The organism is Micromonospora sp. NPDC023644, from assembly GCF_040640115.1.
GTDB lineage: Bacteria > Actinomycetota > Actinomycetes > Mycobacteriales > Micromonosporaceae > Micromonospora.
The window spans coordinates 1-57,671 of sequence record NZ_JBFABA010000026.1 but is presented as its reverse complement, the minus strand read 5'-3'; the positions used below and the strand labels follow the sequence as shown (position 1 = coordinate 57,671).

The 57,671-nt window shown below is 74.8% G+C and carries 48 protein-coding genes (1 of these 48 running past the window's edge); 31 read left to right on the top strand and 17 right to left on the bottom strand.

The genetic code is table 11. The features are described from left to right. The 3 genes from AB0G08_RS19215 to eccCa form a co-directional block, all read right to left on the bottom strand. Positions 1 to 143, bottom strand: partial view of a phosphatase PAP2 family protein gene (locus tag AB0G08_RS19215; protein ID WP_358089498.1) — the beginning only. It extends 628 nt beyond the left edge of the window; the window shows 143 of its 771 coding nt (coding positions 1–143); it begins with the start codon at positions 141 to 143; its stop codon lies off the left edge, out of view. 132 nt (positions 144 to 275) lie between these two features. Next, positions 276 to 1,682, bottom strand: a complete 1,407-nt coding sequence (mycP, locus tag AB0G08_RS19210) for a type VII secretion-associated serine protease mycosin (protein WP_358089495.1) — start codon at positions 1,680 to 1,682, stop codon at positions 276 to 278. 74 nt (positions 1,683 to 1,756) lie between these two features. After that, positions 1,757 to 5,731, bottom strand: coding sequence for a type VII secretion protein EccCa (gene eccCa, locus AB0G08_RS19205; protein ID WP_358089491.1), 3,975 nt, complete (start codon positions 5,729 to 5,731; stop codon positions 1,757 to 1,759). Positions 5,732 to 5,832: 101 nt separating this feature from the next. Between eccCa and eccD the strand changes: the two genes are divergently transcribed. Continuing rightward, positions 5,833 to 7,233: a type VII secretion integral membrane protein EccD gene (gene eccD, locus AB0G08_RS19200; RefSeq protein WP_358089488.1), complete on the top strand. Its 1,401-nt coding sequence runs from the start codon at positions 5,833 to 5,835 to the stop codon at positions 7,231 to 7,233. A 34-nt stretch (positions 7,234 to 7,267) separates the two neighbouring features. On the opposite strand, the gene AB0G08_RS19195 is transcribed toward eccD, so the two are convergent. Further along, positions 7,268 to 7,774 carry an inorganic diphosphatase gene (locus tag AB0G08_RS19195; RefSeq protein ID WP_358089485.1) on the bottom strand — a complete coding sequence of 169 codons (507 nt, stop codon included), beginning with the start codon at positions 7,772 to 7,774 and terminating at the stop codon, positions 7,268 to 7,270. Between the two features lie 525 nt (positions 7,775 to 8,299). On the opposite strand from AB0G08_RS19195, the gene dacB reads away from it, so the two are divergent. From dacB to AB0G08_RS19175, 4 genes are all read left to right on the top strand, one after another. Then, a complete protein-coding gene (gene dacB / locus AB0G08_RS19190) occupies positions 8,300 to 9,721 on the top strand; it encodes a D-alanyl-D-alanine carboxypeptidase/D-alanyl-D-alanine-endopeptidase (protein ID WP_358089545.1) in 1,422 nt (473 codons plus the stop codon). A 228-nt stretch (positions 9,722 to 9,949) separates the two neighbouring features. Then, on the top strand, positions 9,950 to 11,020 hold the full coding sequence (locus AB0G08_RS19185; protein WP_358089482.1) for a zinc-dependent metalloprotease: 1,071 nt from the start codon (positions 9,950 to 9,952) through the stop codon (positions 11,018 to 11,020). 10 nt (positions 11,021 to 11,030) lie between these two features. Then, entirely contained in the window at positions 11,031 to 12,023 is a 993-nt protein-coding gene (gene tilS, locus AB0G08_RS19180; RefSeq protein WP_358089479.1) for a tRNA lysidine(34) synthetase TilS, read from the top strand. A gap of 71 nt (positions 12,024 to 12,094) precedes the next feature. Continuing rightward, positions 12,095 to 13,735, top strand: coding sequence for a gamma-glutamyltransferase family protein (locus AB0G08_RS19175; RefSeq protein ID WP_358089476.1), 1,641 nt, complete (start codon positions 12,095 to 12,097; stop codon positions 13,733 to 13,735). Positions 13,736 to 13,801: 66 nt separating this feature from the next. Here the strand turns inward: AB0G08_RS19175 and AB0G08_RS19170 are convergent, their stop codons facing one another. Further along, positions 13,802 to 14,761 (bottom strand): helix-turn-helix domain-containing protein, encoded by a 960-nt coding sequence (locus tag AB0G08_RS19170; protein WP_358089473.1) that lies wholly within the window; start codon positions 14,759 to 14,761, stop codon positions 13,802 to 13,804. Positions 14,762 to 14,911: 150 nt separating this feature from the next. Here AB0G08_RS19170 and AB0G08_RS19165 point away from each other — a divergent pair, with 150 nt between their 5' ends. From AB0G08_RS19165 to folE, 4 genes are all read left to right on the top strand, one after another. Beyond that, positions 14,912 to 15,049: a hypothetical protein gene (locus AB0G08_RS19165; RefSeq protein ID WP_358089470.1), complete on the top strand. Its 138-nt coding sequence runs from the start codon at positions 14,912 to 14,914 to the stop codon at positions 15,047 to 15,049. 101 nt (positions 15,050 to 15,150) lie between these two features. Then, complete coding sequence (gene hpt / locus AB0G08_RS19160) at positions 15,151 to 15,726, top strand: hypoxanthine phosphoribosyltransferase (RefSeq protein ID WP_151455493.1); 576 nt, start codon at positions 15,151 to 15,153, stop codon at positions 15,724 to 15,726. Between the two features lie 507 nt (positions 15,727 to 16,233). Continuing rightward, positions 16,234 to 18,264: an ATP-dependent zinc metalloprotease FtsH gene (gene ftsH / locus AB0G08_RS19155; protein ID WP_358089467.1), complete on the top strand. Its 2,031-nt coding sequence runs from the start codon at positions 16,234 to 16,236 to the stop codon at positions 18,262 to 18,264. 38 nt (positions 18,265 to 18,302) lie between these two features. Next, positions 18,303 to 18,968 carry a GTP cyclohydrolase I FolE gene (folE, locus tag AB0G08_RS19150; RefSeq protein ID WP_101413068.1) on the top strand — a complete coding sequence of 222 codons (666 nt, stop codon included), beginning with the start codon at positions 18,303 to 18,305 and terminating at the stop codon, positions 18,966 to 18,968. A 124-nt stretch (positions 18,969 to 19,092) separates the two neighbouring features. Here folE and AB0G08_RS19145 read toward each other — a convergent pair whose 3' ends face one another. Together AB0G08_RS19145 and AB0G08_RS19140 are read right to left on the bottom strand one after the other, a co-directional pair. Further along, positions 19,093 to 19,848: a hypothetical protein gene (locus AB0G08_RS19145; RefSeq protein ID WP_358089464.1), complete on the bottom strand. Its 756-nt coding sequence runs from the start codon at positions 19,846 to 19,848 to the stop codon at positions 19,093 to 19,095. Further along, positions 19,845 to 22,394: an FtsK/SpoIIIE domain-containing protein gene (locus AB0G08_RS19140; protein ID WP_358089462.1), complete on the bottom strand. Its 2,550-nt coding sequence runs from the start codon at positions 22,392 to 22,394 to the stop codon at positions 19,845 to 19,847. Before AB0G08_RS19140 ends, AB0G08_RS19145 begins: the two co-directional genes overlap by 4 nt. Positions 22,395 to 22,589: 195 nt before the next feature. On the opposite strand from AB0G08_RS19140, the gene AB0G08_RS19135 reads away from it, so the two are divergent. Continuing rightward, positions 22,590 to 23,153, top strand: coding sequence for a hypothetical protein (locus AB0G08_RS19135; RefSeq protein ID WP_358089541.1), 564 nt, complete (start codon positions 22,590 to 22,592; stop codon positions 23,151 to 23,153). A gap of 3 nt (positions 23,154 to 23,156) precedes the next feature. On the opposite strand, the gene AB0G08_RS19130 is transcribed toward AB0G08_RS19135, so the two are convergent. The 7 genes from AB0G08_RS19130 to AB0G08_RS19100 are packed head-to-tail and all read right to left on the bottom strand — an operon-like array spanning position 23,157 to position 31,609. Beyond that, entirely contained in the window at positions 23,157 to 23,759 is a 603-nt protein-coding gene (locus AB0G08_RS19130; RefSeq protein ID WP_358089459.1) for a hypothetical protein, read from the bottom strand. A 13-nt stretch (positions 23,760 to 23,772) separates the two neighbouring features. After that, on the bottom strand, positions 23,773 to 24,942 hold the full coding sequence (locus AB0G08_RS19125) for a M23 family metallopeptidase (RefSeq protein WP_358089456.1): 1,170 nt from the start codon (positions 24,940 to 24,942) through the stop codon (positions 23,773 to 23,775). Then, entirely contained in the window at positions 24,939 to 25,496 is a 558-nt protein-coding gene (locus AB0G08_RS19120) for a hypothetical protein (protein ID WP_358089453.1), read from the bottom strand. The genes AB0G08_RS19125 and AB0G08_RS19120 overlap by 4 nt, the downstream gene beginning before the upstream one ends. Then, positions 25,493 to 27,466, bottom strand: coding sequence for an MFS transporter (locus AB0G08_RS19115; protein ID WP_358089451.1), 1,974 nt, complete (start codon positions 27,464 to 27,466; stop codon positions 25,493 to 25,495). Before AB0G08_RS19115 ends, AB0G08_RS19120 begins: the two co-directional genes overlap by 4 nt. 1 nt (position 27,467) lies before the next feature. Then, positions 27,468 to 30,869, bottom strand: coding sequence for an ATP-binding protein (locus AB0G08_RS19110; protein ID WP_358089449.1), 3,402 nt, complete (start codon positions 30,867 to 30,869; stop codon positions 27,468 to 27,470). A gap of 49 nt (positions 30,870 to 30,918) precedes the next feature. After that, positions 30,919 to 31,281 carry a hypothetical protein gene (locus AB0G08_RS19105; RefSeq protein ID WP_089003089.1) on the bottom strand — a complete coding sequence of 121 codons (363 nt, stop codon included), beginning with the start codon at positions 31,279 to 31,281 and terminating at the stop codon, positions 30,919 to 30,921. A 13-nt stretch (positions 31,282 to 31,294) separates the two neighbouring features. Next, positions 31,295 to 31,609 (bottom strand): hypothetical protein, encoded by a 315-nt coding sequence (locus AB0G08_RS19100; RefSeq protein ID WP_358089446.1) that lies wholly within the window; start codon positions 31,607 to 31,609, stop codon positions 31,295 to 31,297. 343 nt (positions 31,610 to 31,952) lie between these two features. Between AB0G08_RS19100 and folP the strand changes: the two genes are divergently transcribed. The 7 genes from folP (at position 31,953) to AB0G08_RS19065 (ending at position 36,582) form a co-directional block, all read left to right on the top strand. Beyond that, the gene (folP, locus tag AB0G08_RS19095; protein WP_358089444.1) at positions 31,953 to 32,864 is read left to right on the top strand and encodes a dihydropteroate synthase; all 912 of its coding nucleotides are present in this window, start codon (positions 31,953 to 31,955) and stop codon (positions 32,862 to 32,864) included. After that, complete coding sequence (gene folB, locus AB0G08_RS19090; RefSeq protein ID WP_357879174.1) at positions 32,861 to 33,226, top strand: dihydroneopterin aldolase; 366 nt, start codon at positions 32,861 to 32,863, stop codon at positions 33,224 to 33,226. Before folP ends, folB begins: the two co-directional genes overlap by 4 nt. Continuing rightward, positions 33,223 to 33,750: a 2-amino-4-hydroxy-6-hydroxymethyldihydropteridine diphosphokinase gene (gene folK, locus AB0G08_RS19085; protein WP_357879177.1), complete on the top strand. Its 528-nt coding sequence runs from the start codon at positions 33,223 to 33,225 to the stop codon at positions 33,748 to 33,750. Before folB ends, folK begins: the two co-directional genes overlap by 4 nt. A gap of 19 nt (positions 33,751 to 33,769) precedes the next feature. Continuing rightward, entirely contained in the window at positions 33,770 to 34,312 is a 543-nt protein-coding gene (locus AB0G08_RS19080) for a DUF3180 domain-containing protein (RefSeq protein WP_358089442.1), read from the top strand. A gap of 107 nt (positions 34,313 to 34,419) precedes the next feature. Beyond that, the gene (locus tag AB0G08_RS19075; protein WP_358089439.1) at positions 34,420 to 35,655 is read left to right on the top strand and encodes an ABC transporter permease; all 1,236 of its coding nucleotides are present in this window, start codon (positions 34,420 to 34,422) and stop codon (positions 35,653 to 35,655) included. Between the two features lie 54 nt (positions 35,656 to 35,709). Further along, positions 35,710 to 36,024, top strand: a complete 315-nt coding sequence (locus AB0G08_RS19070) for a hypothetical protein (protein ID WP_358089437.1) — start codon at positions 35,710 to 35,712, stop codon at positions 36,022 to 36,024. A gap of 60 nt (positions 36,025 to 36,084) precedes the next feature. Beyond that, the gene (locus AB0G08_RS19065; protein WP_358089434.1) at positions 36,085 to 36,582 is read left to right on the top strand and encodes a hypothetical protein; all 498 of its coding nucleotides are present in this window, start codon (positions 36,085 to 36,087) and stop codon (positions 36,580 to 36,582) included. Between the two features lie 11 nt (positions 36,583 to 36,593). Here the strand turns inward: AB0G08_RS19065 and AB0G08_RS19060 are convergent, their stop codons facing one another. Next, the gene (locus tag AB0G08_RS19060; protein ID WP_358089431.1) at positions 36,594 to 37,595 is read right to left on the bottom strand and encodes an ATP-binding cassette domain-containing protein; all 1,002 of its coding nucleotides are present in this window, start codon (positions 37,593 to 37,595) and stop codon (positions 36,594 to 36,596) included. Between the two features lie 2 nt (positions 37,596 to 37,597). On the opposite strand from AB0G08_RS19060, the gene AB0G08_RS19055 reads away from it, so the two are divergent. The 4 genes from AB0G08_RS19055 (at position 37,598) to AB0G08_RS19040 (ending at position 42,227) form a co-directional block, all read left to right on the top strand. Continuing rightward, a complete protein-coding gene (locus AB0G08_RS19055; protein ID WP_357879194.1) occupies positions 37,598 to 38,281 on the top strand; it encodes an ABC transporter permease in 684 nt (227 codons plus the stop codon). A gap of 55 nt (positions 38,282 to 38,336) precedes the next feature. Next, entirely contained in the window at positions 38,337 to 39,059 is a 723-nt protein-coding gene (locus tag AB0G08_RS19050) for an ABC transporter permease subunit (protein WP_358089429.1), read from the top strand. Positions 39,060 to 39,362: 303 nt separating this feature from the next. Next, positions 39,363 to 40,367: a glycine betaine ABC transporter substrate-binding protein gene (locus AB0G08_RS19045; RefSeq protein ID WP_358089427.1), complete on the top strand. Its 1,005-nt coding sequence runs from the start codon at positions 39,363 to 39,365 to the stop codon at positions 40,365 to 40,367. Positions 40,368 to 40,535: 168 nt separating this feature from the next. After that, positions 40,536 to 42,227 (top strand): hypothetical protein, encoded by a 1,692-nt coding sequence (locus tag AB0G08_RS19040; protein ID WP_358089425.1) that lies wholly within the window; start codon positions 40,536 to 40,538, stop codon positions 42,225 to 42,227. Between the two features lie 144 nt (positions 42,228 to 42,371). Here AB0G08_RS19040 and AB0G08_RS19035 read toward each other — a convergent pair whose 3' ends face one another. Then, a complete protein-coding gene (locus AB0G08_RS19035; protein ID WP_358089422.1) occupies positions 42,372 to 43,541 on the bottom strand; it encodes an NADH-quinone oxidoreductase subunit D in 1,170 nt (389 codons plus the stop codon). Beyond that, a complete protein-coding gene (locus AB0G08_RS19030) occupies positions 43,538 to 44,635 on the bottom strand; it encodes an SAM-dependent methyltransferase (protein ID WP_358089420.1) in 1,098 nt (365 codons plus the stop codon). Before AB0G08_RS19030 ends, AB0G08_RS19035 begins: the two co-directional genes overlap by 4 nt. 193 nt (positions 44,636 to 44,828) lie before the next feature. Here AB0G08_RS19030 and AB0G08_RS19025 point away from each other — a divergent pair, with 193 nt between their 5' ends. The 10 genes from AB0G08_RS19025 to AB0G08_RS18980 all read left to right on the top strand — a co-directional run bounded on the left by AB0G08_RS19025 (position 44,829) and on the right by AB0G08_RS18980 (position 56,855). After that, on the top strand, positions 44,829 to 45,782 hold the full coding sequence (locus AB0G08_RS19025; RefSeq protein ID WP_358089417.1) for a Rossmann-like and DUF2520 domain-containing protein: 954 nt from the start codon (positions 44,829 to 44,831) through the stop codon (positions 45,780 to 45,782). A 29-nt stretch (positions 45,783 to 45,811) separates the two neighbouring features. Beyond that, complete coding sequence (gene panC / locus AB0G08_RS19020) at positions 45,812 to 46,660, top strand: pantoate--beta-alanine ligase (protein WP_358089414.1); 849 nt, start codon at positions 45,812 to 45,814, stop codon at positions 46,658 to 46,660. Positions 46,661 to 46,695: 35 nt separating this feature from the next. Next, a complete protein-coding gene (panD, locus tag AB0G08_RS19015; RefSeq protein WP_357879220.1) occupies positions 46,696 to 47,121 on the top strand; it encodes an aspartate 1-decarboxylase in 426 nt (141 codons plus the stop codon). Positions 47,122 to 47,310: 189 nt separating this feature from the next. Continuing rightward, positions 47,311 to 48,204 carry a septum formation family protein gene (locus AB0G08_RS19010; protein WP_358089411.1) on the top strand — a complete coding sequence of 298 codons (894 nt, stop codon included), beginning with the start codon at positions 47,311 to 47,313 and terminating at the stop codon, positions 48,202 to 48,204. Between the two features lie 169 nt (positions 48,205 to 48,373). Next, positions 48,374 to 50,068 carry an L-aspartate oxidase gene (locus tag AB0G08_RS19005; protein ID WP_358089409.1) on the top strand — a complete coding sequence of 565 codons (1,695 nt, stop codon included), beginning with the start codon at positions 48,374 to 48,376 and terminating at the stop codon, positions 50,066 to 50,068. Continuing rightward, a complete protein-coding gene (gene nadC, locus AB0G08_RS19000) occupies positions 50,065 to 50,961 on the top strand; it encodes a carboxylating nicotinate-nucleotide diphosphorylase (protein ID WP_357879230.1) in 897 nt (298 codons plus the stop codon). The genes AB0G08_RS19005 and nadC overlap by 4 nt, the downstream gene beginning before the upstream one ends. A gap of 32 nt (positions 50,962 to 50,993) precedes the next feature. Further along, positions 50,994 to 51,752, top strand: coding sequence for a type III pantothenate kinase (locus AB0G08_RS18995; protein ID WP_358089405.1), 759 nt, complete (start codon positions 50,994 to 50,996; stop codon positions 51,750 to 51,752). A 141-nt stretch (positions 51,753 to 51,893) separates the two neighbouring features. Continuing rightward, positions 51,894 to 53,402: a lysine--tRNA ligase gene (lysS, locus tag AB0G08_RS18990; RefSeq protein WP_358089403.1), complete on the top strand. Its 1,509-nt coding sequence runs from the start codon at positions 51,894 to 51,896 to the stop codon at positions 53,400 to 53,402. A 109-nt stretch (positions 53,403 to 53,511) separates the two neighbouring features. Then, positions 53,512 to 53,862, top strand: coding sequence for an Lsr2 family protein (locus tag AB0G08_RS18985; protein ID WP_357094775.1), 351 nt, complete (start codon positions 53,512 to 53,514; stop codon positions 53,860 to 53,862). Between the two features lie 461 nt (positions 53,863 to 54,323). Next, on the top strand, positions 54,324 to 56,855 hold the full coding sequence (locus AB0G08_RS18980; protein ID WP_357879243.1) for an ATP-dependent Clp protease ATP-binding subunit: 2,532 nt from the start codon (positions 54,324 to 54,326) through the stop codon (positions 56,853 to 56,855). Positions 56,856 to 57,671 lie beyond the last annotated feature (816 nt).

Here is a 57,671-nt window from a genome sequence, read left to right as displayed (position 1 = left end):
AGCGTGAACGGCACCGCCACCAGGAACGCGGCGGCCGCGGCGAGGGTCAGCCGCAGGCCCCGGGCGTGGTCCGGGTGCAGGCGGCGGCCACGCCACGAGGGGCGCGGCGGGGCGGCGAGGGTACGCGGGCCGGACGAACTCATGACACCCGTTCTACCCGCCACGCGGCCCGGTCAGACCCGGTCCGGGGTCTTCCGCCCGGGCCGGGGCCGGCCGTCCGGGCCGGTCTCCCGTCGCCGGGCGGCGACGGTTCCCTCCGGGAGGGCGCCGGCGGCTCAGTGTGCCGGCGGGTGGCGCCACGTCCCGGCGGCGCGCCGGGGCGAGGCCAGCGGGGTCCACCGGCGGAACCGGCGCACCATCAGCGCCGCCCCGGTCAGCAGGGCGACGAGGAACGCGGCCCCGGTCCACAGCTGCTCCGGCGTGGTGTCCTCGTGCGCGCCCGCCGGCTGCGCGGACCACCGGGACTGCTGGCGCGGCGCGGTGAAGCCGCGCGGGTCGCCGCCGACCCCCGCGACGTCGGGCTGCGTCGACCCGGGCGCCGGGCCGAACCCGACCACGCCCGGCGAGGACTGGTCGTCCAGGGGGTTGCGGCCCACCGGGCCGACCTCGGCGTCCAGCGCGGCGACCGGGTCGACCATGCCGTAGCCGAAGCGGTCGTCCCGGCCGGTCGGACCGATGTCGCGGGCGGTGGTGAGCAGCCGGTTGACCACGTCGCCGGCGGACATCTCCGGGTAGCGGGCCCGCACCAGCGCGGCGGTGGCGGCGACCAGCGGCGCCGCGAAGCTGGTGCCCTGCACCCGCCAGTAGCCGCCCGGCCGGGCCCCGACCAGGCCGGTGGCGGGGGCGGTGAGCACGGTGGCCCGCCCGGTGATCGAACCGGACCAGAGGTTGTCGCTGTCGCGCTCCGACCCGGCGACCGCGATGACGCCCGGCTCCCGGGCCGGGTACCAGACCTTCGCGTTGGACGAGTTGCCCACGTTGCCGGTGCAGGCGACCACGACGACGTCCCGGACGAAGGCGTAGTCGAGCGCCGCCGCCAGGGCGGGGCTGTCGCCGCTGCCGCCGAGGGACAGGTTGATCACGCGGGCGCCGTTGTCGACGGCCCAACGCACACCCTTGGCGACGATCAGCGCGTCGTCGTAGCGGTTCTCGGCGTCGAGGACGCGGACCGGGAGGATCCGCGCGTCCGGCGCCAGGCCGACGGCCCCCCGCGCGTCGTCGTTGCGGCCGGCGATCAGCCCGGCGACGGTGGTGCCGTGGCCGACCGGATCGGGGTCGCCGGCCGCGCCCCGGGCAGCGACCAGGTCGAGGCCGGGCAGCACCTGACCGGCCAGGTCGGGATGGGCGGCGTCCACACCGGAGTCGATCACCGCGACGGTGACCCCCCGCCCGGTCGAGCTGCGCCACGCGGTCTTCGCCCGCAACACGTCGAGCTGCCACTGCTCGTCGCGGACCTGGTCGGGGCGGTTCCTGCTGTCGGGCGCCGCGAGCGCCACCGGGACGACGGCGGCCGGCTGGTGGAGGACCGGGCGGGCGGCGGGCTGCCGGGGGGCGGCGTCGGCCGCCGTGACCGGACCCGCGACCGACACGACGACGGCCGTCACACCGAGCAACGTACGTCCGGCGATCCGCCGAGCCGCTGGCGGACAGCTGTGCCGCACGGTCGTCACTCCCTCAGACATTCATCGCGACGCAAACATGACGATCGGAGATTACCGGTTCCCCGCCGCCTTGCGGGGCGTTCCGGGGACACCGGTCACGGCGGGGGCAGATGGGCCAGCTGGACCAGGCGTACGCCCTCGCGGCGGGTGACCAGCCGGCCGCGTCCCGGGGGCAGCGGGCCGGGCCTGACCGGGCCGACCAGCGCCCCCTCCTCCGGGCTGCCCGCCATCACCAGCCCCGCGGTGGAGAGCTCGCGGAGGCGCTGCACGAGCGGCTCGTACTGGGCCCGTCCGGCACCGCCCGAGCGGCGGGCGAGCACCAGATGCAGCCCGACGTCCCGGGCGTGCGGCAGGTGCTCCTCCAGGGCGCGCAGCGGGTTGGACGGCCCGCTGGCCACCAGGTCGTAGTCGTCGACGAGCACGAACAGCTCCGGCCCGGACCACCACGTCCGCTGCCGCAGCTGCGCGGGCGTCACGTCGGGGCCGGGCACCCGCCCCGCCATGTAGCCGGCGGCGGACTCGATCAGGTCGGTGGTGAACGCCGCGGCGGAGCCGTACCCGATCAGGTGCGGCGACGCCGACTCGGTCAGGTCCGCCAGGCTGCGGCGGTAGTCGACCAGGATCACCCGGGCCTGCTCGGGGGTGAACCGGGTCATGATCGAGGTGGCCAGCGCGCGCAGGAACGACGACTTGCCGCACTCGGCGTCGCCGAAGACCACGAAGTGCGGCTCGGTGGCGAAGTCCAGCACCACCGGACGCAGGTCGGCCTCGGCGATCCCTACCGGGATCCGCAGGCCGGTGCTCGCGGTCAGGTCCAGCTCGGCGTACGGGAGCACCGGCGGGAGCAGCCGCACCGGCGGCGCGACCGGGCCGGCCCAGCCCTCGGCGGCCTGCTTGACCAGGTCCGTCGTGTCCCCGCCGGAGGCGGCCAGCTGCGGCAGCGCGGTGAGGAAGTGCAGGCTCTCCGCCGTGACACCCCGGCCGGGGGTCTTCTCCGGCACGTTCGCCGCCGCCCGGCGGGCCACCAACGAGTCGGCCGGGTCGCCGAGGCGCAGCTCCAGCCGGGAACCGAAGAGGTCCCGGATCGCCGGCCGGAAGTCCAGCCACCGCACCGCCGTCGCCACCACGTGCACCCCGTACGACAGGCCGCGGGTGGCCAGGTCGGTGATGAGCGGCTCCAGGTCGTCGTACTCGCCGCGCAGGGTGGCCCAGCCGTCCACCACCAGGAACACGTCGCCGAACGGGTCGGTCCCGGGCTGGCCGGTGCCCGCCAGCGCGGCCCGGCGCTGCCGCCAGGCGGCCATCGACTCCACGCCCAGCTCGGCGAAGCGCTGTTCACGGTCGACCAGCAGGGTGGCGATCTCGCCGACCGTACGCCGGACGGCCGTCGGGTCGGCGCGGCCGGTGACCCCGCCGACGTGCGGCAGGTCGCGCAGCGCGGCCAGCCCGCCGCCGCCGAAGTCGAGGCAGTAGACCTGCACCTCGGCCGGGGTGTGGGTGAGCGCCAGGGCGCAGACCAGCGTGCGCAGCGCGGTCGACTTGCCGCTCTGCGGGCCGCCGACCACCGCGACGTGGCCGGCGGCGCCGTCCAGCGCCAGCCAGAGCAGGTCGCGGCGCTGCTCGAAAGGCTTGTCGACCACCGCGACCGGCACCTGGAGCGCGCCGTGCAGCTCCGGGTTGCCGAAGGCGAGACCGCGCGCCGGGTCGACGCCGACCGGCCCGAGCAGCTCGTCCAGCGCCGGCGCCCGGCCGAGCGGGGGGAGCCAGACCTGGTGGGCGGGCGGCCCCTGCCCGGCCAGCCGGTCGACCATCAGCTCCAGCAGGCTCTCCGTGCCGCCCTCGTCGGCCGTGGCGGCCAGGGCGGGCGGCCCGACCGGCTCCGGCTTGGGCACGAGGTGGGTGGAGAAGGAGAGCAGGCGCGGGGCCCCGGCGCCGCCCGCGCCCGGCGCCGCGCCCCGCCGGCGCAGGGCTCCCGAGACGTACGCGGCCTTGAACCGCACCAGCGGCTCGGTGCCGAAGCGCAGGTAGCCGTGGCCGGGGGAGCGGGGCAGCTCGTGCGCGTCCGGCACCCCGAGCACCGTGCGGGACTCCAGCGCCGAGAAAGTCCGCAGCCCGATCCGGTACGACAGGTGGGTGTCCAGCCCGCGCAGCCGACCCTCCTCCAGCCGCTGCGAGGCCAGCAGCAGGTGCACGCCGAGCGACCGGCCCAGCCGGCCGATCTGTACGAACAGGTCGATGAAGTCGGGCTTGGCCGAGAGCAGCTCGGAGAACTCGTCGCAGATCAGCAGCAGCGACGGCAGCGGGGCGAGCGGGGTGCCGGCGGCGCGGGCCCGCTCGTAGTCGCGCAGGCTGGCGAAGTTGCCGGCCCGGCGCAGCAGCTCCTGGCGGCGGACCAGCTCGCCGTTGATGGCGTCGACCATCCGGTCGACCAGCGGCAGCGCGTCGGCCAGGTTGGTGATCACCGCGGCGGTGTGCGGCAGCCGGTCGAAGGAGGCGAAGGTCGCGCCGCCCTTGAAGTCGATCAGCACGAAGTTGAGCTGCTCCGAGCTGTGCGTGGCGGCCAGCCCGAGCACCAGCGTGCGCAGCAGCTCGGACTTGCCGGAGCCGGTCGCCCCGATCAGCAGGCCGTGCGGCCCCATCCCGTCCTGCGCCGACTCCTTCAGGTCCAGCTCGATGGCGCCGCCGTCGGTGCCCACCCCGATCGGCACCCGCAGCCGCTCCCGGGCGGACCGGGGCGCCCACCCCTGCTCGGCGGTGAAGCTCTCCGGGTCGCCGAGACCGAGCAGCTCGGGCAGGCCCAGCTCGGCGCCCGGCGGGGCGTCCGGGCCGCGCGCCGCCGTGGCCAGCCGCAGCGGGGCCAGCCGCCGGGCGACGGCCTCCGCGTCGACGAGGTCCAGCCGGTCCGCCGTACCCACCTCGGCGTGCCCCTGCGCCGAGTGGGAGTGCAGCCGGCCGCCGCGCAGCTCGAGCAGCAGCGCGAACCGGTCCAGCAGGCGCGGCGGCGGGGTGTCCAGGTCGATGATCGTGACGGCGTCGATGCCGCCGTCGCCGGTCAGGTCGGTGGCCCCGGTCAGGTCGCCCCCGTCGAGCACCACCACCACGTGCGGGCCGTCCGTGGCCGGGCCGGCGGGGCTGAACCGGGACCGGCTGGCGAGCACCTCGTCCAGCAGCCCCTCCAGCTCGGCCCCCGCGCTGGTGACCAGCCGGACCGGGCCGAGCGCGTCGGTGCGGGTGGGGTGGTGGGCGTGCGGCAGCCACTTGACCCACTCCCAGGCGGCCCGTCGTTCCGGCCCGGCGCAGACGGCGACGAGCAGCTCGTCCGGGGCGTGGAAGACCGCGAGCTGGGTGAGCATCGCCCGGGCCAACGCCTGGGCGCCGGGTCCGTCGCCGTGGTGGGCCGGGGCGGCGGTGGCGTCCCGCACGAAGACCCGGGCGAAGCTGCGCAGCGAGAGCGCCACCGGCAGGTCGGGCACCACGGAGTACGCGTCCAGGAAGCGGCGCAGCGCGCCGGCGGTCATCGGCTCCAGCTCCTCCAGCGGGCGGGTGACCGGGGGGACCAGCGGCGTGGCGAGGGTCTGCGGGCCGACGGCGACCCGGACCACCGCGAAGTCGGGGTCGGTGGGGCGGCGTTCCCAGACCCGGTGGCTGTCCACCGTCGACCAGAGCCGGCCGGGATCCGGGTGCCGGTAGTAGAGCCCGGCGCGCTGCTGCCCGGCGGTCTGCCGGACCCGGCGCCGCAGCACGGTCAGGTGCCGCAGGTAGTCCCGCCGCGCGGCCATCATCTCCGACTTCTTCGGGGTGCCGGAGGCGCTGCCCCACGAGGTCACCAGCATGGCCAGCGAGGAGAGCCCGAACATCCCGCCGACCACGTAGGAGTACGCGCCCCCGCCGCGGCCGAACATCATCGCCATCGCCACGGTGCCGCCGAGCATGGGCAGCACCATGAGCAGCTGCTGCCAGCGCCCGCCAGCGACGGCGGGGATCTCCGGTGGCGCGTCCACCGGCAGCTCACCCACCGGGATCTCCGGCGCCGGTCGGCGGGGCGGCCGCTTGATGACGACAGTGGACACTCGACCTCCTGACAGCGCTCGGTAACCCGAGCCTGGCTCATGGTAGGTAAAGTCCTGTCGTCCGCGCAGCCACCAACCCCGCCGGAGATGGAGATCAGTCGATGACGATCGGGCTGGCCCGGGTGACCATCAGCGCCCCCCAGCGGCGGGTGGACGTCGCACTGCCCGAGCAGGTGCCCCTGGCCGAGCTGCTGCCCGAGGTGCTGCGGCACGCCGGTGAAGGGCTCGCCGACGACGGCGAACGGCACGGCGGCTGGGTGCTGCGACGCACCGACGGGGCGGTGCTGGCCACCGCCCAGGCGCTGCTGCCGCAGGGGGTCCGCGACGGCGAGGTGCTGCACCTCGTGCCGGCCCGCGCGCAGTGGCCCGAGCTGGAGTACGACGACGTGGCCGAGGCGATCGCCGACGGCGCCCGGCGGCGCGGCGGGGCGTGGTCACCCGCCGCCACCCGGGCCGCCGCCCTGGCCGGGGCCGCCGTGCCGCTGGCCGTCGGGCTGCTCGCCGTGACGGCCGGCGGCCCGGCGCACGAGGCGGCCTGGCCGGCCGCCGCCGTGGTGGCGCTCCTGCTCACCCTCGCCGGGGTGGTGGCGTCCCGCGCCCACGGCGACGGCCCGGCCGGCGCGACCCTGGGCGGCTACGCCCTGCCGTACGCGGCGGCGGCGGGCGCGCTCGCGGTCAGCTCCGGCGACCCGGTCGGGCCGGTGCCGGGGCTGCGCTGGATCGGCGTGCCCGAGCTGCTGGCCGGGTCGGTGGCGCTGCTGCTGGTGTCGGTGCTCGGGCTGGTCGGCGTCGCCACCCGGCTCCGGGTCTTCGTGGCGGGCGCCACCGCCGGGTTCGCCGGCGCGCTGGCCGCCCTCGGCGGGCTGCTGCTCAGCCCGGCCGGCACGGCGGCGGTCCTGCTCTGCGTGCTGGTCTTCGCCGTGGGGGCGATCCCGCTGCTGGCCATCCGGCTCGGCAAGGTGCCGCTGCCCCCGATCACCCTGCCCACCGACGAGCCGGGCGGCGCCGACCGGGCCCGCGACCTGCCCGACCGGGACCGGGTCTACGCGGCGGTGGCGCGCACCGAGGAGATGCTCACCGGGATGCTGCTCGGGCACGCCGTGCTGGCGGTCGCCGCCGCGGTGGTGCTGGGCCTCTCCGGCGGGACGGCCGGCCGGCTGCTGGTGGCGGTCGCCGCGGCGGTGCTGCTGCTGCGCTCCCGGCTGTTCGTGTCAGTGCGCCACCGGGTGCCGACCGTCGCCGCCGGCCTCGCCGGGTACGCCGTGCTCGGCGCGGTGCTCGTCGACCGGTCCGGCCCGACCGGCCGCCTCGCGCTGGTCGTCGGCGGGCTGGCGCTGGCCCTCGTGGCGGTGGCCGCCGGCACCACGTACGCCCGCCGGCCGGTCTCCCCGTACGTCGGCCGGATCGCGGACCTGACCGACACCGCCCTGGTGGTGTCGCTGGTGCCCGTCGCCTGCGCGGTGCTCGACCTGTACGAACGGGCCCGGGGGCTGCTCGGCTGAGCGGCCCCCGGGCCCGTCGGTGGTCGGTGCCGGGTCAGTGCGCGGACTCGCCGCGCGCCTCGGCCTCCCTGGCGCGCTGGTACGACGCCACGATCTCCGCCTCGGCCTCGATGCGCCCCACCCAGGTGGCGCCCTCGACCGACTTGCCGGGCTCCAGGTCCTTGTAGACCTCGAAGAAGTGCTGGATCTCCAGCCGGTCGAACTCGCCGAGGTGGTGGATGTCGCGCAGGTGCTCCTGGCGCGGGTCCTCGTAGGGCACGCAGAGGACCTTGTCGTCGCCGCCCTTCTCGTCCGTCATCCGGAACATGCCGATGGTGCGGCACCGGATCAGGCAGCCCGGGAAGGTGGGCTCGGGGACCAGCACGAGCGCGTCCAGCGGGTCGCCGTCCTCGCCCAGCGTCCCCTCGATGAAGCCGTAGTCGGCCGGGTACTGCGTGGAGGTGAAGAGGGTGCGGTCCAGCCGGATCCGGCCGGTCGCGTGGTCGACCTCGTACTTGTTGCGGTGACCCTTGGGGATCTCAACCGTCACGTCGAAATCCATCTGCACGCTCCCTCGTTTGCCCACGCTGGCCAACGGAAACCAGCGGCACGCCGCTCCCGCACGGGTGAATGCCCACCCGCGGGCTCCGGCCGCCGCATAGTGTTCGGACCGAAGTAGTGTCACCCAAGCAGATTTTCGCGGGGCGAGGAGGGGGCCGTGGGGAGGGAAGATTCACACTACCGCCCGGATGCCGGTGCTGGACGGGGTACCGGGGGATCTGCTTCCGGCGGGGCGACCGGGCGGTTCCCGGTGCCCGACGCCCACCTTCCGCGCCCGCCCGCGTCCCCGGGCGACCGCGACCTGACACCCGGCCCGCCCCCGGTCAGCGGCGTCCCGGCCGGCAGCGGCATCCCGGCCGGTGCCGGCGTCCCGATTGGCCACGGCGGCCAGGCCGGTTCGACCGGCCAGGACCCCCGGCTGCCGGCGACCGACCTCTGGGCCACCGCCGCGACCCGGCCCGCCGGTGGGCCGACCCCCCGGGGCGCCGCCGGGTCGCCCGCGCCGGCCCCCCGCCGCCGCCGGACCCTGCCCGTCGTGCTGGCCGCGGCGCTCGTGCTGGTGCTGGCCGCCGTCGGGATCGCCGTGGTCCGCCCGGGACCGGTGGCGGACTGGCTGGGCGACGAGCCCGCCGGCCGGGGGACCGCCGCGACGGCGGCGGAACCGGCGCCCGCGGCGGTGCTGGCCGGCGCGGACGCGAACGCGCCGATGCCCACCCTTGAGGGCGTACGCGCCGCGCTCGCCCCGCTCGTCGGCGTGCCCGCCCTCGGCGACCGGGTGCACGTGTCGGTGGCCGACGTGGCCACCGGCCAGCCGCTCTTCGGCCGCGGCGAGGACGACGGCACGGTGCCCGCCTCGGTGACCAAGCTGGTCACCGGGGTCACGGTGCTCGCCGCGCGCGGTCCGGCGTACCGCATCCCGACCCGGGCGGTGGCCGGCGCGACCCCGGGCGAGGTGGTGATCGTCGGCGGCGGCGACCCCACGCTGGCGGTCGACAAAAAGGGTTTCTACCCGGGCGCGGCCCGCCTCGACGACCTGGCCGGCCAGGTACGCGACGCCCTCGGCGGCACGAAGCCGACGAAGGTGACGGTCGACTCGTCGCTCTACTCCGGCCCGGTCTTCGAGCCGGGTTGGGACGCCGACATCCCCACCGGCGGCTACGGCGGCGCGATCACGGCGCTGATGACCGACGGGGCCCGCAGCGACGTGAGCCGCGCCAAGAAGGACGAGGCGGCCGGCAACCACTGGGCCGAGCGGGTGTCCCAGCCCGACCTGACGGCTGGCCGGGCCTTCGCCCGGCTGCTCGGCGTGCCGGCCGGCGCGGTCGCGCGCGGCACCGCCCCCGCCGCCGCTGGTGCCGCCACCCCGGGGCCCGGCGCCGAGCTGGGCAGGGTCGAGTCGCTGCCGATGGTCCGGCTGGTCGACATCATGATCAGTGACAGCGACAACATCGTCGCCGAGGCACTGGCCCGGCAGGTCGCGCTGGCCCGCGACCAGCCCGCCTCGTTCGTCGGGGCCGGCGCGGCGATGGACGCGGTGGCCGGAGAGCTGGGCCTGCCGGCCGACGAACTCACCCTCGCCGACGGCAGCGGCCTGTCGCGCAGCAACCGGATCAGCCCCTCGCTGCTCACCGACCTGATCGCGCTCGCCGGCGACGGCAGCCGCCCCGAGCTGGCCGCGATTTTCGGCGGTCTGCCCGTCGCCGACTGGTCCGGCACCCTCGCCGACCGGTACGGGACGGCGGCGACGAAGGCCGGCGCCGGGGTGGTCCGGGCCAAGACCGGGACGTTGACCAAGGTGCACGCCGTCGCCGGCGTGGTCAGCACGGCCGACGGGCGGCTGCTCACCTTCGCGGTGCTCACCGACGCGGTCCCCCCGGACGGGCTGACGGCCGCCCGGGGCGCGCTGGACCGCATCGGCGCCGCCCTGGCCGGCTGCGGCTGCCGCTGACCGGCGTCATTCGGAACCGACGTTGCGCGGGACGGGCGTCGGGGGCGGACCAACGTCGGTGGTGGGACTTGGCGTGGGTGGCGGGACCAACGTCGCGCGGGACCGGCGTCGTGCGGGACGGGCTCCTGGCGGGACCGGCGCTCGCGGGACGGGCGTCGGGCGGGACGGGCGTCGATCGCCCGGCGCGAGCCCGGGCCGGGGTGTCGCGGCGCGGGTACGGTGGGGTGCATGGCGCAGTTCGTGGACTGGGATCTGGCCGCCGCGACCGCGGGGGCGCTGAGCAAGTCGGGCCCCCGGGTGTCGTACACCGAGGCCACCGACGTGGTCGGTGACCTGCGGCGGTTGACCGACGAGGCGGCGGGGCACGTCGCGGACTACACGGGCCTCCGCTCGCAGGTGTCCCACCCGCCCGTGCGGGTGGTAGACCGGCGGGACTGGGCGGCGACCAACATCGCCGGGCTGCGCGAGGTGATCACCCCGCTGGTCGGCCGGCTCACCAAGGACAAGCAGCCGAGCGCGCTGACCGAGGCGATCGGCTCCCGGGTCACCGGCGTGCAGGCCGGCACTGTGCTGGCCTACCTCTCCGGTCGGGTCCTCGGCCAGTACGAGGTCTTCTCCGCCGACCCGGGGCAGCTGCTGCTGGTCGCGCCGAACATCGTCGAGGTGGAGCGCAAGCTCGGGGCCGACCCGCGGGACTTCCGGCTCTGGGTCTGCCTGCACGAGGTGACCCACCGCACCCAGTTCACCGCCGTGCCGTGGATGCGGGCGTACTTCCTCAGCGAGGTGCAGGCCTTCGTGGACGCGTCGTCCAGCGGCGGCGAGCACCTGCTGGAGCGGCTGCGCCGGGGCGTCGCCACCCTCTCGGACGCGGTGAAGGACCCGGAGAGCCGCACCAGCGTGCTGGACATCGTCCAGACCCCGGCGCAGCGGGCCGTGCTGGACCGGCTCACCGCGCTGATGACCCTGCTCGAGGGGCACGCCGAGTTCGTCATGGACGGCGTCGGCCCGCAGGTGGTTCCGAGCGTCGACCGGATCCGGGCGGCGTTCAACCGGCGCCGGGAGGCCGGCAACCCGCTGGAGAAGGCGATCCGCCGGCTGCTCGGCATCGAGGTCAAGATGCGCCAGTACGCCGAGGGCCGCAAGTTCGTGCACGGCGTGGTCGACCGGGTCGGCATGGAGGGCTTCAACAAGATCTTCGGCTCGCCGCTCACCCTGCCCCGGCTGGAGGAGCTCGGCGACCCGGACGCCTGGGTGGCGCGGGTGCACGGGCCGGTCGGCCCGGCCCCGACCGCCGGCTGACCGCACGCCCGTGGCCGCGCTCGCCCCGCCGGTGGCCGCGATCCGGGTGGCGGTCCGCCGCGCGCTGGCCGGCCTGCCGCCCGGAGGGCCGGTGCTGGTCGCCTGCTCGGGCGGCGCGGACTCGCTCGCGCTGGCCGCCGCCACCGCGTTCGTGGCGCCCCGGCTGGGCCGCGCCGCCGGCCTGGTGACCGTCGACCACGGCCTCCAGGAGGGGTCGGCGCAGCGGGCGGCGGCGGTGGTGGCGTGGGCCCGCGGGATCGGCCTGGCGCCGGTCGAGTCGGTGCGGGTCGACGTGGCCGGGCGGCCGGGCGGGCCCGAGGCGGCCGCGCGCGAGGCCCGTTACCGGGCGCTCGCCGACGTGGCCGACCGGCTCGGGGCGGCGGCCCTGCTCACCGGCCACACCCGCGACGACCAGGCGGAGACCGTGCTGCTCGCGCTCGCCCGGGGCGCCGGCCCGCGCGGCCTGGCCGGGATGCCCGCCCGACGGGACCTCGACGGGGTGCCGCTGCTGCGCCCGCTGCTGGAGGTCGGCCGGGAGCAGACCCGCACGGCGTGCGCGGTGCTCGGGCTGAGCCCCTGGGAGGACCCGCACAACGCCGACCCGTCGTACGCCCGGGCCCGGGTCCGCGCCGACCTGCTGCCCGCCCTGGTCCGCGCGCTCGGGCCGGGGGTGCTGGACAACCTGGCGCGGACCGCCCGGTTGGTGGCGGCGGACAACGCCGTCCTCGACGAGCTGGCCGCCGCCGCGCTGGTCGACGTCCGCCACCCCGACGGCGGGCTCGCGGTGCGGGCGCTGGCCGATCTCCCGCCCGCGGTGCGCGGCCGGGTGCTGCACGCCTGGGCCCGGGAGCTGGGCGCCCCGCCCGCCGCCCTGTCGCACCGGCACGTGACAGCCCTGGACACGCTGGTCACCGGCTGGCGGGGGCAGGGGGCGGCGCACCTGCCGGGCGGGCTGCGGGTGCTCCGCCGCGACGGCCGGCTCGCCGCCATCGGCCCCCGCTGATCCGCTGCGCCGAGAAGCCGGGGCCCGGTCCCGGGGCCGCGGGATCCGCCGGGAGGCGGTAGACATGGCGCATGGCGTACCCCCGACAGCCGCTCTACGCGCCGCACGGCGCGGTGGCGACGAGCCAGCCGCTGGCCGCGGCCGCCGGCCTGGCCGTGCTGCGACGCGGCGGCAACGCCGTCGACGCCGCGCTGGCCACCGCGATCACCCTGACAGTGGTGCAGCCGCCGTCCAACGACATCGGCGGCGACCTCTTCGCGATCGTCTGGGACGGCGAGCGGCTGCACGGCCTCAACGCCTCCGGCCGGTCCCCGGCGGCCCTGACCCGCGAGCTGGTGCTCGCCGCGACCGGGGGGCGCGGCGCGGCCCCGGTCGACGCCTTGGGCGGCGCACAGCGGGCGGGCCCGGTGATGCCCGCCCGGGGCTGGCTGCCGGTGACCGTGCCCGGCGCGCCGGCCGGCTGGCGCGACCTGCACGACCGGTTCGGCTCGCTGCCCTTCGCCGATCTCTTCGCCGACGCGATCGGCTACGCCGAGCACGGTCACCCGGTCTCCCCGGGCGTGGCGGGGATCTGGTCCCGGGCGCTCGCCGCGCCCGGCCCGACCGGCGCGGAGTTCGCCGAGTTCGACCGGCTGTTCGCGCCCGGCGGCCGGGCGCCCCGGCCCGGGGAGCGGTGGCGCAACCCGGACGCGGCGAAGACCCTGCGGCTGATCGCCGACACCGGGGCGGAGGACTTCTACCGGGGCGGGATCGCGGCGGCGCTGGCCGCGCACGCGGCCCGCACCGGCGGCCTCCTCACCGGCGACGACCTGGCCCGGCACACCTCGACCTGGGTGACTCCGGTGGCCGCCCCCTACCGGGGCCACGAGGTCTGGGAACTGCCGCCCAACGGGCAGGGCCTGGCGGCGCTGCTGGCGCTGCACATCCTGGACGGGGCGGACCTCGCCGGGCTGCCGCTCGCCGAGCGGCTGCACCGGCAGATCGAGGCGATGAAGCTCGGTTTCGCCGACGCGCACGCCCACGTCGCCGACCCGGAGCGGGTGCCGGTGCCGACGGAGGCGCTGCTCTCGCCGGAGTACGCGGCGGCCCGCCGCGCGCTGATCACCGAGCGGGCCGGGGAGCCGACCGCCGGCGACCCGGAGCGCGGCGGCACGGTCTACCTCTGCACCGCCGACGCCGACGGCATGATGGTCAGCCTGATCCAGTCGACCTACCTGGCCTTCGGCTCCCGCGTGGTGCTGCCCGGGCACGGCTTCGCCCTGCAGAACCGGGGGCTCGGGTTCCGCCTCGACCCCGCCCACCCCAACGCGGTGGGGCCGGCGAAGCGGCCCTACCACACCATCATCCCCGGCTTCCTCACCCGCGACGGGCGGCCCGTGGGCCCGTTCGGGGTGATGGGCGGGCACATGCAGCCGCAGGGGCACGTGCAACTGGTCTCGGCGACCCTGGACGGCGGGCTCGACCCGCAGGCGGCACTGGACGCGCCGCGCTGGTACTGGCATGCCGGCCGGTCGGTGCTGGTCGAGCCGGAGCTGGTCGCCACCGCCGAGGGGCGGGCCGCGGTCGCCGAGCTCCGGGCCCGGGGCCACGAGATCGCCGTCGCGGAGGAGCCGGCGGTCTTCGGGCACGGGCAGGCGATCTGGCGGCTGCCGGACGGCGGTTACGTCGTCGGCTCGGAGCCCCGGGTGGGCGGCGGGATGGGCGGCTGGTGACCGGAGCCCCGGCCCGGCCGAGTGCCACGCCCCCGGCGATGCGGGCGGTCGTCGTGGGCCCGGGCCTCAGGTTTCCACCCGGTCGCGGAAGGTGCTCCGGTAGGTGTGCGGGGTGGCGCCGACCCGGCGGGCGAAGTGGTGCCTCAGGGCCGCCGAGTCGCCGAAGCCGGCCCGGTCGGCGACGGCCTCGACGCTGAGCCCGGTCTCCTCCAGCAGCCGCCGGGCCAGCAGCACCCGCTGGTTGGTCAGCCAGTCGTGCGGGGTGGTGCCGGTCTCGGCGCGGAACCGCCGGGCGAACGTGCGCGGGGACATCTCCGCCCGGGCGGCCAGCTCGTCGACGGTGACCGGGCGGTCCAGGTGCCCCATCAGCCACTCCAGCACCGGCTCCAGGGTCGGCGCCTCGGGGGTCTTGGGGATGGGCGCCTCCACGTACTGCGCCTGCCCGCCGTCGCGGTGCGGGGGGACGACCATCCGGCGGGCCAGCCGGGTGGCCGTCGCCGAGCCGTGCTCCTGGCGGATCAGGTGCAGGCAGGCGTCGATGCCGGCCGCCGTGCCGGCGCTGGTGAGCAGCCGGTCGTCCTGCACGTAGAGCGAGTTGCACCGGACCCTGGCGGTCGGGTGGCGGCGTTGCAGTTCGTCGACGTACCGCCAGTGGGTGGTGCAGTCCCGGCCGTCGAGCAGGCCGGCCTCGCCCAGCACGAACGCCCCGGAGCAGACGCTGAACACGTACGCCCCGCGGTCGGCGGCCCGGCGCAGCGCGGCGAGCACGGTGGCCGGCACGACGGTGCCGTGCTGGTGGGCCGGGACGGCGACCAGGTCGGCCTCCTCGATCGGGCCGAGGTCGGTGTGCGGGGTCAGGTGGAAGCCCGACGACGTGCGGACCGGAGCCCCGTCGGGGCTGCACACGTGGAAGCGGTGTCCGGGGAACCCGTCGGCGGTGCGGTCGGTCCCGAAGACCTCGGCGAGGACCCCGAGCTCGAACGTGGCGACCTGGTCCAGGACGAGGACGGCGACCGATCTCAGCATGTGACGAGGGTAACCGTCCGGGTGGCAGGAAATCGAGGGCGCATGGCATTCCTGCCACTGTCCGGGCGGTGGCGGTCGACGGAAACTGGTTCCAGTCCGGTGCGCACCGGCGGCGAAAACGACAGCAACCATGCGAAAGCGAGCGCCGCCATGGAGATCCTGCTCTTCCTGTTCTTCTTCGTCGTCCTCGCCCTGGCCTCGGCCGTCGGCCTCACCGCCGACACCCGGGACTCGGCCGACTGGAAGCCGTCCGACGACGGTCGCCGCTGGCGGTCGCGTGTCTGCTGAGGTGGATCGCGGCCTTCGTGCCATTCGTCCGGGGTGGGACCGCGCCCAAAAGGGGCGGCCCCGCCGACGGAGGCCAGCCGGCGTACGGCAGGCTAGGAGTCATGGCTGACGGCTCCTGGTACGACGCCGACATCGACCACGTGATCATCTCCGAGGCGCAGATCCGCGAGAAGACCGCGGAACTCGCCAAGCAGGTCTCGGCGGACTACGCCGACGTCGATGACGGGCTCCTGCTGGTCTGCGTCCTCAAGGGCGCGGTGATGTTCATGGCCGACTTCGCCCGGGCGCTGGGACGCAGCGGGCCGCCCGCCGAGCTGGACTTCATGGCCATCTCCTCCTACGGCCAGGGCACCACCTCCTCCGGGGTGGTCCGCATCCTCAAGGACCTGGACCGGGACATCGCCGGCCGGCACGTGGTCGTGGTCGAGGACATCGTCGACTCCGGCCTGACCCTCTCCTGGCTGCTGCGCTACCTGGAGTCCCGCTCGGCCGCGAGCGTCGAGGTGGTCGCGCTGTTCCGCAAGCCCGACGCGGTCAAGGTGCCGGTCCCGGTGAAGTACGTCGGCTTCGACATCCCAACCGAGTTCGTCGTCGGCTACGGCCTCGACTTCGGCGAGCGCTACCGCGAGCTGCCCTACGTCGGCGTGCTCAAGCCCGAGGTGTACGCCCGGACCTGAGCCGCCCTCGCCCCTGGCCTGAGCCCTTCTCGCATCGGCGCCCATCGAGCGGACGTTCAGCGGGTTCTCAGCGAATCGGACTACGGTGGAGGCCGGTGGCGTGGAGGCACCCTCCATGCCCGGCCCCCTCGAACCGCGGAGACCGGCGGTCGGGAGGGCGGGCGCGGAGCTCCCGTCACGTCGGTTGGACCCGGTTCGCCCTACGCGTAATTTGTTGGCTTGCAGGCGCGTTCCGCGCACGCGCGATGTTCGGATCGTGCGTGATCGCGGGGCTCGCAAGCTCGCTCGCTGCGCGCACAGCTGCTCTCCTTGTGCGCGACTGCGGGGCTCGCAAGCTCACTCCTCGCGTGCACGGTGTACCGTCGAATGACCGCGGCGCGGCAGTTTCGCGCCTCGGGGTCGAGCCGGCCCGCACGGCGGCTCGAGCCGCCGCCGCAGGCGGCGACACCATCAGACGGTCAGGACGTCGATCAGGAGGATGCGGGCGCCTCGGCGCTCGACAACAGCATGGAACGTACGCGTTTCTTCCGCCGACCGGTGGTCTGGATCATCCTGGTCATCCTCGGCGCCGTTGTGCTCAGTCAACTGTTCACCGCTGGTCCCAGCTACCACCGGGTGGACACTTCCGTTGCGCTCGACCAGCTCAACACCGGCCAGCCCAAGATCGACAAGGTCGTCTTCCAGGACAAGGAACAGACGATCCAGCTCGACCTGGCCGAGAAGGTCAAGTTCGGCGACACCACCACCGACCGGATCGAGGCGCAGTTCCCCTACGAGGTCGGCAACGAGGTCTGGAACGAGGTCCTCGAGGCCAAGGCCAACAACCGGGTCACCGGTCCGGCCGACGCCAAGGTGTCGTCCGACAGCATCTGGGTGAGCCTGCTGGTCAACCTGCTCCCGATCGCCCTGCTGGTGCTCCTGCTGCTCTTCTTCATGTCGCAGATGCAGGGCGGCGGCTCCCGGGTGCTCAACTTCGGCAAGTCCAAGGCGAAGATGATCACCAAGGATACGCCGAAGACCACGTTCGCGGACGTGGCCGGCGCCGAGGAGGCCGTCGAGGAACTGCACGAGATCAAGGACTTCCTGCAGAACCCGGCGAAGTACCAGGCCCTGGGCGCCAAGATCCCGAAGGGCGTGCTGCTCTTCGGCCCGCCCGGCACCGGTAAGACGCTGCTGGCCCGCGCCGTCGCCGGCGAGGCCGGGGTGCCCTTCTACTCGATCTCCGGCTCGGACTTCGTGGAGATGTTCGTCGGTGTCGGCGCCAGCCGGGTCCGCGACCTCTTCGAGCAGGCCAAGGCGAACGCCCCGGCCATCGTCTTCGTCGACGAGATCGACGCCGTCGGCCGCCACCGCGGCGCCGGCATGGGCGGCGGTCACGACGAGCGCGAGCAGACGCTCAACCAGCTGCTCGTCGAGATGGACGGCTTCGACACCAAGGGCGGGGTCATCCTGATCGCCGCCACCAACCGGCCGGACATCCTCGACCCGGCGCTGCTGCGCCCGGGCCGCTTCGACCGGCAGATCCCGGTGGACGCCCCCGACATGGAGGGCCGCAAGGCGATCCTGCGGGTGCACGCCAAGGGCAAGCCGTTCACCCCCGACGTCGACCTCGACTCGGTGGCCCGGCGCACCCCGGGCTTCAGCGGTGCCGACCTGGCCAACGTGATCAACGAGTCCGCGCTGCTCACCGCCCGCAAGGACCAGCGGGCGATCACCAACGACTCCCTGGAGGAGTCGATCGACCGGGTGATCGCCGGTCCGCAGCGCCGGACCCGCGTGATGAGCGACCAGGAGAAGAAGATCACCGCGTACCACGAGGGTGGGCACGCGCTGGTCGCCTGGGCGCTGCCGCACGCCGCACCGGTGCACAAGGTGACGATCCTGTCCCGCGGTCGGTCGCTCGGCCACACCCTGGTCCTCCCCACCGAGGACAAGTACACCCAGACCCGCGCCGAGATGATCGACACCCTGGCGTACGCGCTGGGTGGCCGGGCCGCCGAGGAGCTGGTCTTCCACGAGCCGACCACCGGCGCCGGCAACGACATCGAGAAGGCCACCCAGCTGGCCCGCGCGATGATCACGCAGTACGGCATGAGCTCCAAGCTCGGCGCGATCAAGTACGGCACCAGCGGCGACGAGCCGTTCCTCGGCCGCAACATGGGCCACGAGCGGGACTACTCCGACGCCGTCGCCGCCGAGATCGACGGCGAGATGCGGGCGCTGATCGAGCTGGCCCACGACGAGGCCTGGGAGATCCTGGTGGAATACCGGGACGTCCTGGACAACATCGTGCTGGAGCTGATGGAGAAGGAGACCCTCTCCACCGCCGACATGGCCCGGATCTGCGCCCGGGTGGCCAAGCGGCCGCCGATGGCGCCGTACAACGGCTTCGGCAAGCGCCAGCCCTCCACCGAGCCGCCCGTGCTCACGCCGGCGGAGAAGGACGCGCTCAAGGTGCAGGCCCAGGCCGACGGCGCTCAGGCGACGGTGGGCGGCGGCACCTCGAACAACTCCAACAACTCGGACGGTACGCACTGAGCACCGACCCGACGGCCAGTTCTCGGGAGCACCGGGAACTGGCCGTCTCCGCGACCGAGCCCGACGGTGACGACACCCTCGACTACGTCGCCGCGCGCCTGATCAGCGGCAGGCTCACCGGTCGGCCCATCGAGGAGACCATGGACCTCGGGCGGATCGAGAAGGCCGTCCGCGAGATCCTGATCGCCGTCGGGGAGGACCCGGACCGCGACGGGCTCCAGCAGACCCCGGCCCGGGTCGCCCGCGCGTACGCCGAACTCTTCGCCGGCCTCCGGGTCGACCCGGCCCAGGTGCTCAGCACCACCTTCGAGGCCAACCACGAGGAGCTGGTGCTCGTCCGGGACATCGACGTGATGAGCCTCTGCGAGCACCACCTGCTGCCGTTCCGGGGCAGCGCGCACATCGGCTACATCCCGGGGCCGGACGGCCGGATCACCGGCCTGTCCAAGCTGGCCCGGCTGGTCGAGGTATTCGCCCGCCGGCCGCAGGTGCAGGAGCGGCTCACCTCGCAGATCGCCGACCTGCTGATGGAGCGGCTCGCGCCGCGCGGCGTGGTGGTGGTGCTCGAATGCGAGCACATGTGCATGGCGATGCGCGGCATCCAGAAGTCGGGCGCCAAGACCATCACCTCGGCCGTGCGGGGCACCCTCCAGCGTGACGCCAAGTCGCGCGCCGAGGCGATGGCGCTGATCATCCCCCGCTGACCGCGACAGACCGGCCGGCCGCCCCGCACCCGGGTCGGCCGGCCGTCGCGCGTCAGCGTCGAGGATCGCCACCGGGACCCGACGGCGACGTCGAGCGGGCCGACGTGGGCCGGTGCGGCGAGGCTCAGCCGGCCAGCATCGCGAGCAACAGCCCCGCGCTGACCAGCACCGCCGGGACCAGGCACACCAGCGCGCCGAGCCGGGTCGTGCGCTGCACCCGGCCGCCCTCCGGCGGCGGGAAGAGCCGCCCGACGCCGATCCAGCCCGCCGCGAACGCCACCGCCGGCATCGGCAGCCCGCAGACCAGCGCGGCCACGCTCGCCGCCCCGGTGCCGGTCGCCACGAACAACGCCAGTTGGATCGCCGGCACCAGCAGCGCCAGCGGCGCGTACACCAGCAGGTTCCGCAGGTGCGGCGGCCAGCCGGCCAGGCGGGGCAGCCCACGCGCGGAGAGCGTCGCGTCCGCGGCGTCCGCCCGGCCCCGGGCGGCGCGCAGCGCGGCCAGCACCGCCGCCGGCCCGCCCGCCATCGACCGGGCCGCCTCGGTCACCTCCGGCGGCGTCGGGACCAGCGAGATCGGCGGTACGCCCCGCTCGCGCAGCCGGGCCTCCTGCGACGCCAGCCGGGTGCGTACGGCGGTCAGCTCCTCGCGGGCGGCCTGCACCGACCGGGCCTGCTCGCCGGCGGCGGTGGCCGCGTCACGGCGTATCCCGTCGAGCTGGCGGGCGGCGGCGAGGTACTCGGTCCACGCGACGGACACCGCGTCGACGGATCCCGCCCGCCCGTCCGCGTCGGTACGCTCCGATGTCGGGTCGGCGCCGGAACGCTGCCGTCCCGGCGCGGCGTGCCCCGCCGTGGTCCGTGCCCCGCCGCGGGTCATACCGCCTCCCCCTCCTCGGCGAACGGGACCAGCACGGTGCCCTGCTCGCCGGGGCCGTCCCAGAGCACCGCCCGGCCGGGGCGGGGCCGCCACTGCACCTGCCGGCCGAAGACCGACGCGAGCTGTGCGCCCGGCAGATCCACCACGGCCACGGCGGCGAGCTTGTCCACCTCGCCCTCCGGTTCCAGCAGCGCCGCGAACGACGGCACCGTCCGCCAGCGGCCCAGCAGGTGCCGGCCGGCGGGCGGTCCCTCCCGCAGCAGCGCGCGCAGCCGCTCCGGGGGCAGTTGCTCCGGCGTCGGCACGTCCAGTCCGAAGACGACGAGGTAGGCCGGCACGGGATCGTCCACGGCGGCGCGCAGGCCGGCGAGGTCCACGGTGTCCACCGGGTGCCGCCCGACCAGCTCGGCCGCCAACGCCTCGACCACCGGCCGGCAGTCCTCGTCCGGCGCGGCGAGCACGAAGCGGGCGGTCCCCGGCTCGTGGTGCGCCGCGGTGCTGCGCGCGGCGGTGGCCAGCAGCCGGACCGCCTCCGGCCCGGGGCCGAGCACGGCCAGGTTCCGCCCCGGGGCCGGCCCGAGCGGCACCGCCACGGTCGTCCGGGGCACGTCCACCGCCCGGCCCAGCAGGGCGGCGGGGCCGGGCGCCTGCCCGGCCAGCGCGGCCCGGTGCCGGGGATCGTTGCGCAGCAGCGGGCGTGCGTAACCGGCGAAGACCACCGGTGGGGTGGACCCCTCCGGGCGGGCCGACCACAGCCGGTGCCGTAGCTCCTCCACCGTGTCGGGGTGGTCCTGCGGGTCCGGGAACCGGACCATCCGCTCGTGCCCCCGGATCGCGCCCCGGGGCCCGCCGAGCCCGCCGGCGGTGTTCACCACCGCGCTGCCCACCGGCAGCCCGGCGGCCGAGTCGTTCGTCGGCTCCAGCACGGCGCCCCCGCCGGGCAGCGCCACGCGCACCGGGAACTGCCCCAGCACCGAGTCCCGGTCCGTACGCGAGCCCAACCCCAGGTCGCCCTCTCCGGCAAGCACCAGGTGCACCCCGTACGCGCGCCCGGTGCGGGCCAGCACGTCCAGCCGGGCGGCGGCGTCGGCGGCCAGCCGATCCCGCTCGGCGAAGAGCAGCGGGAGGTTGTCGAGCACGCAGACGACCCGGGGCATGGCGCGGTGCTCCCGCAGCTCGGCGAAGCGCTGCCCGCCGGCCCGGCCGCCCGCCTCCTCGCGCCGCCGCACCTCCGCCACCAGCTCGTCGAGCAGGCTCAGCACGTACTCCCGGTCGGCGGCCATCGCGGCGGCCCGGACCTGCGGGATCCACGACCGGTCCCGCTCGGTCTGGAGGAACTCCACGAAGGACTCGGTGTCGGCGAGATCCGCCAGGTAGAGAGCCAGCTCGTCGGGGCCGTACCGGGCGGTCAGGCCGAGCAGCGCGGTGGTGAGGAAGGTGGACCGGCCCGCGCCCGACCGGCCGCTGACCAGCCAGTGCGGCGTCAGCTCCGTGAAACCGAGCGACACCGGGCGGCCCCCGGCGTCCCCGACGGTCGTGGTCAGCCCGCCCACCGCGCTCGCCGTCCACAGCTCCTCGTCGGCCGCCGGCAGCAGATCGGTCAGCGCCAGCCGGGAGCCCGCCTCCACCTGCGCGGCCAGCCGGCGGCACACCGCGTCGACGAGTTCGGCCGGCGGGTCCGCCTCGATGAAGACCGGCGAGTTCAGCCCGCCCGGAGGATCGGCGCCCGGGCCGGCGAACGACCCGCCGGGCGGGTCGCCCAGCAGCGCGTACGCGGTGCGGACCGCCAGCGTCGTGGCCCGCGGCAGCGGCTCCCGGTCGCCCGCCGGGGGCCAGCCCGCCACCACGAGGTGCAGGCCGGCGGACCGGCCCGGCTCGGCCAGGGCCTCGATCCGGGCCAGGTCGGTGGCTCCGGTCGACTCGGGCAGGGCGGCGATCACCAGCAGCAGCGTCCGGTCGTGCCGGCGCCGTCCGCTCGTCCCCGGCGCCACCCACTGCTCGGCCTCGGTGAGCACGGCCCGCAGGCCCGCCACGTCCACCGCCGGGGGCGGCAGCAGGCCCGCGTCCGCGAGCGGCGCGAACGGCGCGAGGGCCGTGCCGGTCGCGTCCACCGCGCGGACCAGCAACGCCCCGGCCGGGGTCGCCGCGAGCAGCCGCAGGAGTACGCCCCGCAGCAGCCCCGCCACCCGGGGATCCCGGGTGTCGACGTCCACCGAGAGATGCCCCGTGCCGAGCAGCGGCACCAGGGCGGGGAAGCGGGCGTCGTCCAGCGGTGCCGCCGTCCCGACGCGGACGAAGGGCGGCGGCCCCTCACCGGCCGGTGTGGTCGGTGCCGTCGTCTCCAGGGGGGCGCCCGCCCAGCCGGGAGCCAGCACCGCCGCCGCGGACCGGAGGCGGTCGGCCAGTTCGTACTGGCGGCGCTGGTCGGCGGGGACAGGCCGGGTGTCGTCGAGGACGCTGGCGGCGGCGGTCGCGGTGGCGGCGGCCCGCCTGTGCAGTGCGGCGGCGCGGTTGGTGCGTGCCTTCGGACCGGCCACCGCGTCCACCCCCTCTGCCCGAGGCTGGCAACCCCTCCCCGCGCAGAGACCGTAACCCAGTCGGGCCGACTCGTCCGGGATGCGCGGCGGCACTGCGCCGGGGATGTCGTGGATCTCACCGATGGGGAGTGGTCCGTCACGATCCGCTGGATCTGGGGCATTGGGTCTACCGCGCCCAGCCGCTAGCCTCAGGGGGTGGAATCAGTGCAGCCCCCCGCCGGTTCCCAGGTCTCCCGCGTACCGGCGCAACGGCCCCCCTCCGACCACCTGGCGCCGCCCTCGCCGGCCCCGGCGCCGGAGCGGCCACGGCGGCGGCTGCGCACCGTGCTCACCGTGGTCACCAGCGTCGTCGTGGCACTCTGCCTCGGCGGGGTGGCCGCCGGATACGTGCTCTACAACCGGGCTGCGGCACCCGACCGGAGCGCGCCCGACGTGGTGGTGGACAACTACCTGCGCGCCTTCCTCGTGGACCGCAACGACACCCGCGCCAACCTCTTCACTTGTCAGGGGAACGGCGATCGAGCTGCAGTTTCCGGGTTGCGCAGCGAGATCGAGCAGCGTGAGGCCAACTTCGGCGTCGTAGTCAGAGTCAGTTGGGGACCGCTCACCCGAACCGAGACGAGCGAGGGTGAGTCAGTTGCCACGACGCTCACCATCTCGAGCTCAGTCAACGGCCAGCCTCGCAGCAGCAGGCGCGAGGATTGGGTGTTCGATGTGGTCGAACGAGACGAAGGGTGGCGGATCTGCAGTGGCCGTATGGCCAGCTGAGCGTCACTCGATCCAGAGGAGATGTACCGGAACCTCCATTGTGGTTGGTGACTGGCCCCGCCAGGCCCAGCGGTACCAGTCCACCTCCGGTGTCACCCGGACGCAGATGTCGCCTTCCGCGCCGGAGTAGGTCTCCGTGACGGCCCGCAGGTCCCGGTGCTCGACGGAGTCCACGACGTGCACCACCCGGCGACCTGTGACGGCGTCCGACTCGAAGACCGGGGTCGGCATGCGGTGCGCCGGGGCGTCCAGGGAGACCAGGCGGACGCCCGCCTCGCGGTCCACCGACGCGTCCGGCCGCCGGGCCCCCACCGTCTCCACCCAGACCCGCTCGACCGGCACCAGCGGCGCGAAGACCTCCACCTGGTCGGATTCCGCGCGGTACCACTCGTGCTCGGGGATGACCGGCACGTAGGTCCGGCTGTTCTGCACCACCCGGTCGTCTGCGCGAAGGTCACCGCGCCAGCCGAGCCCGGGTAGGCCGACCAGCACGCGCCGCCCACGGAGCTCGACGCGGCCGGTGGCTGGCACGATCTCGATCGGTCGGGGCGGCTGGGGCGCCCAGTCCGGATGGTCGGCGAACGGGTCGGGAAACGGCTCGTTCATGACGGCGAGCGTCTCATCCGACGCCCTTGAGCGGCGCGCCGCGCGACCGCATGAACGGCACCGGATCGATGGCGCCGCGGCTGCTCCGGTCTCCGTCCTCGTGTACCTCGAAGTGCAGGTGCGGGCCGGAGGAGTTGCCGCTGCTGCCCACTTCCCCGATGACCGCGCCGGCCTCGACGAGCTGGCCGACCTTGACCCGTGGCTTGCTCACCATGTGGCAGTAGCGGGTGATGAAGCCGCCGGCGTGCAGGACGTCGACGAACCAGCCGCAGCCCCCCTTGTTCGGCCAGCCGTCGACGTTGCACGTGAGCCGGTTCCGATTGTCCGGGTCGCAGCGGGACACCAGGACGCGTCCGGTGGCGGCGACCCGGATGTCGGTGCCCTTCGGTGCGGCGATGTCGACCCCGTTGTGCCCGGGTCGGCTCGCGGTGCGGAAGCCCGAGCCGACGCCGCCGGGAATGGGAGCCGTCCAGCCCGAGGCCGCGATCTGCCCGGCGGCGGCCCGGTCACACGCCTTCTTGCCGTCGACCAGCGCGATCCGGGCGGCCCCACCGGCCAGCGCGTTGACGATCCGGGCGGCCATGTCCTCGTGCTTGGCGTACGCGTCCGGGAAGGCGCTGATCTGCACGGCCTGAGCGGCCCGGGTCAGCGGCATCGTCTCCCAGCCGGGCACCTTGACGAGCTTCTCGTAGAACTTCCGGGCGGCGTACTCGGGCGTCATCCGCTGCGCGACGGTGCCCCAACCCGCCCGCTGCTGGAACAGCCCGACGGAGTCGTGATCGGCACCGACGCCCTCGTTGGGTAGGTTCTCGGACTCGCCGACGGTCCGGTTCGCTAGGTTGCGCAGCCGGGACTCCTGCATGGCGGTCGCCACGGCGATCACCCAGCCGCGCGGCGGCACCTTCATCTCCTGCCCGACCTTGATGATGCGGGCGGCATTGCGGAGCTGGACCTGACCGTATCCCGCCATCCGGGGTATCTTGCCGCGAATGTCGACCCGGTAGTCCTCCTTGCAGTCCATGCTCACCGGCGTCATGGGGTCTGCGGACTCGCCGCCCAGTTCCGTGAGGAAGAAGGCACCCGCGCCGCCGGTGCAGCAGAGCAGGGCGAGCGTCGCCGTCAGCGCGGCGGCCAGTGCGCCGAGCCGGAGCTGCCGACGGCGGGGTCGGGTCTCGTCGCTCATTCCTGCTCCCAGTCCACCGCGTCCACCAGCCACCGCCCGTCGGGCGCCACCAGTTCGAGGCGGAGTCGTCCCGTGTCGAGCGGGACCAACACCTCGACGAAGTTCTCGGCCCGGGGCCGGAGCGTGACGTCGCCGTCCACCTGCCCGGCCGGTACCCCGGACGGGTCGGCGCCGGCCAGCTTGTCGGTCAGCGCCGGGGTCGACAGGGGACGCAGGTCCTCCTGCCACCGCTCCGCCGTGATGCCCGGCTTGCCGAGCCAGGCGGCGACGAAGCGTTCGGCGGTCTGCTCCGGCGTGAGGTCGCCGGGGCGGGTGACCGGGGAGGGAGGAGCGCCCGTCGAGAACGCCCCGTCGTCACCGGCGGTCGGGGCGACCGTGGTGATCGGCCGGCTCGGACGGTTGCTGAGCCCGGAGGTGGGATCGCCGGGACCGGACACCAGCCGTGCCGCTCCGATGATCCCGAACACGAGCACGGCGATACCGACCGCGATGCCGATCCGGGATCGGAGCACCCGGGTGACCAGGAATTCGACCGCCCGTCGCACCGCACTCACCGAGCCTCGGTGCGGATCCGTGGAGTGGGCCGGTCAGGCTCGCGTTCCACCGATCCGGGCCGGTAGATGACGAACGACGGGTTCTCGTCCGGCACGTCCGGCTCCGTCCAGGTGGACGGCTGCCGTCGCCGGGGTTGGGGCGCGACCGGGCGGGAGGTGCCCCGGCCCTCGGCCGGCCTCGCCTCCTCGGCGGCCTGCTCGCGGCCGTCGGGCCGCTGCCGCTCCTCCCCGCCGGTGGTGGCCGCCTGCCGCTCCTGCTGACCCGTACGCGCGTGCGCCGGATCCTCCCGCCTGGCCTCGGGCCGCAGGGTGGTCTGCTCAGCCACGACGCCACGACGCCGGCCCATCGCCGGCTCGGCCGTGCCGCCGGGTTCCGCGACGTCGAGTCGGGCGGCCGTGCGCATGTCCCGAAAGAAGCGCCGGTGCCACGAACCGGCCGAGCTGACCGCCTCGCTGCTGTCCTTGCCGCCGAGCTGGGTGATCCGCCGGTAGGGGCGCAGCAGCAGCCAGCCGACCACGCCGCAGAGCCAGACCAGCACCACCTGGAGCCAGCCGGGCAGGGTCGGTGTGCTCATGATGAGGTCGACCGCGAAGAGATAGATGGCGGCACCGGTGCCGAAGATGGCGATGTTGAAGACGGCGGCGACCACCGCGTTCGCCAACCGCCGCAGCCCCGCGCTGGCCGGGCGCATCAGGCCCACCGTGCCGAGGATCGGCGCGGCGATCACCGCCCAGCGGAAGATCAGGAAGCCCAGCAGCACCAGCAGCGAGGCGGTCAGGTCGAACATCGCGAAGAGCACTGCGGCCAGCACCGCGATGAACCCGGCGCCCACCCGGTCCATGTCCCGGACGCCCTGGAGGTACTCGTACGCCTCCGGGTCCTCGGTCTCGATCTGCTGCGCGACCCGCGCCCACTGCTGCTGCTTCGCCTTGATGGTGGCCTCTCGCGTGGCCGGATTCGACCGGAGCTTCGCCGCCTCCTCCCAGGAGAGCGACTTCGCGTCGTAGAGGGCCGGTCCGTACTTCTTCGCGGTCTCGCTGTCCGCGGAGCCGAGCATGCCCCGCAGCCAGTTGCGGTAGAGCATGGCCTCCGTCGCCGTGTCACTGGCACGCACGGCGGGCGGACGGTTGTCCTTACACGCCTCTGGATTTGGGTCGTCGCACTGGCTCGGAGGAGTGTCCTTGGTGGCCGGGCCGACCGCGTCGTGCACCACGCCCAGGGTGGTGACGAGGGTGCCGTCGGCGATGTTGGCCGACTTGACCGGCCAGGCGGCCAGGGCGGTCACCGCCACCATCACCAGCAGCGCCCAGCCCGCCGTGGTCATCGCGTTGCTCATGTCGGACTGGCGGGAGCGCCAGAGCAGGTACAGGCCGACCACGCAGAGCGTGACGATGCCGAAGACGCTGAACACCTTCTGGTAGACGGCCTTGGTCGCCTGGTCCACCAACGGGTCGGCCCAGCCCCACATCGAGCGCGGGTCCCAGGCACGTTCCCGCAGTGCGTTCGAGGCGCCCACGATCGCCGTGGCGATCATGAACTCGCCATTTGCCACCGTGTTGGTGAACTTGTAGTCGGGGTGCAGCACCGCGGTTGCGCAACCGCTGTCGACGTCGTACGTGGAGTAGCTGTATCCGGCGTAGCCGTAGTCGCTGTAGAAGCCCTTCGGGCCCGGCTGCTTGGCCGATTCCGGTCGCGAGGCGAACCAGCCGGCGAGCCCGGAGTCGGGAGCACCGGGGGTCGGGGCGTTCCGGCACTTGACCTCGGAGTCGGCGACTTCCTTGAGCTTGCCGACGCAGGTGCGGAAGTCGGCCTGCCACTCCGGGGTGGTGCAGAGGTCGGCCTTCGCCTGGGCCGTCAGCGGCGCGGGGGCGGCGGCCATGGCGCCCACGGCCGGCCAGCCGATCGTGGCCCCGGCGAGTACGCCGAGCGCGAGCAGGAACGCCGCCAACCGTGCCCGGGCCCGCGCCATGTCACGCCTCCATGTTCGGCAGGATGGCCGGCAGCACCCCGGCCGCCGCGGCGATCGCGGCGGGGGTGGTGTCGAGGTGGTCCAGCAGCCCGTCGACGTACGAGACGTCGACCCGGACCTTCTGCACCCGGCCGTCGACGTCCCGCATGACGAACTCGCGGAAGCCGAGCCGGGTCGCGCTGGTGGCGTCGGCGGTGGAGAGGGAGGCGAGGGTGGCCTCGTAGCCGTCGTTGACCGGCACCCGCAGCAGGCGGAGCGCTTCGGAGGCGATCTCCGCGTCCTCGGCGATCCGGCCGACGAAGACGGTCGAGACCAGGTTCTGCACGTCGAGGCCGAGGATGTCGCGCGGGTTCTGCGAGGCCACCAGCGCGGCGAGGTTCCACTTGCGGGAGTCGCGCGCGAGCCGGACCAGGAACGACCGCCCGGAGCGCCACCCCTCCATGAAGTGCGCCTCGTCCAGGCCGACCAGCTTCCGGGACGACATCGAGCCGCCATAGCAGCGGCGTACGGCGAGCCGGTGCGCGGTGTGCAGCATCGGCAGGGCCAGCGCCTCCTCGGCGGACCAGTATTCGCGCTCGATCTTCAGGTCGGGCAGTCGCAGTCCGGCCATGGTGATTACGGTGAGCGCGGCGTCGGCGCCGAGCAGTCCCTCCGGCGGCCGGCCGAAGAAGAGCATGGCCAGCGGCATCTCGGCGGTGTCCAGCAGCAGGTTGGCCAGTTCCTTGCCGGCGTCGTCGTCGAGCTGGCTGAGGCAGGCGACCACGTCGTCCAGGGTGGAGGTCTCCTCGGCCGGCACCTGGCGTACGGCGTGCCGGAAGAGGGTGGCGGTGGACGCCTCCCGGGCGACCTGCGGGGGCACCAGCATCATGCAGATGTCCTGCACCAGCATCCGCCGCTCGGCGCGCGCGTTGGAGACCGCGATCTCGAACTCCCGGTCACCCGAGGCCCCGGTGCCGAACTCGCTGCGCAGCGGCGTCGGGATGAGCGAGTACGGGGCCAGGGTGCCGTGCTCGGAGCCGGTCAGGTTCAGCACCCGCGCGTACGGTCGCAGTTCCGGCATGGCGCAGAGCCGGGCGAGCGGGCCGGACGGGTCGAGCAGCGTCACCTGGACCCCGCGTCGGGCCGCGAGGTAGCCGAGCGCGCCGAGCAGGGTGGACTTGCCGCCGCCCGGCTCGGCGACGAAGACGGCGAGCCCGGAGCGTTCGCGTACCTCCATCGGGAAGTGCAGGTCGAGGAAGACCGGCCGGCGGCAGGTGCCGGCGGTGCGCCCGATGAGGTCGCCGCGCCGGTCGCCGACGGTGGAGGCGGCCTGGGGGAGCGCGGCGGCGAGCAGGTTGACCGGCATCCGCCGGACGTAGCCGGTGTTGGCGATCGGCTCGCCGGGGATGAACTCGCGGGCCAGCCAGTCCTGGTTCTTCGGGTGTTGCAGCGAGATCCGCAGCTCGCGGGAGTAGAGCTGGATCAGCCGGCGGGCCCGCTCCAGGCACTCCTCGCGGTTGCGGCCGCCGACGGCGATCCGGTGCCAGCCGTGCGCGCGGGCGGAGTCGACCGGGAGCCCGGTGGTCATCTCGTCGCCGATCACCAGGGCCCGCTTGGCCAGCCGCTCCAGCTCGGGCGGGGCGTCGATGCCGTGTTCCGCGTAGTCGAGCTGCTGGGAGCGGATCATCCGCAGCCGGTGCTCCAGGTTACGGAAGGAGTCGCCCGAGCCGAGGATGTCGACGCGGGTGGAGAGCTCCATCGGCCACGGCAGCCGCTCGTGGAAGTGCAGCCAGGGCTCGTGCCGCTCGGGGATCTCCAGCGGCTCCATCCGGCCGACCGCCAGCACGGCGACGTGCCGTTCCTCGCCCGTCATCCGGTTGACCAGCTTGACGGTGGAGCCGTACGGGGTGCGGTAGCGCTCGACCTGCTCGGTGAGGGCGAGCAGGTCGCCGCGTTCCCACTTGCCGTCGGTGAGCGGGGAGAGCTGCCCGGGCGGTGCCATGCAGAGCGCCACCGAGCGGTAGAGCAGCCACTCCAGCTCCTGCGCGGTGACCCGCCGGCCGCGCATGCCGAACGCGCCCAGCACCTCGTCGAACTGCTCGACGGTGCGGCCGAGCTTGCGGCGTTCGCCCTCGGCCACGCCCCGGCCGAAGGTGCGCAGCAGCCGCTCGGTGAGCGAGTCGCCGAGGGACCGCCGGGCGAAGGTGACGCCGAGGTAGGTCTGCCCCTCGGCGTGGTTGACCGAGAGCAGGTGCCGCTGCGCGGCCACCAGGTGGTCGCCCCAGCCGGCGGTGCCGGGCACGTCGGGCAGCGGGGCGTGGGTGTGCGCGTCGATGGTGCGGGCCCACTCGTCGGCCGGGAAGGGCCGGGTGGTGCGCCGCAGGTGCAGCCGGAAGCCGGCCAGCCCGGCGTACTGCTCGGAGATCGCCGAGAGCAGCGCCTCCCGTTCGGCGTCCGGCCGGAACGCCCAGCGCACCTCCGGCAGCCAGTACCAGGCGGTGACGGTGTTGGGGGTGAAGGTGAGGTGGCCGGCGATCTCGGTGATGGCCAGCTCGACCGCCGGGTCCCGGTCCCCGAACTTGATCTTCGGTGCCTTGACCCGGACGGGCTTGGTGGGCCGGTCGCGCCGGCCGGCGGAGCGTTGCCGCGGCGGCGCCACCTCCCGGCCGGCCCGCTCCGACGGGCGCTCCCCGCTGCGGCGGGACGCCGGCTCGGCCGCCGGGTCCGGCGCGGGCGGGTCGAGCGGTGCCGGCTGGAGAGGGGCGGGGTGGGACGACGGCGGTGCCGCCGCGACGGGCGGCACGCCGGCCGCTGCGTTCTCCGCCTCCGCCGGTGGGCGGAGCGTGGGCAGCCGGTCCCCTGACTGGTGCGGCACCCGGGACCTGGCCGGTCGGGCGGGCGGCTCGTACGCGTCGGCCGTGGGCTGTTCGACGGCTGGTGTGATTGCCGGGGACGTCCGGTGGGTCGCGTCGGCCGGGTGGTCGGTCCGGTAGGCGTCGGCCCCGTGGCCCGCCCGGGCGGGCGGCGGCAGGGGAGCGGCGGGAGCCGGCGGGAGCGCGGCCGGTGCGGCGGCCGGCTGCTGCCCGATGGCGGGTTGCTCCCGCCCGCCGGCTCGCTGCGGGGGCGCCGTCGGCCGGGTCGCGCCGGGGCGCGTGCCGCCGAACAGGTCGAGGAAGGGCGAGTCGATGTCGGCGCTGTCGCCGGTGCCGGCGGGTTGCGGCTCGGCCGGCGGCATCCGGCGTGGGGCCGGACGGGGCGCCTGGAAGACGCCCACGCCACCGTGCCCGGGGGTGGTCACCAGGGCTGGGTCGAGGGCGACCTCGTCCGCCTCGGGATTGTCCGGGTAGTCGAACGACCGCGCACGGTTACCGTGCGGGACGGCCGGGCGCCCTGCCGGGGAACCCGGCGTGGAACTGCGATTCATGCGACCGCCTCATCCGCGTCGTTCGACTGCCTGGTCGGGGTGCGACCGGTCATGCCAGTTCCTCCCGGATCCTGATCCGACTGCCGACCAGGCGGGGGTCCCGCTGCTCCGCGGCCGGCTCCCGGGTCCGCCGCCAGTCGGTCAGCGCGGTGCGGATCACCATGCGCGCGGGCCGGTCCGGGTCGACGTACCGGAAGATGAACGAGGTGCTCACGATGGCGAGCGCGATCTCCCAGGCGGGGAAGAGCTCGACCTGCAACGTGAACAGCCAGTGGATGAACATGTAGAGGGGGACGAGCAGCATGAACAGCCCGTACTGGGCGTACGGCAGGTGGACGGGAAGGGTGTAGCCGGGCGGCCCGAGGTAGACCAGGCGAGCCCGGTAGATGTCGTCGTCGGTGCGCAGCCGCATCTCGTGCCCGCGCCTATTCGAAGATCAGGTCGATCAGGTAGTCGCCGATGAAGAAGAGTGTGGCGGCTCCGGCGATGAAGGCGAGCCCGACGATCGCGATCGCCGAGCTGGTGAGGACCTTGGAGATCTCACCCCGGCTGGCCCGCCCGATGAAGATGACGCCCAGCACGGCCAGCAGGATCGGTGCGATCTTGCTGGCGAAGAAGGTGACGACACCCTCGGTGTCGATGCCCTTGGGCGCGGGCTCGGCGAGTGGAGTCGACGCCAGGGCGGAGAGCGTGTGGGCGGCGGCGGACGTCGCCGTGTCCATCAGCTCGATGGCGATCACTGGAACCTCCCCAAGTCGCGGCCGGCGGCGCCGCGGTGGTGCAGTAGGCATGCCTGGCGGGAACGGTGCTCCCTGTGCGCAGCGTCGGCGACCCTGCGTTCGTTACCCACCACGGAGGGTGGTGAGCTTTGGGCGGAATTTCCCGCTTCGGCCCTCCCTCCAGGCTTCGCCATCTCGATGCCGGGCAATTCCAAAGCGTACGGGCACCCACTGTTTGCGACAAGCCGCGAAGAGTCTGCCCGATCCGACCCGGACGACCGATCGTACACCCGTTCGAATGCGCATGTCACCGCCCTCGACCCGGCCCGCTCGGGGCGCCCCGGTCGACCGGTACCGTCTAGCCGTGACCGATCTGGTACGGGCCTCGACCCCGGTGGTGATGGGCGTCCTCAACGTCACGCCCGACTCCTTCTCCGACGGCGGACGGTACGCCGACCTCGACGCCGCCGTCGGACACGGCGTGCGGCTGCGGGCCGACGGCGCCCACCTGGTGGACGTCGGGGGCGAGTCCACCCGGCCCGGCTCCGACCGCGTCGACGCGGAGACCGAGACGGCCCGGGTGGTGCCCGTGATCCGGGAGCTGACCGCCGCCGGCGTGCCGGTCAGCATCGACACCACCCGCGCACGGGTCGCCGAGGCGGCCCTCGCCGCCGGCGCGGCCGTGGTCAACGACGTCTCCGGCGGCCTCGCCGACCCCGACATGGCCCGGGTGGTCCGGGACGCCGGCTGCCCCTGGGTGCTCATGCACTGGCGGGGGCACTCCCGCGAGATGGGGGAGCTGGCCCGCTACGCCGACGTGGTCGCCGACGTGCGCGCCGAGCTGGGCCGCCGCGTCGACGAGGCGCTGCGGGCCGGGGTCGCCGCCGACCGCATCGTCGTCGACCCGGGGCTGGGCTTCGCCAAGACCGCCGCGCACAACTGGGAACTGAGCCGGCACCTGTCCGAGCTGCTGGACCTCGGCTTCCCGCTGCTCTTCGCGTCCAGCCGCAAGTCGTACCTGGGGCGGCTGCTGGCCGGCCCCGACGGCACCCCCCGCCCCACGGACGGCCGCGACGTGGCCACCGTCGCCACCAGCCTGCTCGCGGTGGCGGCCGGCGCCTGGGGCGTGCGCGTGCACGACGTCCGCGCCACCGTGGACGCCCTCGCCGTCTGGCAGGCCACCGGCGCGCCCCGCCTGGCACCCGCGTCCACCGGCGGGGCCCGCCCGGCCCACGCCGGCGCCGGCCGCGCCGCCGACCACGGAGGAGACCGATGACCGACCGGATCCAGCTGACCGGCCTGCGGGCGCACGGCCGGCACGGGGTGTACGACTTCGAACGCGCCCAGGGGCAGGACTTCGTCGTCGACGCCGTCCTGGAGCTGGACCTCGCCCCGGCGGCCCGCTCCGACGAGGTGGGCGACACCGTCCACTACGGCGAACTGGCCGAGCGGCTGGTCGCGGTGGTGACCGGCGAGCCGGTCAACCTGATCGAGACGCTCGCCGACCGGCTGCTGGCCGTCTGCCTGGCCGACCCGCGGGTCGAGGCCGCCACGATCACCGTGCACAAGCCGGAGGCGCCCGTGCCGCACGCCTTCACCGACGTGGCCGTCACGATGACGCGGCGGCGGGACCGGTGACCCGCGCCGTCCTCTCCCTGGGCAGCAACCTCGGCGACCGGCTGGCCCACCTGCGCTCGGCCGTCTCGGCGTTCGGCGACAGCGTGCTCCTGGTCTCCGGCGTCTACGAGACTCCACCGTGGGGGGACGCGGACCAGCCCGCGTACCTGAACGCCGTGCTGCTCGCCGAGGACCCGGCCGCGACCCCGTACGACTGGCTGGAGCGGGCCCGGGCGGCGGAGCGCGCCGCCGGACGGACCCGCGACCCGCAGCGGCGTTTCGGGCCGCGCACCCTGGACGTGGACGTCATCGCCGTGTGGACCGACGGCGACGAGCCGGTGCTCAGCGACGACCCCGAGCTGACCCTGCCGCACCCCCGGGCCCACCTGCGGGCCTTCGTGCTGCGGCCGTGGATCGACCTCCAGCCGTACGGGCGGCTGCCCGGCCACGGCTGGCTGACCGACCTGCTCAACAACGGTCCGGCGGCCGACGACGCGCTGGATCTGCGCCCCCGGCCGGATCTGGCGATAGAGTCGACCGCATGACCCAGTGGAGCCGGCCGGCATGACGCAGGCACGATCCCCACGACCGGGCGGAACGGGCCCCGAGCGGTCCCGGATGGGCCCGACCCGGATCTCCACCCTGGTGGTGGCCGGTCTCGGCGCCGCCGCGCTGGCCTGGCTGCTGATCAGCACTCTCTACTACGACTACCTGCCGGACCTGCCCTGGCTGCCGGTGGTCACGCTCGCCGCGCTGGCCGTGCTGGAGGCGTACGCCGCGGTCAACACCCGGGGGCGCATCGAGCGCCGGCCGGGCCGTGACCCGGTCAACCCGCTGCTGGTGGCCCGGTTCGTGGTGCTGGCCAAGGCGTCCGCGCTGGCCGGCGCGATCTTCGCCGGGTTCTACGCCGGGCTGACCGGCTGGCTCCTCGTGGAGCGTACCGACGCCGCGATGGACGACCGGCCGATCGCCGGCGCCGGCCTGCTCGCCGGGCTGGCGCTGGTGGCGGCGGCGCTCTGGCTGGAGCGCTCCTGCCGGGTCCCCGAGCAGGAGGACGACGAGGACCGCGAGCCCGGCGGCCGGGAGGGCCGCCCCGGCCCGCGCTGATCCCGGGGGGTTACGCCCGGTCTCCCGCGCGGGTACGGTGCCTGCGACCGGAGAGCAACGCCGCCCCGGTCCGCCCGCGCGTCGGACCTGGCTGGACGGGCGGCCACGTGGGAGGCGGCGTCATGCGGCACGACGAACCGGGGCGTGAGCCGGCCCCCGAGCCCTCGTCCGGCATCCCCGCCTCGGTCCTGGAGAACGTCTTCGACGACCCCGCGCACGGCGAACCCGGCCGCGACCGGTTCGCCGTGCACGTCGTCTGGGAGCTGCTGCTCCTGGCCGGGCTGGGCGTCCTGGCGTACCTGCTCTGGCGGGAGGAGCCGGCCGCGCTGCGCGGCGACGGGCTGCGGTCCCTGCTCCTCGACGCGGTCGTGCTCGGGCTGCTGGCGCTGGCCGCCGGACTGACCCTGCGTACCGCCGCGGTCAACCTGGCCGTCGGCCCGGTGGCGGTCGCCGCCGCGCTGCACGTCGCCGAGCAGGGCGACCGGGGCGCCGAGGCCGCCGCCGGACCGGCCCTGGCGGTCGCCGCGCTGGGCGGGCTCGCCCTGGCGCTGGTCGTGGTGGTGCTGCACGTGCCCGGCTGGGCCGCGTCCCTCGCCGGTGCGGCCGCGGTGATCGTGTACGTCGAGCAGCGCTCCGCGGCGGTCCTGCCGCAGGGCGACTACGACCCGGAGCGCGGTGCCCTGCACCTCTTCGTCGGGTTCGCGGCCGTCGCGGTGCTCGGCGGCCTGTTCGGCTCGGTGCGGGCCGTGCGTCGGGTGGTCGGGCGGTTCCGCCCGGTCGTGGACCCGGCCCGCCGCCGGGGCGCGGTGGCGGCGGTGGTCACCTCCGGCGCGCTCGTCGGCTCCACGGTGCTGGCCGCGCTGGCCGGCATGCTCACCGCCAGCCGGGACATCGCCCCGGTCGCGCCGGACCCCGGGCTGGACTGGACGGTGCTCGCGGTCGGCCTGGCGCTGCTCGCCGGCACCAGCGCCTACGGCCGGCGGGGCGGGGTCTTCGGCACCCTGCTGGCGGTCTGCCTGGTCACGGTCCTCCTCGCGTACGCGCAGGCCCGGGGCTGGACGGTGAGCCGGTGGGCGGTCGGCGCGGTGGCGATCGGCGTCGGGCTGCTCGTCACCCGGCTGGTCGAGGCGTACGGGCGGCCGGCGACCGGCGCGGCGGCGGAGCCGGTCCCCGCCGGGGACGGCCGGATCGGCGCGGGCTGGACGGCGCCCCCGGCGGACCCGGAGCCGGTCGGCGACTGGCCGCCGGCAGTGCCGAGGCGGTCCCCCGAGAGTCCGGTGGACCCCTGGAGCGACCCCGGCTGGGAGAACGGCCCGCGCCGGTGGGACGCCGGCGGGCGGTGAGCCGGTGCCGCGTCCACCGGGCCGGGAGTGATCTCGCCGGTTAGGCTCGGCGGCATGACCGACACACCATCGACCTCCGCCGGCCCGTCGTTCGAGGAACTCGACGCGCTGTCCACTGAGGAGCTGCGGGAGCGGGCGTTCACGGTCGCCCGGGAGCGCCGCGACGTGCGCTTCTTCTGGTCCGTGCTGCGGCACCTGCCGAACGCGGACGAGGCCGCCGCCCTCGACGGCGCGCCCAACTCGGTCGGGCCGACGATCGACGAGGCCGCGGCGCTGTGGCGGGAGCTGACCGGGCACGGCTACGAGGAGTCGGCGCCGCTGCTGCGGGCCGCGTTCATCGACTACCTGATGAAGCACCCGCGAGCGTGACGGCGACCCACGACCCCGGGCAGGTTTGCCCCCCGCGGTCCGCCGGGAACTGATCCGATCATGGCGCTCACCAACCCGTCACGCACCGGCGGTCGCTACGGGACGGCGGCGGGCACGGGCGCGCTCGCGGCGCTCCTCCTGGTCGCGGTCTGCGGCAGCCCGGCGTACGTGGGCTGGGCCGCCGGCACCGACCCGAACTCCGCCGGCGGCTGGTACCTGCAACTGCTCTCCTGGCCGGCGTGGCACTTCAACGCTGACGGGGCGACCGGCAACCTGCTCGTGGCGAACCTGCGGGCCGTCCTGCTGGTCATCCTCGCGGCGCTCTTCCTCTACCTGCTGCCCACCTCGCAGGTGGCCCGGGTGCAGGGGTCGGGGACGCAGTTCTTCTCCGGCTGGGCCGCGTACGTCCTGGCCAGCGGCTTCGCCTCGCTGCTCGCCGCCTTCCTCGGCCCGGAACCGTCGCTGCTCACGGCGATCCAGGCGGGCGGAACCGGCGCGACCTACGGCTTCCTCTCCGGTTGGATCATCGGCACGGCCAGCCTCGGCGGTCGCGCCTGACCCGGCCGCCCTCACCGCTCGGGCGTGCCCAGTTCGAGCAGCCGCGCCCGGCTGAGCACGCCGATCGGCCGCCCCCCGTCGGTCACCACGACCCGGTCGGCGGACGAGGTCAGCAGCACCCCCAGCGCGTCGTACGCCGAGCCGCCGACCGGCATCGTCGGCAGCTCGGCCACCCCGGTCTCCGGCAGCGGTTCGACGGCCTCGCCGGTGACCGGGGTGACCGCCAGCCGGCGGATGCCCCGGTCCGCGCCCACGAACTCCCGGACGAAGGGCGTGGCGGGCGCGCCGAGCACGGCGGCCGGCGTGTCGTACTGCTCCAGGCGCCCGCCCTCGGAGAGCACCGCGATCCGGTCGCCCAGCCGGACCGCCTCGTCCAGGTCGTGGGTGACCAGCACGATGGTCTTGCGCACCTCGGCCTGCAACCGGAGGAACTCCTCCTGCAACCGGGTCCGCACGATCGGGTCGACGGCCGAGAACGGCTCGTCCATCAACAGCACCACCGGGTCGGCGGCCAGCGCCCGGGCCACCCCGACCCGCTGCCGCTGCCCGCCCGAGAGCTCGTGCGGGTAGCGGCGGCCGAACGTGGCCGGGTCGAGCCCGACCAGCTCCAGCAGCTCGTCGACCCGGCGGCGGCTGCGCTGGCGGGGCCAGCCGAGCAGCCGGGGCACGGTGGCGACGTTGGCGCTGACCGTCTGGTGCGGAAAGAGCCCGACGTTCTGGATCACGTAGCCGATCCGGCGGCGCAGCCGGACCGGGTCGACCCGGGTGACGTCCTCGCCGCCGAGCAGGATCCGGCCGCCGGTCGGCTCGATGAGGCGGTTGACCATCCGGAGCACCGTGGACTTGCCGCAGCCCGACGGTCCGATCAGCACTGCCAGCTCCCCGGCCCGGATGTCCAGGCTCAGCTCGCGTACGGCCTCGGTGCCGTCCGGGTAGCGCTTGCGGATGCCCTCCAGGGCGATCGACGCCGCGCGCGGCTCGGCGGGGGCGGTGCCCTCCGGGGTAACGTCCACACATGTCCTTCCGCCTGAGCTACCGGGCCGACCCGGGTAACCCGTGGTTCTCCTGGCAGTACGTGCGGGACAACTCTGACACGATCCTCGCCGCGCTGCGTGAGCACGCCTCGCTGACCGCCCGGGCGGTGCTGATCGCCGCCCTGATCGCGCTGCCGCTGGCGGTGGCCGCGTACTGGTACCGCTCGCTCGCCGGGCCGGTCCTGGCCCTCACCGGGGTGCTCTACACGGTGCCGTCGCTGGCGCTCTTCGCGTTCGTCGCCCCCTACCTCGGCATCGGCGCGGTGACCGCGCTCAGCGTGGTGGTCCTCTACGCGCTGCTGGTGATCGTCCGCAACGCCGTCGCCGGGCTCAACCAGGTGCCCCCCGAGGTCCGCGAGGCGGCCGAGGGGATGGGGTACGGCCGCTGGGGCCGGCTCTTCCGGGTCGAGCTGCCGCTGGCCCTGCCGGGCATCCTCACCGGGTTGCGGCTGGCCACCGTCAGCACCGTGGCCCTGGTGACCGTGGGCGTGGTGATCGGGCGCGGCGGCCTCGGGCAGCTGATCTTCGCCGGCTTCCAGAACAACTTCTACAAGGCGCAGATCATGACGGGGACGCTGCTCTGCGTGCTGCTCGCCCTGGTGCTCGACCTGGTCCTGGCCGGCGCGGGCCGGCTGCTGACCCCCTGGCTGAAGCGGGCCCGGTGAGCGCGAGGAACGCAGCGCAGCGGAGTCCCGCAGTCGCGAACGGAGGGTTGGCCTGGTGAATCCGGTCGAGGCGGCGCTGGTCTGGCTCAACGACCCGCTGAACTGGACGAACCCGGGCGGCATCCTGGACCGGCTGGGTGAGCACCTGTCGATGTCGGCGGCGGCGGTGGCGCTCGGCTGCCTGGTCGCCTGGCCGATCGGGCTCTGGCTCGGGCACACCGGCCGGGGCGGCGGCCTGGTGGTGCTGGTGTCCAACGTGTCGCTCGCCATCCCCACGCTCGCCCTGCTCACCATCCTGCCGCTGACCTTCCTCGGTTTCGGCCGGCCGTCGGTGGTGGTCGCGCTGGCCGTCTTCGCGGTGCCGCCGCTGCTGGCGAACGCGTACACGGGGGTGCGGCAGGCCGATCCGGAGGCCCGGGACGCGGCGCGCGGGATGGGCTTCTCCGGGTGGCAGCTGCTGCGCCGGGTCGAGCTGCCGCTGGCGGTGCCCTACCTCGCCGCCGGGTTCCGCACGGCGGCGGTGCAGGTGGTGGCGACCGCCGCGCTGGCGTCGTTCGTCAACGGCGGCGGTCTGGGCCAGATCATCCGGGCGGGCTTCGGGCTGGACATCGCCGCCGGTGGTGGCCAGATCATCGCCGGTGGCGTGCTGGTGGCCGGGCTCGCCATCCTGCTGGAACTCGTGCTGGCCCTGGTCGAGCGGCTGGTCACGCCGCGCCCGCTGCGGGCCGGCCGCCGTCGGGCGCGGCGCCGGGCGGCGCAGGCGGTGGCCGGCGGCTGAGCGTGGTCCGCCCACCCGCACGCCGCGCCCGACCGGTGCGCGCGGACGGGGGAGCGCGGCTAGCTTCTCCGCGCGCAGCTTTTCGGGCGCCGGGTCGGGCGCCTGCCCGCCGAGGCACGCGGTGACGATCCGGTGACAAACTCGCTCCCGGGTTGTCGGTCCCGCGTGGAAGATGTTGGGTGGGAGACCGGGCGGCCCCAGGGGAGTCGCCCGTGGGACACAGCGGGCGGCCGGACGAAGATCGCCCGTCGGACACGCGGCCGGCCCGGCAGGGTCGCGCCGGGACACGGAAGGCGGGCAATGATGCGCGCACGTACACGCCTGGCCGTCGGTGCGGTGGGAGCCCTCGCCGCGGCGGGGCTGCTGACCGGCTGCGGCGACGCCGGCTCCTCCGGCACCGACGCCCCGGAGCAGGCGGCCTCGGGGGCCGGCTGCGCGCCGGTGGCGGGTGACCAGCTCGTCGTCCTCGACGACGACAAGAAGCTCCAGAACACCGACAACGTCATCCCGGCGGTCAACGCCGACGCGGCCAACCCGCAGCTGATCGCGGCGCTGGACAAGGTCTCGGCCGCGCTCGACACGCCGAAGCTGATCCAGCTCAACAAGGCCGTCGACGTCGACCGCAAGACGGCGCAGAAGGCGGCCGAGGAGTTCGCGGCGGCCAACGACGTCACCGCGGGCGTCGCCAAGGGGCCCGGCGGGCAGATCGTGATCGGCGCGGCCAACTTCACCGAGAGCCAGATCCTGGCCGAGCTCTACAAGATCGCCCTGACGGCCGCCGGCTACGACGCCAAGGTGCAGCAGATCGGCAACCGCGAGCTCTACGAGCCGGCCCTGGAGAAGGGCGAGATCCAGGTGATCCCGGAGTACGCGGCGACCATGGCCGAGTTCCTGAACACGAAGGCCAACGGCAAGGACGCCCAGCCGGTGTCCTCGCCCGAGCTGGACAAGACCGTCACGGCGCTCAAGGCGGCCGGCGACAAGGTGGGCCTCGTCTTCGGCACGCCGGCGGCGGCGCAGGACCAGAACGCCTTCGCCGTGACCAAGGCGTTCGCCGACAAGTACGGCGTCAGCACGCTCTCCGAGCTGGCCGCCAAGTGCTCGGGCCAGGCCACGGTGCTGGCCGGGCCGCCGGAGTGCCCGCAGCGGCCGAAGTGCCAGGCGGGGCTCGTCCAGGTCTACGACTTCAAGGCCGGCTCGTTCAGCTCGCTGGACCAGGGCGGCCCGCAGACCAAGAACGCGCTGAAGACCGGGGCCGCGAGCGTGGGCCTGGTGTTCTCCTCGGACGGCGCACTGGCCGTCGGCTGACCCCGGCCGGCCGCCGGTGGTCCCGTGCCGCCGGCGGCCGACGGGCGGGCCGACGTCGACCCGCGCAGCCGGTCGGTCGACGCCGACGGGGGCGATCGGCGGTGAAGATGTCGGTTGCCCCGTTCACCCCTTTCCCAGGCGCGGCAGGTCTCGGTAGGCTGCGGACCCATGCCAGCCCCGGTCGCCCCCGCCGACAAGCACATCCCGCTGCCCACCGTGTTCTTCTGGGCCGGTGTCGCCCTGGCGCCGGTGGCGGCGTTGATCCTGCTCGTCGCCGACAGCAACGGTCCGCTGCGCTTCGCCGCCGTGCTCGCCATCACGGCCGTCGTCCTGATCGGCCTGTCGATCGCGTTGCGCCGCGACGGCGCGGGCCCGGCCCGGACCGAGGAGCTGCTGGACGAGATCGAGCAGCTCCGCCGCGAGTTGCGCGGGGAGATCGTGGCCGCCGCCCAGCGCGGCAACCAGGCACTCGACCAGGCCCAGCGGGCCCAGGAGGAGATCACCGCGCTGCGTCGGCGGCTGGACGCCAGCAGCGCCGCGCTGGCCGGGGTCGATGCCCCGGCCGTTGCCGGCCGGGCCCGGGCGTCCGTGGACGACGCGGTCGCCGGCCGGGGGCGGGTGCCGGAGCAGGCCGACGCGGTGCCCCGCCGGGGGCGCGCCGACCGGGACGACGAGGAGCCCGCCCGCAGGCCGCAGCCGGCTCCGCGGGCCGAGCGGTCCGCGCCCGGTCCGGTCGGCGGGTACGGCACGGACGAGCCGGCCCCGGGAACGGCTGGCGGGTACGGCGCGGACCGGCCGGCCGGCGGCGGAACTGCCGGCGTGTACGGGGCGGCCCGGCCGGCGGAGCCGGGGAGCCAGCCCACGCCCCGCCCGCTCGGGGTGGTGCGGCACACCGAGACCGTGCACGTCACCACGCGGCACACCATCGTGGACGGCGCCGCGTCCGTTCCCGGCGACCGGGGCACCCGGTACGGCGGCGGGTACGCGGGACGCTGGTCCCCGGCGCAGGAGGAGCAGCCCTGGCCGGGCGAGCCGGACGACCGCTCCTGGCCGGGCCACGGGCACGACGACCCGGACGACCGGTCCAGCCACGCCGACCGGCCCCGCCACGCCGACCGGTCACATCGGGACGACCGGTCACGTCGGGACGACGACGGGTCGCGGCCGGGCCCCGGGGCCGCCCGGGACGACCGGCTCCGGCCGGACCAGCCCGGCGAGCGGGAGTGGTCCGCCCAGCCCGGCGAGCGGGAGTGGCCGGGCCGGCCCGACGAGCGCGGACGGCAGTGGAACGACCCGGGTCGGGGCGGCGCGGGCGCACCGGGCTGGGGGGCGCCGACCGAACCGCCCGGGCGCGGCCGACCGTACCCGCCCGACGAGGCGGGGGCGGAGGGCGGGGAGTACTGGTCGCAGCTGCGCGCCGGGGACCGGTGGGCCGCCGTGCGGGACGACGACCGGGGCCGGGAGCTGCGGGTCGGGGAGCGGCGCGCCGAAATGCACGCGGACGCCACCGGCACCGAGTACCGGGTCGCGGACCGCTGGGCGGCGGTCCGGCGGGAGGAGCCGCGCCGGGGCCCGGAGCGGGCCGACGACGGGTGGCGCGGCGGCTGGTCGGAGCCGGACGGCGCCCCGGCCCTGCCGGCCGGCGGGGTGCCGATGCCCGACGAGTGGCGTCCGCCCCGCCAGCGGGGACACCAGCCCGAGGCGCGGCACGACGCCCGCGAGCCCGAGGCGCACCGCGCCCGTCGGGCGGAGCCCGGGCCGGAGCTGCCCGGCCGGCGGCAGGAGGAGCGCTACGGCTATCCGCCCCAGGACGACGTGCCCCGCGCGGGCGGCGCCCGCAACGCCGACCGCTGGCGCTGACCCCGACCGCACGCCGCGACCGGCCACCCCGACCGAGGCCGGGAGCGGGCGTCGCGACCGGAGGCCGAGAGCGGAAGCCGCGACCGGAGGCCGACAACGGGAGCCGAGAGCGGGAGCCGCGGCCGCGAGCCGCGGCCGGGCGGGTCACTTGTCGATGTCGCCGACCACGAAGAACATCGAGCCGAGGATGGCGATCAGGTCCGGCACCAGGCAGCCGGGGAGCAGGGTGGCCAGCGCCTGCACGTTCGCGTACGACGCGGTGCGCAGCTTCAGCCGCCACGGCGTCTTCTCGCCCCGGGAGACCAGGTAGTAGCCGTTGATGCCGAGCGGGTTCTCGGTCCAGGCGTAGGTGTGCCCCTCGGGGGCCTTGAGCACCTTCGGCAGCCGGGTGTTGACCGGCCCGCTGAGCCGGTCCACCCGGTCCAGGCACTGCTCGGCGAGGTCGAGCGAGGCGTACACCTGGTCGAGCAGCACCTCGAAGCGGGCGTGGCAGTCCCCGGCGGTCTTCGTGACCACGGGCACGTCCAGCTGGTCGTAGGCCAGGTAGGGCTCGTCGCGGCGCAGGTCGAGGTCGAGGCCGGAGGCGCGGGCGACGGGCCCGGACGCGCCGAACGCGGCGGCGTCCGCGGCGGAGAGCACCCCGACGCCGACCGTACGGGCCAGGAAGATGTCGTTGCGCCGGATGAGGTTGTCCAGGTCCGGCATCCGCCGGCGTACCTCGGCGATGGCGGCCCGCGCCCGGCCGGTCCAGCCGGAGGGCACCTCCTCCTTGAGCCCGCCCACCCGGTTGAACATGTAGTGGATCCGGCCGCCGGAGACCTCCTCCATCACCGCCTGGATGGTCTCCCGCTCGCGGAAGGCGTAGAACATCGGCGTGATCGCGCCGATCTCCAGCGGGTAGGAGCCGAGGAACATCAGGTGGTTGAGCACCCGGTTCAGCTCGGCCAGCGCCATCCGCAGCCAGGTGGCCCGCTCCGGCACCTCCATGCCCATCAGCCGTTCCACGGCGAGCACCACGCCCAGCTCGTTGGAGAACGCCGAGAGCCAGTCGTGCCGGTTGGCCAGCACGATGATCTGCCGGTAGTCACGGACCTCGAACAGCTTCTCCGCGCCCCGGTGCATGTAGCCGACGATCGGCTCGCAGGCCACCACCCGCTCGCCGTCGAGCACCAGCCTGAGCCGGAGCACGCCGTGCGTGGAGGGGTGCTGCGGCCCGATGTTGAGCACCATGTCGGTGCCGAGTTGCTCCCCGCCTGCCCCGGTGCCGACGGTCAGCTCGCGGAGGTCACCGGCGTCCGTGGTCATGCCCGTCATCGTGCCATGAACGACGCGGGGTCGACGCCGACCGGTTGGCGCAGCCACCAGTGCCCGCCCAACCCGGCCGGGTCGGTCAGCTCGGTCACCGCGGACGCGGCGGCGAGCGCCCGCACGTATCCGGCCGGGTCGCCGGTGGCCAGGCTCAGCGGGGGTCGCCCGCCGTCGGCCCCGAGCGCCCGCAGCGCCTCCCGCTGCGACACCAGGTCGTACGCGCACCCGGCGACCGTGGCGCCGGCGGAGGCGACCGAGTCCACGGCGACGTGCGCGGTGACGTCCCGGCTCCCGTCCGGCACCGGCGGCACCTGCCGCCCGCCCCGGTACCCGGTCAACGTCCCGTCCACGGGTCGGCCGTCCCGCAGGTGCCCGTAGTCCACGGCCAGCGCCAGCCCCCGGTCCACCCTGCGGACCGCCTCGGCCCAGGCGTCGTCGCGCGTCCGGCCGATCTCGGCGCGCGCGCCTACCGGGTGCCGTGACCCGGTCGGGTCGGTCTCGTCGGCTCCGGCCGCTGACGCCGGCCACCACCGTTCGAGCCAGTCGGCGTCGGCGGGGCCGACGGGGTCACCGACGGTCTCCGCCCCGGTGGCCGGGTCGACCAGCAGGTACCGCCAGCCGTCCCCGGCGCGCGCCGCCACGTCCAGCGGCACGTTGTCCAGCCACTCGGTGGCCACCAGCAGCCCGGTGAGCCCGGCGGGGATCTCGTCCACCCACCCGATCCGCTCGGGGAGGCCGTCGGGCCGGGCCGCCTTCTCGACGGCGGTGAGGCGTACCCGGGCGGCGAGCGGGACCGGCGCGGAGGGTGGGGCGGCGGCGGGCGGCGACCCGGCGCGGGCCGACGGGCGGGCAGCGCCCAGCGCGGCGGAGAGGGCGCGCAGCAGCTCGCCCCGGCCCGCCCCCACGTCGACGACGGAGAGGACGCGGGGGTGGCCGAGGGCGGCGTCGACCTGCTCGACGAGCCGCACCAGCGCGGCGGCGAACGCCGGCGAGGCGTGCACGCTGGTGCGGAAGTGGGCGGCCGGCCCCGACCCGGAGACGAAGAAGCCGCCCGGCCCGTAGAGCGCCCGCTGCATCGCGTCCCGCCAGCGGATCGACATCAGTCCGTTCCTCGTTCGGCGTGCGTCACCGTGCCGACCCTACGCAGCCGGTCGGGGAGGCCGCCCGTCCCGCCCCGGCTGCACGGGGTCGGGGCCATCGGTGAACGTTTTCACACATCCTTGTCCCGGTTCCGTCACCCCGGCGCATACTTGCGATCGACCGGTACCCCTTCTCGAGGACTGGATCGTCGCCATGAGCGCACCCCTGCGCCCGCGCCCGGCCACCCCCCACGGGGCCGCCGTCCCGCCGGCCGCCACCCCCCGTTCCCTGACCGTCGGCGTCGTCGGCTCCGGCCGCGTCGGCGCCGTGCTGGGCGCCGCACTCGTCGCCGCCGGCCACCGCGTCGTCGCCGCCACGGCCGGTTCCGGCGCCTCCCGGGCGCGGGCGGCGCTGCTGCTGCCCGGCGTGCCCCGCCGCTCCGCCGCCGCCGTCGCGCGGGCGGCCATCGACCTGCTGCTGATCGCCGTGCCCGACGACGCGCTCGCCGGGGTGGTCGCCGCCCTGGCCGACGGCGGCGCGCTGCGCCCCGGCCAGGTGGTCGCGCACACCTCCGGCGCGCACGGGCTGGCCGTGCTCGCCCCCGCCGCCGCGGCGGGCGCCCGTCCGCTGGCGCTGCACCCCGCGATGACCTTCACCGGTACGCCGGACGATCTCGCCCGGCTGGCCGGCATCTCGTACGGGGTGACCGCCCCGGCGGAGTTGCGCCCCCTGGCCGCCCGGCTGGTCGCCGACCTGGGCGGGGTGCCGGAGTGGGTCGGCGAGGCGGACCGCCCGCTCTACCACGCGGCGCTGGCGCACGGCGCCAACCACCTGGTGACCCTGGTCAACGAGGCGGCCGACCGGCTGCGCGACGCCGGGGTGGCCCAGCCGGAGAAGGTGCTCGCCCCGCTGCTGCGGGCCGCCCTGGAGAACGCGCTGCGCCTCGGCGACGACGCGCTGACCGGGCCGGTGTCCCGGGGCGACGCCGGCACGGTCGAGCGGCACCTGGCCCGGCTCGCCGCGACCGCCCCCGAGTCGGTCGCGCCCTACCTGGCCCTGGCCCGGCGTACGGCCGACCGGGCCATCGCCGCGGGCCGGCTGCGGCCGGTCGACGCGGAGTCGCTGCTCGGCGTGCTCGCCGGCGACCGGCGGGAGGTGGCGGCGTGAACGGGCCGACGGTGGACGGAGGGGACCGCGTGACGGAACTGGTGCACGGCCGCGCCGAACTGGCCGCGGCGCGGGACGGGCTGAAGGGCACCGTCGGCGTCGTGATGACCATGGGTGCGCTCCACTCCGGGCACGAGACGCTGCTGCGGGCGGCCCGGGAGCGGGCCGACCACGTGCTTGTCACGATCTTCGTCAACCCGCTGCAGTTCGGGCCGAACGAGGACTTCGACCGCTACCCGCGCACCCTCGACGCCGATCTGGAGATCTGCCGGCGGGCCGGCGCGGACGTGGTCTTCGCCCCCGCGGTGACGGACATGTACCCGGACGGCGAGCCCCGGGTCCGGGTGAACCCCGGCCCGCTCGGGGAGGACCTGGAGGGGCAGAGCCGCCCCGGGTTCTTCCACGGGGTGCTCACCGTGGTGCTGAAGCTGCTCCAGCTCACCCGCCCCGACCTGGCGTTCTTCGGCGAGAAGGACTACCAGCAGCTGACCCTGGTGCGGCGGATGGCCCGGGATCTCGACGTGCCGGTCGAGGTGGTCGGCGTGCCCACCGTGCGGGAGCCGGACGGGCTGGCCCTGTCCAGCCGCAACCGCTACCTCTCCCCGGCCGAGCGGCAGGCCGCGCTGAGCCTGTCGGCGGCGCTGCGGGCCGGCGCCGGGGCCGCCGACGCGGGCGGTGACGCGGGGGCGGTGCTCGCCGCCGCGCACGCGGCCTTCGGCGCCGGTACGCCCGGCGCCCGGCTCGACTACCTGGTGCTCACCGACCCGGACCTGGATCCGGGGCCGGTCTCCGGGCCGGCGCGGCTGCTCGTCGCCGCCTGGGTGGGTGCCACCCGGCTGATCGACAACGCGGCGATCCGGCTCGCCCCCCGTTCCTGAACCCCACCCCGCCACCTTCCGCGAAAGGCACCCCGATGCTGCGCACCATGCTCAAGTCGAAGATCCACCGGGCCACGGTGACCCAGGCCGACCTGCACTACGTCGGCTCGGTGACCGTCGACGAGGACCTGCTCGACGCCGCCGACCTGATCCCGGGCGAGCAGGTGGCGATCGTGGACATCACCAACGGGGCGCGGCTGGAGACCTACGTGATCCCGGGCGAGCGGGGCAGCGGCGTGATCGGCATCAACGGCGCCGCCGCCCACCTGGTGCACCCGGGCGACCTGGTCATCCTCATCTCGTACGGGCAGATGGACGACGCCGAGGCCCGGGCGTACCGGCCGCGGGTCGTGCACGTCGACGCCGACAACCGGGTCGTCGAGTTGAACACCGACCCGACGACCGCCGCCCCCGGCACCGCCGGCGCCCCGATCCCCAACCCCCTCGCCGCCGCCGTCTGACCGCCCTCCCCCGCGCGATCCCGCGCTCTCGGGTCGGGCCGGGCGACCCGTTGTCGCTTTCGTCCGGACTGTGACCGCGGGTGCGCGGGAGCGCCGGCAAGTGGGCGCATGTGCGGTCTGTCACCGGACGGTCGTCTCTGGGTAGTCTGGTTGCCCGTCGACAGACGCGGGTGGCTGGGGGAGGCCGCGATGCGCCGAGCGATGACCACCCTGCTCGCGGCCGTCGCCGCGGCCCTTCTCCTGGCGGGGTGCGCCGACTCCGGCGGGCTGGACGGTGACCTGGTCGACGACTGGGCGGCCCCGCCCGCGCCCGGGCCCTTCGTTCCGGCCGCCGGGGTGTGCCAGGTCGCCGACTTCGCCGACGTGGTGACCCTGGCGGCGTACGCGCCGGTGGACTGCGCCGCGCCGCACCGGGTCGAGACCGTGCACGTGGGCGCCTTTCCGGCCGCGCGGGCCGCCCCGCCGCCGGGCGGCTCGGCCGAGTTGCGCGCCGCCTTCGTCGACTGCGACGGCCGGGCGACCGGTCACGTGGGTGCCGACTGGCGGGCGGGGCGGCTCCGGCTGGCCGTGGCGGTGCCGTCCGGGCCGGGCTGGGCGGCCGGCGCCCGCTGGTACCGGTGCGACCTGACCGAGGTGAGCAGCGCCGAGGCCGCCGCCACGGTGGTGGTCCGCACCGGCAGCCTCCGCGACGCGCTGCGCGGGCCGTCCCCGCTGCGCCTGGGCTGCCAGCGGGCCCGCTCCCAGGGCGGGTCGGTGCGGACGCTGCTCCCGGTCGACTGCGCCACCAGGCACGACGCCGAGTTCGTCGGGGTGTGGCGGGCGCCCGACCGCCCCTACCCGACCCGGGCCGCCGACTGGGCCCCGCTGTACGCCGGCTGCCGCTCGGTGCTCGGCCGCTACGTGGGCGTGCCCGACGACGCCGACCTGCGCTTCCGTAGCGGCGTGGTGGTCCGCCCTCCGGGGGCGGGCCGGTGGCGCGTCGGTGACCGGGGCGTGCGCTGCTACCTCTGGCTCGACGACCGTACGGTGACCGGCTCGCTGCGGGGCGCGGGCCCGGCGGCCCTCCCAGTCCGCACCCGGTAGCGCCGAGCGGGGCCGGCCGCCGCGCCGGTTCGGGCGGCCGGACCAGGCGGGCACCCCCGCCGTGGGTGACGTTGGCCGGCACGCCCTGGTCGCGTCCGGACCCGATGGCCCAAACCACTCGTCCCGCCCCCGCCGCCCCGCGCGAAGGACCTTCGGGTTGACTGTGGGCATGGACCTTCCGACGGTCGACCTGCCGGCCCTGCCCCGCCTCCTGGCCGCCCCCGCGCCCGGCTGGGTGGAGACCACCGACGTGATCGTGGTCGGCTCCGGGGTGGCCGGCCTGACCGCCGCGCTGCACCTGCGCGAGGCGGGGCTGCACGTCACCGTGGTCACCAAGGTCGACATCGACGAGGGGTCGACCCGCTGGGCGCAGGGCGGCATCGCCGCCGTGCTCGACCCGCAGGACACCCCGACCGCGCACGCCTCGGACACCGAGATCGCCGGCGTCGGGCTCTGCGACCCCGCGGCGGTGCGGGTGCTGGTCGAGGAGGGCCCGATCCGGCTGCGCGAGCTGATGCGGATCGGGGCCGAGTTCGACCGCAACCCGGACGGCTCGCTGATGCTCACCCGGGAGGGCGGCCACCGGGCCGACCGGATCGTGCACGCCGGCGGCGACGCCACCGGGGCCGAGGTGCAGCGCGCGCTGCACGCCGCCGTGCGCCGCGACCCGTGGATCCGGCTGGTCGAGCACGCCCTGGTGCTCGACCTGCTGCGCGCCCCCGGGGACGGCCCGGACGGGCTCGGCCCGGCCTGCGGCATCACCCTGCACGTGCTCGGCGAGGGCAGCGAGGACGGCGTGGGCGCCATCCTGGCCCGGGCGGTCGTCCTCGCCACCGGCGGGATGGGCCAGATCTACGCGGCCACCACCAACCCGGCCGTGTCGACCGGGGACGGGGTGGCCCTCGCGCTGCGGGCCGGCGCGGCGGTGACCGACGTGGAGTTCGTCCAGTTCCACCCGACCGCGCTGATCACCCCGGCCGCCGCCGGCGTGCCCGGCGCCGGGCACGCCCAGCAGCCGCTGGTCTCCGAGGCGTTGCGCGGCGAGGGCGCCCACCTGGTGGACGGCGACGGCAAGCGGTTCATGGTCGGGCAGCACGAGCTGGCCGAGCTGGCGCCCCGGGACGTGGTGGCCAAGGGCATCCACCGGGTCCTGCTGGCCACCGGGGCGGACCACGTCTTCCTCGACGCCCGGCACCTGGGCGGCGACTTCCTGGCCCGGCGCTTCCCGACCATCGTCGCGTCCTGCCTGGCCATCGGGGTCGACCCGGCGACCGACCTGATCCCGGTCGCCCCGGCGGCGCACTACGCCTCGGGCGGCGTCCGCACCGACCTGCGCGGCCGCACCTCCATCCCCGGGCTGTACGCGTGCGGCGAGGTCGCCTGCACCGGCGTGCACGGCGCGAACCGGCTGGCCAGCAACTCGCTGCTGGAGGGGCTCGTCTTCTCCCGGCGGATCGCGGAGGACATCGCGGCCGGGCTGCCCGAGCAGGCGCAGCCGGCGCCGACCGGCGCCTGGGTGGGCGGCGAGGGCTGGGTGGTGCCGGCCGAGGCGACGCCGACGCTGCAACGGGCGATGACCCGGGGCGCGGGCGTGCTCCGTTCGGCGGACACCCTCGCCGCGACCGCCGGCGTGCTGACCGGGCTCGGCGAGGGCCAGGGCCGGCCCCGGACGGCCGACTGGGAGGCGACGAACCTGATCACCGTGGCGTCGACGCTGGTCGCCGCCGCGTACGCCCGCCGGGAGACCCGGGGCTGCCACTGGCGGGAGGACTTCCCGACGGCCGACGAGCGGTGGCACGGCCACCTGGTCGGCGCGGTCGGGGCGCAGGGCCGGCTGACGCAAGCGTGGGAGGGGACCCGATGACGGAGTCGACGGAACGGGCACTGCGGGAGGCGGGCCTGGACCCGGCGCGGGTGCGGCGGGTGATCTCCGACGCGCTCGCCGAGGACCTGGGGCCGGACTTCCTCGACGTCACCAGCGTCGCCACCATCCCGGCCGGGCAGGCCGACACGGCCGACCTGGTGGCCCGCGCCGACGGCGTGGTGGCCGGGCTGGCCGTGGCGGCGGCCGTGTTCGAGCTGGTCGGCGAGGCGACGGGCGCCGGCCGTACGGTCGAGGTGTCCGTGGTGGCCCACGACGGCGCGCGGGTGGCGCGCGGCGACGTGCTGGCCACGGTGACCGGCCCGACCCGGCTGCTGCTCACCGCCGAGCGGACGGCGCTCAACCTGCTCTGCCGGATGTCCGGGGTGGCCACCCACACCCGGGCCTGGGCGGACGCCCTGGCCGGCACCAAGGCGATGGTGCTGGACACCCGCAAGACCACCCCGGGCCTGCGCGCCCTGGAGAAGTACGCGGTCCGCGCGGGCGGCGGCACGAACAAGCGGATGGGCCTGCACGACGTCGCGATGATCAAGGACAACCACAAGCTGGCGGCGGGCGGCATCACGGCGGCCTTCCGCCGGGTCCGGGAGACCTTCCCGGACGTGCCGGTGCAGGTCGAGGTGGACACCGTCGCCGAGGCGGTGGAGGCGGTCGAGGCCGGGGCCGACTTCCTGCTGCTGGACAACATGACCCCGGAGATGCTCACCGAGGTGGTCGCGTCGGTGGGGGACCGGGCGGAGCTGGAGGCGACCGGCGGGCTGACCCTCGACGTGGCGGCGCGGTACGCGGCGACCGGCGTCGACTTCCTGTCCGTCGGGGCGCTGACGCACTCCTCGCCGATCCTCGACATCGCCATGGACCTGCGCACCGGGTGAACCGGCGGCCGGCCGTTGTCTAGGCTGCGTGCGTGCTGCTCTGCATCGACATCGGAAACACCAACACCGTGCTGGCGACCTTCGACGGCGACAAGCTGGTGCACTCCTGGCGGATCAAGACCGATGCGCGGTCGACGGCCGACGAGCTGGGCCTGAAGTTCCGCGGGCTGCTCGCCGGGGACGCGGTCGAGATCACCGGGGTCGCGGCCTGCTCCACGGTGCCGGCCGCGCTGCGCTCGCTGCGCACCATGCTGTCCCGCTACTACGCGGACCTGCCGAGCGTGATCGTCGAGCCCGGGGTGCGCACCGGGGTGCAGCTCGCCATCGACAACCCGAAGGAGGTGGGCGCCGACCGGGTGGTGAACACCCTGGCCGCGTACACCCTCTACGGCGGGCCGTCGATCGTGGTCGACTTCGGCACCACCACCAACTTCGACGTGATCAGCGGCCGGGGCGAGTTCCTCGGCGGCGCCTTCGCCCCGGGCATCGAGATCTCCTTCGACGCGCTCGCCGCGCGGGCCGCCCAGCTGCGCAAGGTGGAGGCGACCAGACCCCGCTCGGTGATCGGCAAGAACACCGTCGAGTGCCTCCAGTCCGGCCTCTACTTCGGCTTCGCCGGGCAGGTGGACCGCATCGTCGAGCGGATGATCGAGGAACTGGGCGAGGTGAGCGCGGTGATCGCCACCGGCGGGCTGGCCTCGCTGGTGATCAACGAGTGCCGCACGATCACCCACCACGAGCCGATGATCACCCTGATCGGCCTGCGGATGGTCTACGAGCGCAACCTCTGACCCGGCCGCCGCCCGGCGCCGAACGAGAGGGCGTGAGTGGGGTCGGTCATGGCCGGCAGGTCATCCCGTAACGCCTCCCCGGGGCCTTGAGTACGCTCGGGGCCTGACCCCGCCCGAAATCTCCTTCTGAGGAAGCGTGCCGTGACCGAGCAGAACCCCGTGCCAGTCGATCCCGCCGACGACCTTCCCGAGCAGATGAAGGTCCGCCGGGAGAAGCGGGACCGGATGCTCGCCGAGGGCGTCGAGCCGTACCCGATCGGATTTCCCCGGACCAGCACCCTGGCCGAGATCCGCGAGAAGTACGCCGAGCTGCCCACCGACACCGCCACGGGCGACCAGGTCTCGGTCACCGGCCGGGTGATCTTCGTACGCAACACCGGCAAGCTCTGCTTCGCCACCCTGCGGGACGGCGACGGCACGGAGTTGCAGGCCATGCTCTCCCTCGACCGGGTCGGTGCCGACCGGCTGAACGACTGGAAGCGCCTGGTCGACCTCGGCGACCTCGTCGGGGTGACCGGCGAGGTGATCACCAGCCGGCGCGGCGAGCTGTCCGTGCTGGTCGAGCAGTGGGCGGTCACGGCGAAGGCGCTGCGCCCGCTCCCGGTGGCGCACAAGCCGTTGAGCGAGGAGGCGCGGGTCCGGCAGCGCTACGTGGACCTGATCGTCCGCCCGCAGGCCCGGCAGATGGTGCGCACCCGGGCCGCGACCGTCCGCAGCCTGCGCGACGTGCTGCACGGCCGGGGCTTCATCGAGGTGGAGACCCCGATGCTCCAGCTGCTGCACGGCGGCGCGGCAGCCCGGCCATTCGTGACCCACAGCAATGCGCTCAGCACGGATCTGTATCTGCGAATCGCGCCGGAACTGTTTCTCAAGCGGGCCGTCGTCGGCGGCGTCGACCGGGTCTTCGAGATCAACCGCAACTTCCGTAATGAGGGTGTCGACTCTTCGCACTCGCCCGAGTTCGCGATGCTCGAGGCATACGAGGCGTACGGCGACTACGACACCATGGCCGAGCTGACCCGGAATCTGGTGCAGCAGGCGGCGATCGCGCTCAGCGGCTCGACCGTGGTGACGCACGCCGACGGCCAGGAGTTCGATCTGGGCGGCGAGTGGCGCTCGGTGACCCTCTTCGGGGTGCTTTCCGAGGCGCTCGGCGAGGAGGTCACGGTACGCACCGAGCGCGCCCGCCTCGTGGAGTACGCCGACAAGGTGGGTCTGGCCGTCGACCCGAAGTGGGGGCCGGGCAAGCTGGCGGAGGAACTGTTCGAGGAACTGGTGGTGCCGGGCCTCCAGGCGCCCACCTTCGTCCGCGACTACCCGGAGGAGACCAGCCCGCTGACCCGGGCGCACCGCAGCGAGCCCGGGCTGGCCGAGAAGTGGGACCTCTACGTGCTCGGTTTCGAGCTGGGGACCGCGTACTCCGAGCTGGTGGACCCGGTGGTGCAGCGCGAGCGGCTGGTGGCCCAGGCCCAGCTCGCCGCCCGCGGCGACGACGAGGCCATGCGGCTGGACGAGGACTTCCTCCGGGCGATGGAGTACGGAATGCCGCCCGCCGGGGGTATGGGAATGGGAATCGACCGGCTGTTGATGGCGCTCACCGGCCTGGGAATTCGGGAAACCATCCTCTTCCCCCTGGTTCGCCCGGAGTAGTCGCGCATCTCCACCGGGTCGTTACCGCATCCTATTGACGCGGCAAGCGTCGGGCGGGTTATCGTGCTCTCAGTTTGCAGGAGCACCCTGCTCGAAAGGAATGTGGGACGTGGCCAAGCAGATCATTCATAAGCTGGTCGATGACCTGGACGGCGGGGACGCTGACGAGACGGTCAAGTTCGCGCTCGACGGCGTTCAGTACGAGATCGACCTGTCGAGCTCGAACGCCGAGAAATTGCGCGACGTATTCGCTCAGTACATCGCCCACGGCACCAAGGTGGGCAGGGGCGGCGTCGTCGTCGGCGGCCGGGCCGCGCGCGGTCGGGGTGGCGCCACCGCCGACCGGGAGCAGAACAAGGCGATCCGCGCCTGGGCCAAGAAGGCGGGCAAGGACATCTCCGACCGCGGCCGGATCCCGCAGGAGATCGTCGACGAGTACCACGCGAAGGCCGGTCACTGACCGAGACCGCCGACGGGCGACACCGACGCCGGGCCGGAGCACGACTCCGGGCCGGCGTCGCCGTATCCGCCCGGGACCGCGTCCGAGCGGGAAGAATTCCGTCCCGACGGTGGTTGTCCACAGCCGGTGGAGAGTCCGTCCACAGCCTGTGGACGACTCCCGGACGGCCCGGATCCCGGCCGTGTCGGCACCGGCGCGGCCCGCACGACGGGTCCGCGACGTGGCCCGAATTTCGCTCTGCGCGTACAGGCGGGGGTACCGGAACACCCCCTGAGCGCGGACGGTTGTGTAAAACGACGCGTACACGGCCTCCGGCGGGGACACACGACCTCAGCGGAGTCGGCTCGCGGCGATAGAGTAAGGAGGCACGGACGCCCGTCCCGGTCGTCCGCGCACCGGCCCCGCCACGACTTCTTGACCATCAAGATCGAGTGCGCACGGCACGTGAGGAGCACGAGGGCATGTTCGAGCGGTTCACCGACCGAGCGCGACGGGTTGTCGTCCTGGCCCAAGAAGAGGCCCGGATGCTCAACCACAACTACATCGGTACGGAACACATCCTGCTGGGCCTGATCCACGAGGGTGAGGGCGTCGCCGCCAAGGCTCTGGAGAGCCTCGGCATCTCCCTGGAGGGTGTGCGACAGCAGGTCGAGGAGATCATCGGCCAGGGCCAGCAGGCGCCGAGCGGGCACATCCCGTTCACGCCGCGGGCCAAGAAGGTGCTGGAGCTGTCGCTGCGCGAGGCGCTGCAGCTCGGCCACAACTACATCGGCACGGAGCACATCCTGCTCGGTCTGATCCGCGAGGGCGAGGGCGTCGCCGCCCAGGTGCTGGTCAAGCTCGGCGCCGACCTCAACCGGGTCCGCCAGCAGGTGATCCAGCTGCTCTCGGGCTACCAGGGCAAGGAGCCGGCCGCGGCGGGCGCCACGCCGGGCGAGGCCGCGCCGTCCACCAGCCTCGTGCTGGACCAGTTCGGCCGCAACCTGACCCAGGCCGCCCGCGAGGGCAAGCTCGACCCGGTCATCGGGCGCGAGAAGGAAATCGAGCGGGTCATGCAGGTGCTCTCCCGCCGCACCAAGAACAACCCGGTCCTGATCGGTGAGCCCGGCGTCGGCAAGACCGCCGTGGTCGAGGGGCTGTCCCAGAAGATCATCAAGGGCGAGGTGCCCGAGACGCTGAAGGACAAGCAGCTCTACACGCTCGACCTCGGCGCCCTGGTCGCCGGTTCCCGCTACCGCGGTGACTTCGAGGAGCGCCTCAAGAAGGTGCTCAAGGAGATCCGCACCCGCGGCGACATCATCCTCTTCATCGACGAGATCCACACCCTGGTCGGCGCGGGCGCCGCCGAGGGCGCGATCGACGCGGCGAGCATCCTCAAGCCGATGCTGGCCCGCGGCGAGCTGCAGACCATCGGCGCGACCACGCTCGACGAATACCGCAAGCACCTGGAGAAGGACGCCGCCCTCGAGCGCCGCTTCCAGCCGATCCAGGTGGGTGAGCCGTCGCTGGCCCACACCATCGAGATCCTCAAGGGCCTGCGCGACCGCTACGAGGCGCACCACCGGGTGAGCATCACCGACGCGGCCCTCGTGGCCGCCGCGACGCTTGCCGACCGGTACATCTCCGACCGCTTCCTGCCGGACAAGGCGATCGACCTCATCGACGAGGCCGGTGCCCGGATGCGGATCCGCCGGATGACCGCGCCGCCAGACCTGCGCGACTTCGACGAGCGCATCGCCCAGGTGCGTCGCGACAAGGAGTCCGCGATCGACGCGCAGGACTTCGAGCGCGCCGCCCAGCTGCGCGACAAGGAGAAGCAGCTCCTCGGCCAGAAGGCGCAGCGGGAGAAGGAGTGGAAGGCCGGTGACCTGGACGTCGTCAGCGAGGTCGACGACGAGCAGATCGCCGAGGTGCTCGGCAACTGGACCGGCATCCCGGTCTACAAGCTGACCGAGGAGGAGACCTCGCGCCTGCTGCGCATGGAGGACGAGCTGCACAAGCGCGTCATCGGCCAGGAGGACGCGGTCAAGGCGGTCTCGAAGGCGATCCGGCGTACCCGGGCCGGCCTGAAGGACCCGAAGCGTCCGTCGGGCTCGTTCATCTTCGCCGGCCCGTCCGGTGTCGGTAAGACCGAGCTCTCCAAGGCGCTGGCCGAGTTCCTGTTCGGCAGCGAGGACGCCCTCATCCAGCTCGACATGTCCGAGTTCCACGACCGCTACACGGTCTCCCGGCTGGTGGGTGCCCCTCCCGGCTACGTCGGCTACGACGAGGGCGGCCAGCTGACCGAGAAGGTGCGGCGTCGGCCGTTCTCGGTGGTCCTCTTCGACGAGATCGAGAAGGCCCACCCGGACGTGTTCAACACGCTGCTCCAGATCCTGGAGGACGGTCGGCTCACCGACGGTCAGGGTCGGATCGTGGACTTCAAGAACACGGTCATCATCCTGACCACCAACCTGGGCACCCGCGACGTCGCGAAGGCGGTCTCGCTCGGTTTCCAGGCGTCGGAGGACTCCGAGTCCAACTACGACCGGATGAAGCAGAAGGTCAACGACGAGCTCAAGCAGCACTTCCGGCCTGAGTTCCTGAACCGGATCGACGACACCATCGTCTTCCACCAGCTGCGCCAGCTGGAGATCCTGTCGATCGTCGACATCATGATCCAGCGGATCGAGGGCCAGCTGCGCAACAAGGACATGGGCCTGGAGCTGACCGACAACGCCAAGAAGTACCTGGCGAAGAAGGGCTTCGACCCGGTGCTCGGTGCGCGTCCGCTGCGTCGCACGATCCAGCGCGACATCGAGGACAACCTGTCCGAGCGGATCCTCTTCAACGAGCTGACCCCGGGTCAGATCGTGGTGGTGGACTGCGAGGGCGACCCGGAGGACATCGACAAGTCCAAGCTCGTCTTCAAGGGCGCGGACCGGCCGGCCACCGTGCCGGACGCCGTCCCGGCCGACCTCGGCGGCACCGCCGCCGCAGGCGCGGACGAGTAAGGCAGAACAGCACGAGGGCGGCGGCCCGGTGGCACCAGCCACCGGGCCGCCGCCCTTTCGCCGTCACCCCCCGAGTCCCTGTCCCCGTCCCTGCTCCAGGCCGGTGGATCACTGTCCCCCCGTCCCCGGTCCCCGCTCCATGCCGCGTGGATCGCTGTCCCCCCGCCCCTCGTCCCCCTCCAGGCCGCGTGGATCATGCAGTTGTGGTGCCGGGTATCGGCCCGGTTGGGCGGTTCCTGCCCCACCGGAACTGCATGATCGACGCAGGGGTGGTGGTATGTGCCCGGATGGCGGGTCTGTGGTGGCGGGCGCCACCGGGTGGCGGGGCATGGGTCGGGGCGTCGGGTCGTTGTAACCATCGTGGCCGCGTGACCAGGCCGTTCGATGATCAGGTAATTCGGTGACCAGGCCGTTCGTCGGCCGGGTGGCCGGCGGAATGCGGGTCCGGCCGGGGTGGTTACATCCCCCGGACCACGGAGCACCATCCGGGCCTGAGCCACCGGGCGCCGGCCGCCGGAATGACCGGCCCCCCCACCGTGGTTACATCCCCGGACCCTAGCGGGTGCCCGTCGCACGAGCCCGCGAGACGTGTGGACGTGGAATGTGTGGCCGGCCCGGCCGGTTGCATCCCCCCAGGGACGAGCCTCGGCCCCCCGGCCGCAGGCCCCCGGACATCTCGACCTTTCCTTTCCCGCGGCGCACCCGCCCCCCTGGTGTGTGTCGCGTACCCCCGATCGAAAGGTGCCGACCATCATGCGTACCGACATCTTCCGTAGGACCGCTCTGACCGTGGCCGGGCTCGCCTTCACCGGCGGC

Coding starts and splice junctions, on each gene's coding strand:
- mycP (WP_358089495.1), bottom strand. CDS start 1,682: ATGTCTGAGGGAGTGACGACCGTGCGGCACAGCTGTCCGCCAGCGGCT.
- eccD (WP_358089488.1), top strand. CDS start 5,833: ATGACGATCGGGCTGGCCCGGGTGACCATCAGCGCCCCCCAGCGGCGG.
- AB0G08_RS19195 (WP_358089485.1), bottom strand. CDS start 7,774: ATGGATTTCGACGTGACGGTTGAGATCCCCAAGGGTCACCGCAACAAG.
- AB0G08_RS19185 (WP_358089482.1), top strand. CDS start 9,950: ATGGCGCAGTTCGTGGACTGGGATCTGGCCGCCGCGACCGCGGGGGCG.
- AB0G08_RS19175 (WP_358089476.1), top strand. CDS start 12,095: ATGGCGTACCCCCGACAGCCGCTCTACGCGCCGCACGGCGCGGTGGCG.
- AB0G08_RS19170 (WP_358089473.1), bottom strand. CDS start 14,761: ATGCTGAGATCGGTCGCCGTCCTCGTCCTGGACCAGGTCGCCACGTTC.
- AB0G08_RS19165 (WP_358089470.1), top strand. CDS start 14,912: ATGGAGATCCTGCTCTTCCTGTTCTTCTTCGTCGTCCTCGCCCTGGCC.
- hpt (WP_151455493.1), top strand. CDS start 15,151: ATGGCTGACGGCTCCTGGTACGACGCCGACATCGACCACGTGATCATC.
- ftsH (WP_358089467.1), top strand. CDS start 16,234: ATGGAACGTACGCGTTTCTTCCGCCGACCGGTGGTCTGGATCATCCTG.
- AB0G08_RS19145 (WP_358089464.1), bottom strand. CDS start 19,848: ATGACCCGCGGCGGGGCACGGACCACGGCGGGGCACGCCGCGCCGGGA.
- AB0G08_RS19130 (WP_358089459.1), bottom strand. CDS start 23,759: ATGAACGAGCCGTTTCCCGACCCGTTCGCCGACCATCCGGACTGGGCG.
- AB0G08_RS19125 (WP_358089456.1), bottom strand. CDS start 24,942: ATGAGCGACGAGACCCGACCCCGCCGTCGGCAGCTCCGGCTCGGCGCA.
- AB0G08_RS19115 (WP_358089451.1), bottom strand. CDS start 27,466: ATGGCGCGGGCCCGGGCACGGTTGGCGGCGTTCCTGCTCGCGCTCGGC.
- AB0G08_RS19110 (WP_358089449.1), bottom strand. CDS start 30,869: ATGAATCGCAGTTCCACGCCGGGTTCCCCGGCAGGGCGCCCGGCCGTC.
- AB0G08_RS19105 (WP_089003089.1), bottom strand. CDS start 31,281: ATGCGGCTGCGCACCGACGACGACATCTACCGGGCTCGCCTGGTCTAC.
- folB (WP_357879174.1), top strand. CDS start 32,861: ATGACCGACCGGATCCAGCTGACCGGCCTGCGGGCGCACGGCCGGCAC.
- AB0G08_RS19080 (WP_358089442.1), top strand. CDS start 33,770: ATGACGCAGGCACGATCCCCACGACCGGGCGGAACGGGCCCCGAGCGG.
- AB0G08_RS19070 (WP_358089437.1), top strand. CDS start 35,710: ATGACCGACACACCATCGACCTCCGCCGGCCCGTCGTTCGAGGAACTC.
- AB0G08_RS19065 (WP_358089434.1), top strand. CDS start 36,085: ATGGCGCTCACCAACCCGTCACGCACCGGCGGTCGCTACGGGACGGCG.
- AB0G08_RS19055 (WP_357879194.1), top strand. CDS start 37,598: ATGTCCTTCCGCCTGAGCTACCGGGCCGACCCGGGTAACCCGTGGTTC.
- AB0G08_RS19045 (WP_358089427.1), top strand. CDS start 39,363: ATGCGCGCACGTACACGCCTGGCCGTCGGTGCGGTGGGAGCCCTCGCC.
- AB0G08_RS19040 (WP_358089425.1), top strand. CDS start 40,536: ATGCCAGCCCCGGTCGCCCCCGCCGACAAGCACATCCCGCTGCCCACC.
- AB0G08_RS19035 (WP_358089422.1), bottom strand. CDS start 43,541: ATGACGGGCATGACCACGGACGCCGGTGACCTCCGCGAGCTGACCGTC.
- AB0G08_RS19030 (WP_358089420.1), bottom strand. CDS start 44,635: ATGTCGATCCGCTGGCGGGACGCGATGCAGCGGGCGCTCTACGGGCCG.
- AB0G08_RS19025 (WP_358089417.1), top strand. CDS start 44,829: ATGAGCGCACCCCTGCGCCCGCGCCCGGCCACCCCCCACGGGGCCGCC.
- panD (WP_357879220.1), top strand. CDS start 46,696: ATGCTGCGCACCATGCTCAAGTCGAAGATCCACCGGGCCACGGTGACC.
- AB0G08_RS19010 (WP_358089411.1), top strand. CDS start 47,311: ATGCGCCGAGCGATGACCACCCTGCTCGCGGCCGTCGCCGCGGCCCTT.
- AB0G08_RS19005 (WP_358089409.1), top strand. CDS start 48,374: ATGGACCTTCCGACGGTCGACCTGCCGGCCCTGCCCCGCCTCCTGGCC.
- nadC (WP_357879230.1), top strand. CDS start 50,065: ATGACGGAGTCGACGGAACGGGCACTGCGGGAGGCGGGCCTGGACCCG.
- AB0G08_RS18980 (WP_357879243.1), top strand. CDS start 54,324: ATGTTCGAGCGGTTCACCGACCGAGCGCGACGGGTTGTCGTCCTGGCC.